This window comes from Flagellimonas sp. 2504JD1-5 (assembly GCF_053618295.1).
This window is the reverse complement of the sequence record NZ_JBSIOU010000002.1, coordinates 1-57,671: the sequence shown is the minus strand read 5'-3', so window position 1 is coordinate 57,671 and position 57,671 is coordinate 1. Positions and strand designations below refer to the sequence as shown.

Sequence of the window (57,671 nt, the reverse complement as noted above, 5' to 3'; positions counted from 1 at the left end):
TTGAATATATCAGGGATACCTCCCACGGCATGATTCGTACAGAAACGGTCTGTTCCAATTGTGGTGGCCATTTGGGGCATGTTTTTAATGATGGTCCGCAAGAAACTACAGGACAGCGCTATTGCATCAATTCAGTAAGTATCGGATTTGACCCAGAACAAAAATGAAATTCCAAGAAAATTATCTAAAAAGTGTCCAATTTGAGTTCCGGCGATATAAAACAATGGGAGACAAGACGTTTGCCCAACTGTCGGAGGAAGAGATACATTGGAAATACATGGAAACGGACAACTCTTTGGCCATTATTGTGAAGCATATGGTCGGAAATATGTTAAGTCGTTGGACCAACTTCCTTACCGAGGACGGTGAAAAAACATGGCGTAACAGGGAAATGGAGTTTGAAGGTGAATATAAATCAAAAGCAGCAATGTTGGAAGCATGGGAAAAGGGGTGGAAATGTCTATTTGATGCATTGGAAAGCTTAAATTCTTCAAATTTCGATTCCAAAATCAAGATAAGGGCCCAAGAACATACCATAGTTGAGGCCATAAACCGACAATTGGCACATTATGCAAGTCATGTAGGGCAAATTGCATTCCTGGGAAAAATGCTAAGAGGTCAAGATTGGGTTTCACTTTCGGTTCCCAAAGGAGGTTCTGAAGCGTTCAATAAAAAAATGTTCGGAAATTCCAATTCTTGAATTCTCCACGATAACATTTCTACGCATTCAAATCTTGGTATTTGCTGTCATATTTGCGTACTTTTGCACTTCATTTTTAACAACTAAAATCAAAAACTAATGAGCAACTTCGATGTAATTGTTTTGGGTAGTGGTCCTGGTGGATATGTAACGGCAATTAGAGCCGCACAACTTGGATTCAAAACAGCCATTGTGGAAAAGGAAAGTTTGGGAGGTGTATGTCTTAATTGGGGATGTATCCCTACCAAAGCACTTCTGAAGTCTGCTCAAGTATTTGAATACTTAAAACACGCCGAGGATTATGGTTTGAGCGCCAAAAAAGTAGAGCACGACTTTGATGCCGTAATCAAAAGAAGTAGAGGGGTAGCCGATGGAATGAGTAAGGGCATCCAGTTTTTGATGAAAAAGAACAAAATCGAAGTTCTCAACGGTTTTGGAAAAATACAACCCGGCAAAAAAGTATTGGTCAAAGGAGAACATGGCGATCCAGCTGAGTACTCCGCCGACCATATTATTATTGCTACCGGTGCAAGAAGCAGAGAATTACCAAGTCTTCCACAAGATGGTAAAAAGGTAATCGGCTATCGTGAAGCTATGTCCCTTGAAAAACAACCCAAGAAAATGATTGTTGTTGGGAGTGGTGCCATTGGAATTGAGTTTGCCTATTTCTATAATTCTATGGGCACAGAGGTCACCGTTGTAGAGTATTTGCCCAACATTGTTCCTATTGAAGATGAAGATGTTTCCAAACAATTGGAAAGAAGCTTTAAAAAAGCTGGTGTAAAAATAAAGACTTCCGCCGAAGTTACCCATGTGGATACTTCTGGTGATGGTGTTAAAGCAACCGTTAAAACTTCTAAAGGAGAAGAAGTATTGGAAGCTGACATTTTGCTTTCGGCTGTGGGAATCAAGACCAACATTGAAAATATTGGTTTGGAAGATGTTGGAATCGCTGTGGATAGGGATAAAATTTTGGTGAACGATTACTACCAAACAAATATTCCAGGATATTATGCCATTGGGGATGTTACTCCCGGACAGGCGTTGGCCCATGTTGCCTCTGCCGAAGGTATTCTTTGTGTTGAAAAAATAGCTGGAATGCATGTGGAAGCACTGGACTACGGAAATATTCCAGGATGCACCTATTGTGTACCTGAGGTAGCTTCTGTTGGCCTTACAGAGAAACAAGCCAAAGAACAAGGTTATGATATCAAAGTAGGTAAATTTCCTTTTTCAGCAAGTGGAAAAGCAAAAGCTTCTGGAACTCCTGATGGTTTTGTAAAAGTAATTTTCGATGCCAAATACGGTGAGTGGTTAGGTTGTCATATGATCGGTGTCGGTGTTACCGACATGATTGCCGAAGCAGTGGTTGCCCGAAAATTGGAAACCACCGGGCATGAAGTATTGAAATCGGTTCATCCACACCCAACCATGAGTGAAGCCGTGATGGAGGCCGTTGCCGATGCTTATGATGAAGTAATCCATTTATAGCCCATGCTCAGATTATTTAGGTCAACGGCTATATTGGAAGGAATCTCCTATCTTTTGTTGTTTGGATTTACCATGCCTCTTAAATACTGGGCAGATATTTTAGAACCCAATAAGATTGTAGGCTATATACACGGAGTATTGTTTATCGCATATGTTGCCATTGCTGTAATTTTTTGCTGGAAACATAAATGGGGCTTCAAAAGGTTTAGTGTACTTTTTATTGCATCCCTCCTACCATTTGGAACTTTTTATGTGGATAAGAAATATTTGAAAGTAGTCTAGTTGATAAAACTACAAATCGCCAAATCATAGCTCTGCAGGCCAAATCCCAAAATCACTCCTTTGGCACCCGAAGAAATGTAGGAAACATGTCTAAAATCCTCCCTTTTATGCGTATTCGAAATGTGCACTTCAACAAGCGGGGTGTTTATGGCTTTAACTGCATCACCGATACCAACGGAGGTATGTGTGTAAGATGCGGCATTTAAAACAATGCCATCATATTCAAAGCCGACTTCCTGGATTTTGTCTATCAATTCCCCTTCAATATTGGATTGAAAATATTCCAGTTCCACTTGTGGAAATTTTTGTTGCAATTCGGAAAAATAGTCCTCGAAAGTAGTATTCCCATATACTTCTGGCTCGCGTTTGCCTAGAAGGTTCAGGTTGGGGCCGTTGATAATCATCAGTTTCATAAGCTAAAAGTACCAATAATTTTGAGGCATAAAAAAAGCGGAAGCAATTTACTTCCGCCAATAAATAATCTATTTGGAATTTTTAGTTAAATCTATAACCAACGCCAGCGGTCAAGGTGTTGATGTCGACAACATCTCCAAAATCTCCTCCTCTTGAGACCTGCAGTCCATATCGGGCTTCCACAAACCAGTTGTCGTCAATTTGGAAACCTCCTCCAACGGCAATATCCAATCCAAATTCTCCATCTGGAAGATCTTCCAATAGGTAGTTGATCTGTGGTCCAGCTTGAATGTTGAATTTATCGGAAACGTTATATTTTACCATCACCGGGATATACAAGGAAGTTAGATCATCAACAACGCTTAATAAAACAGATGGCTCAATGTCAATCTCCTCGGAAGCTTCAAAGTTGTAGCCACCACCGACGTAAAATCCAAGTTCGCTGTCACTTACGTCACCAAAAAAGGCATCCCCCGTATCAACGCTCATTGATACGTTATTGAAACCTGCTTTGACCGCAAAGCCTTCTTGCCCTTGGGTTGTTAAAACGAAACCAGCTAAAAATAATGCTGAAACAAATAATTTTCTCATGATGAATATGTTTAGTTAAGACTACAAATATACCATGAGCATAATTTTTAATGTTGTAGGAAAATTAAAATGTTTTTATTATATAAATCCGATACATCTGGGATTTTACACCAAAATCTATCTCGAAAGGAACTCAAAATGACGCGATTCAAATATCCATCGTAGTCAATTAAAAAAGGCAGGAAAATACCTGCCTTAATATATAGCTTTATGTTTGACGCCTATTTAAATGCAAATTGCAATCCAAAACCAAATGCGCCAACTTCATTATCAAAACCATCACTAAACACAATTGAAGGTCGCCAGTCGAAATTAGCCACAAATGGCACCCCATTGATTTTAAAATCCAATCCTAAATGTGGTCGTAAAGCAAAAACATTATCAAAACCATCAACCAAAATAATACTTGGACCAGCTCCTGCATACCATCTTAGCCCCGAGGCACCACTAATTTGTTTGTGATACGAGTACAAGGCCGTAATTATGGTTGCATTATCCTCGAATCCCAAATCCGCTTGTCCCACATGATTGGAAGTAAAAAAATATTTTGCGGTTGCACCAACAAAGGTAGCCCCCTCCAATGCGGTGTCAACACCTAGGCCAAGGGCAAATTTATAATTTGTTTGAGCCTTACATGTAATTGCAAATAATAAGAGAAGGGCAGATGCAAATAGTAATTTTTTCATTTTATGAGTATTTATGGTTATTAATTACTGATTTGGGTGTTTTGGCCCAATGACCAAAACGTTACTTTAACCAACTCATAAAACTGTATTTGCCGTCTCCTAGGAAATTGTGCTAGAACAAGAACAAAATACCAACGGTAGCAATTGAAAATGTACCGTTATTGCTTACACCAATGTAAGACACATTTAATTCGGTGTTGCCCGTAATATTGTATCCCACAATGGGTCTGTAATACAAGCCCCCTTCGTTGCCAGCATTGATTCCAACCGCATATCCGGCATCGACTCCTAACTTAAAGCTATAGGTCGGGTATATTCGAACTGAGGCGGCCAAAGGAAGAAATTGAAAATCCTCAAACTCTGTTTGAACAATAACACCTCCACCTGAAGCTTCTGCAGTATCTCCAAAAGCATTGATAAAACCAGTGGCAAAGCCTGCATCCAGTAATTCGGAAACACCCCAGTGATAATTGAAATCCAATCCAATACTAAAACTGGATATGTCCGCAGCATCCCCAACCGGAATACCTGCATTTAATCCTGCTTTAATATTGCTTCTATCTTGGGCCGATAGTGAAACGCATAACACAAATACAGTAATGATCGTTAGTACTATTTTCTTCATAATTGTTAAATTTTACCTAAAAGTAAACGTAACCTGAACCAATAAAGTATTCCGTATGGTCAAAATCAACTGTCACAACAATTAGTCAGAAACAGGTTGTGAATCTATCCAAATTCACTTTTGGGGTCTAGGCAAACTTGACCAAAGTGCCATATCAATTGACCAAACACCATATTTTGACCAACAGCACAAAAATATTTGTGGCTATCTTTAAACAATGAATTGGGAGCAGGCCTTACAGGATTACCAACATTATTTAAAGATAGAGCGTGGTCTTTCCGATAACTCCATTTCCAGCTATGCACAAGACCTTCAAAAATTGATAAATTACCTTGTTTCTTTCGAAAATGGGGAGTCACCCGTTCAAATTCAACAAGAAACCATCCAAGCCTTTGTCTATGAAATAGCCAAAACGGTGAACCCGCGCTCGCAGGCCAGAGCCATTTCTTGCTTGAAAGGTTTCTTTAACTATTTGGTCTTTGAGGATTACCGACCAGACAACCCGATGGATTTAATCGAGACTCCTAAAATTGGGAGAAAACTACCCGACACCTTGTCCATTGATGAAATAAACGACCTCATTGGCGCCATTGACCTGTCAAAACCCGAAGGAGAACGTAATCGTGCTATTTTGGAAACTTTATATGGTTGTGGACTTCGTGTATCAGAATTGATAGGCCTAAAGCTTTCCGATCTATATTTTGATGAGGATTTTGTAAAGGTAACGGGTAAAGGAAACAAGCAACGTTTTGTTCCCATCAGCTCCATAAACAAAAAATACATCAACATTTATAGGAATGAAATACGAGTTCATTTACCCATCCAAAAGGAGCACCAAGATTTTCTTTTTCTCAATCGCAGGGGAAAACAGCTTACCAGAGCCATGATATTTACAATCATAAAAAGGCTCGCTGAAAAAATTGGGTTGAAAAAAAATATCAGCCCACACACTTTCCGACATTCTTTCGCTACCCATTTATTGGAAAACGGCGCCGATTTGAGGGCCATTCAACAAATGTTGGGGCATTCCAGTATCACCACCACGGAAATTTATATGCACGTGAACCGTAAACATCTTGCAGATGTGTTACAAACCTATCATCCAAGAAAATGAAGTTGCTAAAATTTCAGTCTTGTGCCAAATTCCAAGCGGGTTCTAGCTCCGTCAAATCCGATTTTATCGAATTTAGGATCACCCAGAGGAGTAATCAATTTGGCTTCCATCAGTAAATTTGGTTTGACATCATATCCTGCTCCTATGAACATTTCCCTTCTTGGTATGGGATTTGGGTATCCTTGGCCCTCATTCAATAAATCGAACTCCCATGAATGTCCTCCATTAAAAAAAATCCTTTTCGAAACAAACTGTTTCAACGAGGTCGAAAACATAATCCTATCTGCAAAATAGGTGCGGAAATGGTCTCCTCCGATAATCAAATCCGTGGTTTCACCCAATGGAAAATGGATTTTGAACCATGCATAGTTGGAAACTGGGTCAAAGCTAGGATAGTCAAAACCATCAATATAAATTGGCGTTTCTCTTGTTGCTGAAGAACTATTGGAAATCTGTGCGGTACTCTTATTGGAAAGTGTCAACAAGAACATCAAAATTAATATAGGTACCGATTTCGACATGGTTAAATATTTGCTTCAAGTTACCATATCAATCTTTCGGCCAGTACAATTTTTGCTAAACTTTAACCTCAGATACCGCCAAACTGGTGCTTATTCTACAGGAACTTCTATTTCTGTAGCCCTCTGTTCTCTTTTATACGGACGGATAATAAGTCTGGCCTCTCTATCAAAACGGATATAATTATATACCCAGTTGATGAACACCACTACCCTATTTCGAAAACCGATTAAAAAGTATAAATGGACAAACATCCACACGAACCAGGCAAAGACTCCTTGGAACTTGAATCGAGGCAAATCGCATACGGCCTTGTTTCTTCCCACGGTAGCCATATTTCCTTTATCGCGATAGGTAAAAGGTTTTAGGGGCTTGTTCTCCAATAATCGAACTAAATTTTCGCCAAGATTCTCGCCTTGTTGAATTGCCGGTTGTGCCATCATGGGATGACCTTCTGGAAAGGCTTCGGTTTCCATTTGAGCAACATCGCCAACGGCAAAGATCTCTTTAAACCCTTCAACTTGATTGAATCTGTTCACCTTTAATCGATCGCCCCTGCAAAGCACTTCTTTGGCGTTTAACCCATCAAGGCAAACTGCCTGAACTCCCGCTGCCCAAACCAAGGTGGCAGATTCAAATGACAAATCTTGGTCTGTGGTCACATGTTTTCCATCATAATCGGTAACTCTAACGTCTTTCCACACATTTACTCCCAACTTTTCCAAAAACCGTTCTGCCTTGCTTGAAGCAATTTCGCTCATGGCCGGAAGAATTCGGTCGCTTCCCTGCACCAAATTGATTTGTGCCCTTCGTGTATCCAAATCAGGATAATCCTTGGGCAGGATACCTTTCTTTATTTCGGCCAAAGCACCAGCCAATTCCACTCCCGTTGGACCTCCACCTACAATCACAAAATTCATCAAGGCATCCCGTTCATGAAGATCGTCGGTGAGCAAAGCCTGCTCAAAATTCTCCAAAATAAGACTACGCAGGTTCAGCGACTGGGGAACAGTCTTCATAGCCATACCTTTCTCCTCGATATTTTTGTTTCCAAAGAAATTTGTCTCTGATCCTGTTGCAACAACCAAATAATCATATCCTATAGCACCAATGTTTGTCTTCAATCTTTTATTCCCCGTATCCACTTGGTGCACCTCTGCCAATCGAAAATAAAAATTAGGGTATCCCTGCAACACCTTTCGGATGGGATAGGCAATAGAATCTGGCTCCAATCCACCTGTGGAAACTTGATACAACAAAGGTTGAAATGTGTGGTAATTGTGCTTGTCCAACAGCACCACCTGCACTTCTTTTTTAGATAACTTTTTAGCTAAAGCGATGCCTCCAAAACCACCGCCAATAATAACGATTCGGGGAAGACTTGATTGCGGAATATTCATACTTGACATGTATACAAATTTACGAATTCCCAAACTGGAAAAAGGACATTTAACACCCCTTTTTTAGTATATTTAGAGCCTGACTAACAAAACAAACCGACATGAGACTAACAGACTTTTTTATTTGGATAATTGCACTGACGCCTGTACTGAGTTTGGCTCAAAAAAACAAAGATGCGGTACTTTCCAAATTGGAATCCAAAACAGAATATTATGGTGATATTGCCCATCAAATTTGGGATTTGGCGGAGATGGGCTATTTGGAAGAAAAAAGTTCTGCACTACTGCAAAAAACACTTTCCGATGAAGGCTTTTCAATTAAAAAAGGAGTGGCAGGTATCCCAACCGCCTTTATTGCAGAATACGGTTCTGGATCTCCGGTAATTGCCATTTTGGGTGAATATGACGCCTTACCTGGTCTCTCACAACAAGCGGTTGCTGAAAAGAAATCAGCCAATAAAGCTGCAGGACATGCTTGTGGTCACCACCTTTTTGGAACAGCCTCTTCGGCTTCGACTATTGCGGTGAAAGACTGGATGCGAGCAAATAAAATTCAGGGCACCATTCGATTCTATGGATGTCCTGCAGAAGAAGGAGGCTCTGGAAAGGTATATATGGTAAGAGAAGGATTGTTCAATGATGTTGATGTTGCCCTACATTGGCATCCTGGAGCGCAAAATGCAGCAAGCGCAGGTGCAGCTTTGGCCAACAAGTCCGCTAAATTTCGATTTTATGGAACATCGGCCCATGCCGCTGGGGCACCACATATGGGTCGCTCCGCGTTGGATGGCGTAGAGGCCATGAACGCTATGGTAAATATGATGCGTGAACACATTCCGCAGGAGGCACGAATCCACTACGTGATTACCGATGGAGGAAAAGCTCCCAATGTGGTCCCCAACTTTGCAGAGGTTTACTACTACGCACGTCACAATAAAAGAGATGTGGTCATTGATATTTTTGACCGTATTGTAAAAGCAGCCGAAGGTGGAGCCCTAGGAACCGGCACAACCATGGATTATGAAATGATTGGTGGCACCCATGAGTTATTGCCCAATCTGGTGTTGCAAAAATTGATGCACGATAACTTATCGGTAGTGGGAGGTTTAACCTATACCGACGAAGAAAAGGCTTTTGCGGAAAAAATTGCCTTGAGTTTTGGCTATAAAAAGTTGGATATTGAAAAAGCAACCGATATTCAACCATATAAAGAAAAGGCCAGAGCCTATGGATCTACAGATGTTGGTGATGTTAGTTTTGCCGTCCCTACTGTAGGGTTAAGCACTGCAACCTGGGTTCCGGGAACTCCTGCACATAGTTGGCAAGCTGTTGCAGCCGGAGGAACATCAATTGGCACAAAAGGTATGATGGTCGCGGCCAAAACCTTAACCTTAACGGCAATGGATCTATTTAAAAACCCTAAAATAGTTGAGGAAGCTAGGGTGGAATTGGAAAAACGTAGGGGCGAAGATTTTAAATATATCCCATTGCTCGGGGATAGACCTCCTGCTTTGGACTACAGAAAATAAGAATTTACCAAAAAGAGCTGTAACAAAAAACAATTTCCAAACACATATACAGCAAACTTACCAACCATAGTGAATAAAGAACTTGAACATCGTTTTGTGACGGAGCTTGAGAGCAATCAAAATATTGTTCATAAGGTATGCAGCCTATATACCAACGATCGAGATGCCCATAATGACTTGTTCCAAGAAATCACTATACAATTATGGAAAGCATATCCAAAATTTCGCGGCGATGCCAAATTCAGTACCTGGATGTACCGTGTTGCCCTGAATACGGCGATTACCCTATATCGAAAATCAAAGAAAAGGGTTCAGACCCAGGATTATGATTCGGTAATTTTTAAGATCAAAACCGACGAATATGACGATACCGAAGAAAAACAGTTGAAGCTCATGTACAATGCCATAAAGCAATTAGGCGATATTGATAAGGCTTTGGTCTTTTTGTATTTGGAGGACAAGGATTATGCTGAAATCTCACAAACTTTAGGTATTACGGAGGTTAATGCCAGGGTAAAAATGAATAGAGTAAAAAATAAATTAAGAACCATATTAAATCCTTAAAAGATGGTGGACGAACTGGAGCTTTTGAAAAAGGACTGGCAGAAAAAGGATGAACATCTTCCTAAGCTGTCATATGATGAAATTTATCAGATGATCTGGAAAAAATCATCATCCATAGTCAAATGGATATTTTATATCAGCATTATAGAATTTATACTGCCCCATTTGCTCTACCTAATCCCTTCAATGCGGAACAACCTAAGTATCTATTCGGATTTGGAATTGACCAATGTTGTTCTTGGAGTAAGTATTTTACAATACATTGTAATCTTTTATTTCATTTATCTTTTTTATAAAAGATATAAGGAAATTTCGGTATTGGATGATGCCAAGCTACTTACCTCTAACATTTTGAAGACCAGAAAAACGGTTAAATACTATGTCGTCTTTTCATTGTCCATGGTGCTTCTCACTTTTGCCATGTTGATTGTGGGCATCTACTTTAGTGATAACATCGCGGCCACCTTTGAATTGGGAGAAAAGCTGGCTGAAGTCCCACCAGAAAAACTCAAATGGATTTTTATGGGCAGTTTTGCAATTGTAGGTGTAATTTTCACTTTTGTTTTAGGAGGAATTTACTTTTTACTTTATGGATTGCTCACTAGAAAATTGCGCAAAAACTATCGTGAACTCCAAAAATTGGAAGTCTAGTCTCCCTTATAACTATACCTTCTTTTTTCATGTTCAGCTTCATAGGCAGCTAATTCCTCTTGAGGAATGACCTTTAAAAAAGAAGGATGCTGTTCTATAGCGTATTCCAACTTTTCCAAGATGGATTCGATGGACTCATTGTCGTAATCAATTTCCAAAGGCGGCTTAACATGCATAGATTGAAGTATCCCTTTCTTTTTAACACGCAGACCCTTTTTGTCAAACGAACGCCTAAAACCGTCAATTACAACAGGAACCACCACAGGTTTATATCGTTTAATGATATGGGCAGTCCCTTTACGTAATGGCTTCCAAGGTGTTGTGGTTCCCTGTGGAAAAGTAATTACCCAACCATCATCCAGTGCTTTTGCAATGTTACTGATATCGCTGAATTTTACTTGGCGGTTCACATCTTGTCCATCAGCTCTCCAAGTTCTCTCAATGCTGATGGAACCCGCATAGGCCAATATTTTTGCCAAAACGCTTTGCTTCATGGTTTCTTTGGCCGCTACGTAATAAATATTGAGTTTCGGATTCCAGAGGTAACCCAAATTTTTGATGTTGTCATCCCTTCCCTTCAAGCTGGCATTGAAAACATGAAACATGGCCACCACATCTGCAAAATAAGTCTGGTGATTACTTACAAAAAGCACATTGGAATCGGGTAGATCCCGAATCACTTGGGAACCTTCAATCTCCAATTTATTGAACCCTTTATATCGTTGGTGAGTGATGGAACCCGCTATACGAATCAACCATCGCTTCAAAAACAGAATATGTCCAAAAGGATTTTCTTTAAACAGCCCCATAAGTAATGCGTTGTGGGCTAATTTACAAAATAGCGGCTAAAGCACCTGTTCCAAAAGCTCCTTGATTTCGCTCATCATCATCGCCGTCGCTCCCCAAACGGTATAACCATTTAATTTATAGGCGGGTACATTAATGTTTTTAGCATAAGAAGTGGTCAGGTTTTCTTCGATATGATTGGATTTGTCCAAAAAATCCTTCAAATATACTTCAACCAAGTCCTCCACTTCAGTCTCTTGGATTTTAAAAGGTTGTGGGTTTTGATAGATTCCGATAAACGGACTTACCATAAAATTACTTGGTGGTATATACACTTCGCTTAGCTCTTTTAACACCTCAACAGCTCCTGGAGGTACACCCACTTCTTCATGTGTTTCGCGCAAAGCGGTTTCCAAAAGCCCACTGTCATCCGGTTCAACCTTTCCGCCAGGGAATCCAATCTGGTTGGAATGCACCCCGGTATAGGTCTTTCTTAAAATGAGAAGTAATTTGGTGTTAAAATCAATGTCAGGGTAAAAAAGAGCCATAACCCCTGCTCTTTTTGGATTCATTTTTTGAATCTCGTTGGATTTTAGCCATTGCACACGCATTGCAGGTGACATTTTATGATGCGAATCCTCACCGGGTAGTGGGAGATTTTTTATTTTTAAAACCTGTTGGTAAAATTCCTTAAAATCCATGTTTTTAAAACAAACAGCTTTAGTTACAAGTATACTATTATTTTTTCTTGCCTCCTGCGGAGAATCTCCTAAAAAGAACAATCCCAAAGTTGAAGCGCAAATAGCGGAGACCGATTCAATTCCGAAAAAAGAGGCAGTTCCCCTGGAAGAGGAGGAAAAAGAAGAAGCCTTTGTGCTCAATGAGGAAAATGCGATTGACTTCTTTTTTAATTATGCAAAAGAAACAAAAGAAAACAGAGTAAGGCTCACAACAAGTATGGGTAGTTTCACGGTTCAACTCTACGATAATGTACCTTACCATAAGGCAAATTTCATATATCTGGCCAGAAAAGGGTATTTTGACAACACCCAATTTCATCGGGTGGTCAAGGACTTTATCATACAAGGTGGAAATTCCGATGACAAGGAAACCTCAAAAAAAAGAAGGTTGATCGGTAGATACTTGCTTCCGCCAGATGCGAAAAAAGGTCATAAACATCATCGTGGCACCATTTCAATGCCCAGCAGTGAGCGTAACAATCCCCATAAATTGGCCTCACCCTATGAATTTTTTATTGTTGTGACCAAACCGGGCTCATATCATTTAGATGGTTCTTATACCCCCTTTGGAAGGGTTGTTGAGGGCATGGATGTGGTGGATGCAATTAATAATGTTCCCGTAGGTGACGGAGATTGGCCTTGGCAAAATGTATATATTTTAAAGGCCGAAGTACTTTAGCCAACTTCTTTTTTATAGATATTGGGAAGACGGATATCGAACTTCACCGCTAAAACCCGTAATGTAATCACTAATAGAATTGCCGCAACATAGGCATACCCTTCGGGTATGGGCAGTTTTACAAAAAGAAAATAGCTAAATCCGCCCGCAATGCACGCCGTGGCATAGATCTCTTTTCTAAAGATCACAGGAATTTCGTTGCAAAGCATATCCCTGATTACTCCACCAAAACTTGCGGTCATGGTACCCAATGCAACACACATCACCGGAGAAAGGCCTGCCTGGATTCCTTTTTCCACCCCTACCATAGTATAAAGCCCAATTCCAATAGTATCGAACAAAAACAGAGATCGTCTTAAATACTTTAGCTGGTTTACAAACAGAATTCCAAAGATCACAGTAATAAAAATGGTGAAAACATAGGTCAAATCACGCATCCAACCAACTGGGGTATTTCCAATCAATAGATCCCTAAGGGTACCTCCACCAATGGCCGTCACAAAAGCAATAATCAACACCCCAAACAAATCCAAGCGTTTTTCCATGGCAACAAGTACGCCCGAAAGTGCAAATGCCACCGTTCCTAAAATATCAATGGTCTGATAAAACATGTTTACATTTTTTGGGTATAGTAGTTGTAATCTTTTAAAACGGTATCCAAGAACTGGACATCATATAGATTGGATTTTGTATTCAAAATACTTTCAACTTTAACCCGTAAAGCGGTCAAAGTTTTAAAATCGTTGCTCCTTCGCGCAATTAAAAAAGTATCCTTTATCAATCTAACATCTTTGTCGGTCAATAATGTTACATTGGTGAACTGCGGGGTATACTCTTCATTAATTTCTTCCAGGATAGTGTGGGAAACCTTGGTTTTGTTCTTTGTGCTTATCACAACGGTTCCGGCAGCTGCATCTCCCACACGTTGTCTTTTTTCGGTGAAAAGTATGGACAATATTCCAATAGATCCCAAAAATATCCAAATATCCACTAAGCGAAGCATCCACCGAACAAGGTAGTTGCTCCAATGTACGGGTGTTCCATCCAACCGGACAACCCTCATTTTTAGCAACATTTTCCCCACAGTTCTACCATTAAAAATACTGTGCATTAAAAGGGAATAGAACATGGCAGGCAAAAAGATAAGTGCCACCAAGCCTCGTTGGGTCCAGGAATCTTCATAAATGTAACCAATGGCATCACCAACAATATTCACCAAAAAGGCATATATCCAAAGTATAAAGCCATCTATTAAAAACGCAACTATTCTTTCTCCAATGCCTACAATTTTATAATCTAGGTTAACATTTTGCGTTGTATTGATTTGGAGGTTACCCATATAAACGTAATTTTAGCTTAACGAATTCCTATTTATGCGCGAGGCCGCCTTTGTGAAACAAAATAAGGAAAAATGGATTGCTTTTGAAAAGGCACTTTCCTTTAGTTCCCATACCGACCCCGATATTTTGGTAGATGGTTACATTCAACTTACCAACGACCTGGCATATGCACAAACGTATTACGATCAGAGTAAAACTTTATTGTATCTGAATTCTTTGGCTTCCCAGGCGCACCAGAAAATTTATAAGAACAAAAAAGAATCCGGAAACAGGATAATTGATTTCTGGGTGCGTGAATTTCCGCTGTTTTTTAAACAGTACCATGGCACTTTGGGGATTGCCTTTCTTATTTTTTTGGTAGCCTCAATGATTGGAAGTATTTCGGCATTGAATGATTCTTCATTTGTTCGATTGATATTGGGAGATGCCTATGTCAATGAAACTTTGAACAATATAGCCAACGGAGACCCCACCGCCATTTATAAAAGTGGAAGTGAGGTAGGCACCTTTTTAGGAATAACCATAAATAACATAAGGGTTGCTTTTTTGGCCTTCGCTTTTGGAGTCATTACAAGTATTGGCACAGCTTATATTTTGTTTAGCAATGGCGTAATGCTGGGTGCATTTATCACATTTTTTTACACAAAGGATGTTTTTTTTGAAGCCAATAAACAGATATGGTTGCATGGAACTATTGAGATATCAGTTATTATTGTTGCTGGTTGTGCCGGGCTTATCATGGGCAACAGTATCTTATTTCCAAAGACATTTTCCCGAAGGGTGTCATTCATGAAAGGTGCAAAAGATGGACTTAAAGTTGTGGTGAGCACCATACCATTTTTTATTATCGCCGGTTTTATTGAAGGATTTATTACCCGTTATTCCAACATGCCCAATTGGCTGGCATTTGCCATTATTGGAGGGTCTTTGTTTTTAATAATCTATTACTACATCATATACCCAATCAAAGTTAACCGAACATATGAAAGACAAATACATTGAGCTTAGGATAAATCGTGATTTCGGCGATATTCTAACCGCTTATTTCGATTTTTTAAAGCAAAACATAAAGAAGTTCACCAATGTTTTCTTGAGTTACAATGGGGTCTTTCTTATAGGTTTGCTAATCACCAGTTATTTATTGGTCTCTGGATTTGTTGGACTCATTGCCGCAGAAGGCAATTTTTTAGGCACTGGACCAGTCCAAACCAATGAAGACACTTATTGGATTTATATTGTTACCGGAGGTATCTTGTTTTTTATCATCTTCATTTTAGTTGCTGGCTTAAATTTTAGTCTCAGTTCTTCCTATTTGGTAAAGTACGATGAGCAAAAAGGCATGGGTTTCCATAAAAAAGAGGTTTGGGAATTGACAAAAAGTAGGTTCGGCAATACACTACTTTTCATTTTACTTCTGATTCCCATTTATTTGGTCTTTATGATCGTTGCACTTATTTGTGCCTTTATTCCTCTGCTGGGAATGTTTGCCCAATACATTATCCAATTTTTTATGACAGCTTGGATAGGTGTTTCCTTCTTTAGTATGATGAGTGAGAATAAAAGCGTAACCGATGCTTTTGGTGAAGGTTGGAATTTGGTCAGTAAAAGCTTTTGGAAATCCATTGGGGTAAATTTTATTCTTGGCCTGTTGAATGGATTGTTGTTTTTTATAATTCTTTTAATTCCACTGATACTTATAGGAATCTATACGTTCCATGTCGTAGACAGCGGAGTGGATGTTGGAAGCTCTGTAGTTGCCACCGTCATTTATACATTAGGATTGTGTCTTCTCCTTATTTTAATGGTTTATGCACAATGTCTTTCACAGTTTGTAAATGGGATTCTTTTTTATGCATTGCACGAGAAAACCTATAATATAAACACCAGAAGTAAAATTGAGCAAATAGGACAAGCCGAATAGTGATAAAACGTAACATCGTCTTATTTTTTCTTTTTTGTGCGGCCACAGTGTTTGGTCAAAATGATTCAATAGCCATACCTATTGACCAAGAATCCATACTGCAAGAGCGAATTTTGGATGAGGATTTAAGCAAAAAATACACAGGCGAAGCGTTCAATTATGATGTAAAAACAGGAGAATCCCAAAACTTGCTTGCTCGATTCCTTAAATGGATGTTGGAAGCTTTGAGCAGCGCTTTTGGAATTGATATTTCCCCTTCGACACTACTGGTTTTGGAATATATTATTTACGGTTTGATGGGCCTCTTGGTCATCTTTATTCTAATACGGGTATTTGTAAACGAAAAATTCCATGCGATTTTCACCAAAAAGGCCAAACCGCTAGTAGATATAAATCTTGCCGAACAACACATTGAAACTGTAGACTTGGACTCCCTTATGAGTTCTGCCCTCAAAAACAAAGATTATAGGCTTGCAGTGCGGTATCAATTTCTAAAAATCCTGAAGCAATTATCACAAAAAGAAATCATTGAATGGCATTTTGAAAAAACCAATTTAGATTATCAAAAGGAAATTAAGGAAAGTGAGTTACAGACCGAGTTCCAAAGAGCTTCATACCTCTATGAATATATTTGGTATGGAGAACAACATATCGATGCGCTGGGATATGAGAAAACAAGTTCCCGTTTTATGGCTTTAAATAATATAATCAAGTAACATCCATGGACAGGCGATCTAAAGTAGTTGTTGCGATTTTCTCCCTTGTAGTTTTGGGTATCATTATTACTGAAATTGTTAGGCCCAAACCCATTAACTGGAGGCCTTCCTATACTGCAGCAGATAAAATTCCCTTTGGATGTTTTGTACTGTATAGCGAATTGCCGGAAATGTTTGGCGACAGTGAAATAGCAACGGTTGAAGAAAGTGTGTACAATGCTTTAATAGGGAATGATTCTTCCATAAGTTCCAATTATATTTTCATCAATGATTATGTAGACTTGGATGAACAAGAAACAAATCAAATCCTGGATTACGTAGCTGCCGGGAATACAGTTTTTATGGCTGCCACAAGTATTGCCTGGCAGTTGTCTGACACATTGAATATTGCCATCGAATCCGAATATGGGGTGAAAGAAGGAAGCAGCATATTAACACTGACCAATAAAAAAATTGACCACGATAAATTTAAACTGTCAAGAGGTAATTTTAATTCACACTTTACCAGTGTAGATTCAACCAACACCACCATTTTGGGCCATATCACATATACGATAGATAATTTTATTAACGACAAACCGGACCAAACATTCACAAAACCCAATTTCATCAAAACCCGGTTTGGCAATGGCCACTTTGTTTTGAACACAACACCAGTGGCCTATTCCAATTATTATATGTTAAAAGGGAATCAGGATTATGTGTCCCACACGCTTTCATATTTGGAAGACAAAACCCTTCTGTTCTGGGACAATTACAAAAAATCAGGGCGTGTTGTTATTGATTCACCCATGCGCTTTGTTTTGAATCAGAAATCCTTAAAATGGGTGTATTACTTGACCATGCTGGGCCTTTTGCTTTTTGTGCTTTTTAAGGCCAAACGCGAACAACGTATTATTCCTGTGATAGAGCCTTTGAAAAATTCTTCTGTGGAGTTTGCACAGGCCGTGGGTTCGCTATATCATCAGAACAAAGATTTTACGGATTTAGTCCAGAAAAAATTAAATTACTTTTTGGCTAATATCAGAAATCGATATCATATCGACACTGGCCAACTAAATGATAAAACCATTCAAATCTTAGCTGCTAAAGCTGGGAAGGATATAAAACAAACCAGGGAATTAATAGAATATATTGTCCATTTAAAACATAAAAAATCTTATACCGAGCAAGAAAGTATTGAACTCAATAAAAAAATAACCGCATTTAAGCAGTAAAAAATGGAAGAAAAAGAATCACAAGAAGGTGCAATGGAGTTTAACCAAAGGGTAGATCTTACCAAGTTGCAGGAAGCTGTTTCCCAGATTAAATCAGAATTGGGAAAGGTTATCATAGGCCAACACGACATGGTTGAACTGTTGATCATTTCAATTTTGGCCAACGGTCATTCATTGATTGAGGGAGTTCCGGGGGTCGCTAAAACCGTAACCGCCAAACTATTGGCAAAAACCATGAACGTAGATTTTAGCCGCATCCAATTTACCCCAGATTTGATGCCAAGCGATATTCTTGGGACCTCCATATTCAATGTAAAAACTTCAGAATTTGAATTTAAGAAAGGTCCCTTGTTTTCAAATATCATTCTAATTGATGAAATCAACCGTGCCCCAGCTAAAACGCAGGCAGCATTATTTGAGGCCATGGCGGAACGCCAAATTACCATGGATGGCACCGAATACGACATGGAGCCTCCTTTTTTGGTTTTTGCGACCCAAAACCCGGTTGAGCAAGAGGGCACGTACCGACTTCCTGAAGCACAGCTTGACCGTTTTCTTTTTAAGATCAATGTGCAATACCCAAGTTTGGAAGAAGAAATCCAGATTTTGGAAAGCAAACATGAACAAAAAAACGCTATTGCCGAAGATCTTATCAGTTCCGTTTTGTCTGCCAAAGAAATAGCGGAATATCAAAAAACCATTAAGGACATTATCGTAGAGCAAAACCTCCTAAAATATATTGCCGCGATTGTGGATAATACCCGAACCAATGCCAATCTTTATCTCGGGGCATCTCCACGAGCCTCAATTGCCATAATGGATGCATCAAAAGCTTTGGCGGCTATAAGCGGTCGGGATTTTATCACACCGGATGATATAAAAAAAGTAGCAGGTCCCATTTTAGGCCATAGAATTATTTTGACCCCTGAACGTGAAATGGAGGGGCTAACTGCTGAGCAAGTTGTAAAACAAATTGTAGAAAGTATTGAAATACCAAGATAAAACCAGCACTTGAAAAGAATATTTAAACAAACTTACTTTCAAAAGCGATTTTTTATAGCGCTTACAGCGATCATTGTCGCTTTTCTGTTTTCGTACATCTTCGATGACATCTTTGGAGCGGTGAAAGTGCTGTTCTACGTTTTTATGCTCTTTTTTGTTGTTGATTTTTTATTGCTGTTTGCTTCAAAAGGTAGTTTGTCGGGAAACAGAATACTCCCTGATAAACTTTCCAACGGGGATGAGAATCCAATCCAATTGGAAATTAAAAATAGCTACTTATTCCAAACCGATATCAAAATTATTGATGAGATACCCTTTCAATTTCAAAAAAGGGATTTTGGCCTTAAAAGTAAAATTGCCAGTGGGGACAGCAAAAAATATGATTATCAACTCAGACCAACGGAACGTGGTGTATATTCCTTTGGAAGCTTAAATGTATTTGCCATTTCTCCCATTGGTTTTCTTGCCAGAAAATTTAGTTTTGCCCAATTGCAAGAAGTACCTGTATATCCTTCTTTCCTTCAACTTCAGAAGTACGACCTCATTGCTTTTACCAATAGATTGCATGAATATGGACTCAAAAAAATAAGACGAATTGGGCATACCATGGAATTTGAACAAATCAAGGAATATGTTCAAGGGGATGATATTCGAAACATTAATTGGAAGGCCACGGCAAAGAAGAACCAATTAATGGTCAATCAATACCAGGATGAAAAATCGCAGCCGGTGTATTCTGTAATTGACAAAGGACGGGTAATGAAAATGCCCTTTAATGAGTTAAGTCTTCTGGATTATGCCATAAATGCAACCCTGGTCATTAGCAACATTGCCCTAAAGAAACATGACAAAGCCGGAATGTTCTCCTTTAGCGATAAAATTGAAAACCGTGTAGTTGCTGAACGAAGAAGTTCCCAAATGAACCTCATTTTGGAAACACTTTACAACTTGGAAACCAATTTCGTGGAAAGTGATTACAGCAGATTGTACATTGATGTAAAACGAAATCTAAACCAGAGGAGTCTGCTCTTGCTATATACCAACTTTGAAACATTGGATGCACTGCACAGGCAACTCCCCTATCTTCAAGCCATTGCAAAACAACATTTGTTGGTTGTCATCTTTTTTGAAAATACGGAACTTAATGAGTTTGCCACGAAAAGTGCAGAAACAGTTCATCAAATCTTTGAACAGACCATAGCGGAGAAGTTTATTTATGAGAAAAAACTCATTGTAAACGAGCTTCGTAAATATGGTATTCAGACTATTTTGACCAAACCGGAAAATTTGACCATTAACACTATCAATAAATATCTAGAAATTAAAGCAAGGGGGTTACTCTAAAACTTGGTTGGAAATTTTATAAAAGTTTGGGAGTTCGGTACTCATGGCCAACACCTTATTCGATTCAGGGTTTATTTTAAAATCATCCCCATTTAACCGTTGGGTGGTAAGACTTCCCATGGGTCTTTTTTTATTTCGTTTTTTAGAAAAAATTTCGATGGTGACCCCTACGGTAACACCACCTAGAATTGTAGCTGCCAAATCATCATTGTCCCATTGGTTTCCTTCTTGACCTGCATCTACAGCCTCTTTTCCAATTCCTACCAAAGCACTGCCAACCACGGAACCAACAAAGGTCCAAGCCCGATTTCCATCTGTTATTTGCTTAGCAACTCCGGCCCCGGCCAAACCAAAAAGGTTGCCTCCCAAAAAATGAAGTGCTTTGTCGCGTTCTATTTGACCAAATAGCTGCGACCCGATCATAAAGACCAGAAGGGTTGATAGTAGTGTTCTCATGTTCTCGATTAAATGTAGCAAAAATCCGTTATAACCTGTGCTACAGTCGATTAACTGTACTTTTTATCCGACTAAACTCTTCCGTCATCTCTTTTACGATTTCCCCAGCTGGTTTAATGTCGTGAATCAACCCTGAGACTTGTCCTATTTCCAGTTCGCCTTCTTCCAAATCACCCTCGAACATTCCTTTTTTTGCCCGTGCTCTTCCCAAAAGAACTTTTAGTTCTTCGGTGGTCGCTCCATTTGAGTATGCTTTTTGAACATCTTGATAGAATTTGTTCTTGAGCAAGCGCACCGGGGCCAATTCTTTTAATGTTAAATGCGTATCGCCTTCTTTGGCCAAAACAATCTGTTCCTTGAACAAATCGTGGGACGAACCTTCGGTACTGGCAGCAAATCTACTCCCAACCTGAACGCCATCGGCACCTAAAACCATAGCGGCCAACATAGCTCTACCTGAACCGATTCCTCCTGCCGCAATTAATGGAATATTGATTTTTTCTTTTACAGAAGGAATCAGAACCATGGTGGTCGTCTCATCTCTTCCATTGTGTCCACCAGCTTCAAAACCTTCCGCCACTATGGCATCAACACCTGCTTCCTGAGCTTTCATTGCAAACTTTACGCTACTTACCACATGCACCACCGTAATCCCATTTTTCTTCAAAAAGGGCGTCCATGTTTTAGGGTTCCCTGCTGATGTAAAAACAATTTTTATTTCGTTTTTTACAATTATATCCATCAGCTCCTCAATATTGGGATATAACATGGGGATATTTACTCCAAAAGGTTTGTCAGTGGCTTTTTTGCACTTATCAATATGTGCTTGAAAAACATCGGGGTACATGCTCCCAGCTCCCAAAAGTCCTAATCCACCAGCATTGGAAACTGCAGAAGCCAAACGCCATCCACTGGTCCAAATCATTCCACCCTGTACAATGGGATATTTTATACCGAAAAGTTGTGTGATTCTGTTTTGGTCCATATTATGAAATTACACCTGAGCCAACAAGCTCATCACCCTTATACCAAGCCACAAATTGGCCTTCTGTAATGGCAGACTGTTTTTCCTTAAAATCAACATAAAGCCCATGGTCGGTTTTATACAGGGTAGCCGGCTGCAAAGGTTGACGGTATCGTATACGAGCCATGACTTGCATGGTTTCATCCACCTTTAATGCCAAGTCCTGTCGCACCCAATGCAGTTCATCTTCTTTTACAAATAAGGTGTTTCGTAACAAACCAGGATGGGATTTTCCTTGACCGGTATAGATAATATTCTGCTCCACATCTGTATCTATTACAAATAAAGGCTCCTTTGTTCCTCCGACATTCAATCCCTTTCGTTGCCCAATGGTAAAATAATGAGCACCTTGATGTTCTCCGACCACTTTTCCGTCTTCCAACGAATACTCTGGTTTTTCCGCTTGAAATGCCAACTCCGAAACTTTGTTTTCAAATTTGGGTATTTCGACAGAAAATTGATGGGCATTGCTTGGGACTTCAACAATTACCCCTTTTTTGGGTTTTAATTTTTGTTGGAGAAATTCAGGTAAATGCACCTTTCCGATAAAGCAAAGTCCTTGAGAGTCCTTTTTATCTGCGGTAATAAGGTCGTTTTCAGCTGCTATCTTTCGAACCTCTGGCTTAAGGAGTTCACCGATTGGGAACAACGTTTTGGACAACTGCTCTTGTGACAATTGGCACAAAAAATAGGATTGATCCTTGTTGGGGTCTTTACCGGATAAGAGCTGATATGTTTCTGAACCATCTGGGTTAATAATGGTTCCTTTTCGACAATAGTGTCCAGTAGCCACATAATCGGCTCCCAACTGCAGTGCAATTTTCAGGAAGACGTCAAACTTTATTTCGCGATTACAGAGCACATCGGGATTTGGTGTTCTTCCTCTTTCATATTCATTGAACATATAGTCCACGATACGTTCCTTGTATTCCACGCTCAAATCGACAGTTTGAAATGGGATTCCCAATTTCTCTGCTACAATAAGTGCATCGTTACTATCTTCCAGCCAAGGACATTCTTCGGATATAATCACGGATTCATCATGCCAGTTTTTCATAAACAGGCCTATCACTTCATAGCCCTGCTGCTGTAACAAATAAGCCGCAACACTTGAATCAACACCTCCCGAAAGTCCTATAACTACCTTTTTCATCATTCTCTTTCAATGCTGCAAAAATACAAAACGGTCCCAACTTATTTTATTTACAATTATCCAATCAACTTAACACCGTTTCTTCAAAACAATTAAAAAATATTTAAATTTTGTAGGTGAATTATTACAAAATATACCTTATCATTTAAATTATCGGAGTTCCTTTATCTATAAGGGTTTACCGTTTATCGATGACACATCAAAAGAGGTCTCTTTACCATACAAAAATGTGCCTTTTGACAACTATTAATTTTTTGAGGAGGTATTATGTGTCATCTTTGGAGTCCCAAATCTTTCCAAACTATACCTATCAATGGTGAAAGCTCCCCCACGAACATGGGGGAGTTTTTATTTTATAGTAATCGGATTATCTTCTACCTGCCTTTTTTTGTTCCTCGGCCTGCTCCATCATCTCGCGCATTTTCTTTTGGAACTTGTTCTCCTTTTTAGGCTTCTTTTTGTTTTCTTGGATTTGGGCATGAATTTTATCCTCATCCAAAATATACTTCTTGATAGCCAACATAATAAAGATGGTAATCAAGTTGGAGATGAAATAATACAAACTCAATCCACTTGCGTAGTTGTTAAAGAAGAACAACATCATTAAGGGAGAAAGGTACATGATGAACTTCATATTGGGCATACCCGGCTGTTGTTGCATTTGCATGGTTTGCCCTGTGGTCAATGTCATATAAAAGAATATGGCCACGGATGCCAAAATCGGGAACAAACTCACATGATCTCCGTAAAATGGGATTGAAAATGGTAGATTGAAAATAGTGTCATATGATGACAGATCCTCTGCCCACAAAAACGATTTCTGCCTTAGGGCAAAAGAGGTCGGGAAGAACATAAACAGGGCATAGAAAATTGGAAGCTGCATCAATGCCGGAATACACCCACTCATTGGGCTTACCCCCGCCTTGCCATATAACTTCATGGTCTCCTGCTGCTTCTTCATGGCATTGTCCTTGTACTTCTCATTGATTTCAGTAATCTCAGGCTTCAATACTTTCATCTTGGCCTGGGACAAATACGATTTGTATGTGACAGGAGATAACGCCAATCGAACCAAAATAGTCATTACAACAATAGCGATACCAAAAGGTAAGAATGAGCTCAAGAAACTATAGAAGGGAGTAAATACATATCTATTGATCCATCCAAAAATACCCCAGCCAAAATAGATCGTATCCTCTAACTCGTATTCGTCATATTGACTAAGCACCTTTATGTCGGTAGGGCCGTAATACCAATTTAGGCTTTCCGAAAATTCCCCACCTTCCAAGGATATAGGAATCGATGCTCCAAAATTCTTGGTGAAAGCAATCTCTTTATTTTCCTCCTCCACTAAGTTTTCAGAACGGAGATTAGCCGTTTTAAAGTTCTTTTTGGTTGCTAATATTGAAGTGAAAAAATGTTGCTTATATGAAATCCATCGCAAATCTTTCTCAGTTTCTTCATCTTCACTTGAAGAAGCAGATAGATAGTCGATTTTTCCGTCTTCATAATTGTACATGACCTCGGTATACCTATTTTCATATTGTACACTTTTATCATGTCGAATACCTTTTAAATTCCACTCCAGATCAATCGGTCTGCTCGAATTTACAATCCCATTTAACCCTTGGGAGCGAATTGTAAAGTCCACCAAATATTCATCGGGTTTCATTTCATAGCGGTACTCCAAAAAACGGTTGTTATCAACCTTTGCTTTCATAGAAAGCACTTGATTATCACCACTTTTGGTAAGTGAAGGTTCAAAAAACAAGTCTTTGGTGTTTAACACCCTGTTATCGGAGATGGAAAAATTGACGCCAAAATTGGCGTTATTTTCCTTAATCAAATATACAGGTACGGAATCGTGTGTGACAAAATTCTTCATTTTGGCCTCTACGATCTGTCCACCTTTGTTGGCCACTTTCAAATAAAGTACTTCATTCTCAAGTATGGTCTCTCCTTCTGAAGCAGTGGTAAAACCAAATGCTCCAACAGAGCTTTTATAATCGGCAACGGCCACTGAGTCTTGCAAATTTATTTGAGTAGACGTATCCTCCTCCACTACCTTTGCCGCTTCCACCTCTGCAGCTCTGGCCTCAGCTTCAATTTTTGCCTGTTCGGCTTTTTGGGCCTCCAATTCTTCTGGTGTGGGCTGATTTTGGTAAAACATAAAAATGAGTATTCCAAAAATCAATACAAATCCTATAATGGAGTTGATATCCAGCTTCTTTTCTTCCATGAAAATTATTTAGTGAAAATCTTTATCTGCCTTTTTCGGTGGCAAATATATGTCCAAAACCGCAGTTTATGCCAAACTGGCATTAGTTTGTTGCTGTTTTTGTGCTAAAACCGCCTTTACAAAACCTACAAATAATGGATGTGGATTTGCAACAGTGCTTCGGTATTCTGGATGGTATTGCACCCCTACAAACCATGGGTGGGAAGGAATTTCAATCACCTCAACCAATCCTGTTTTTGGGTTTAATCCAGTTGCCAACAAGCCTGCATCTTCCATTTGGGTTTTATAATCGTTGTTGAACTCAAAACGATGGCGATGACGCTCTGCGATTTCGGTAGTTCCGTAGGCATCATATACCAAACTTTCTTTTTTAAGTGTACAATCCCATGCTCCCAAACGCATTGTGCCGCCCATATCGGTAACCAATTTCTGTTCTTCCATTAGACTGATAACCGGGTGGGCAGTTGCTTCATCCATTTCCGTGCTGTTGGCACCTTTTAAATTCAGGACATTTCTTGCAAATTCGATAACTGCCATCTGCATACCCAAACAGATTCCTAAAAAGGGAATGTTATTTTCACGGGCATATTTAACCGCCGTGATTTTTCCTTCAATACCTCGTTCACCAAAACCAGGGGCTACCAAAATCCCATCCAAGCCCACCAACCTTTTATCAATATTGTTGGCCGATAAATGTTCGGAATGTATAGAACGCACTTCAACTTTTACCTCGTTGGCCGCTCCAGCATGTATAAAGGATTCCAAAATGGATTTATAAGAATCTTGAAGTTCAACATATTTACCAATCAAACCAATCGTTACTTGGTGTTTAGGATTTTTGTGCTTGTTAAGGAATTGGTTCCATTGATCCAAGTTAGGTTCAGTTTCATTGGCAAGAGCCAATTTCTCCAACGCCACTTTGTCCAACCCTTCTTCTTGCATCAAAATTGGCACATCATATATTGTGGATGCATCTATGGATTGAATTACCGCTTCTTGTTTCACATTGCAGAACAATGCCAGTTTTTCTTTGATATCATCCGAAATTTCATGCTCTGTTCTACAGACCAAAATATCGGCTTTTATTCCGCTTTCCATCAAGGTTTTTACAGAGTGCTGGGTAGGCTTGGTCTTTAGCTCACCTGCTGCGGAAAGAAAGGGAACCAAAGTCAAATGAACTACTATGCCATTGTTATCGCCCAATTCCCATAGTAATTGTCGCACTGCTTCTATATAAGGTAGTGATTCAATATCACCAACTGTACCTCCGATTTCGGTAATTACGATATCATAATCTCCGCTTTTACCCAAAATCTGAATTCGTTCTTTAATTTCATTGGTAATATGGGGAACCACCTGCACCGTTTTTCCCAAAAATTCCCCTTTGCGTTCTTTTTCAATAACACTTTGGTAAATTCTTCCGGTGGTTACATTATTGGCCTGCGATGTTCTAACGTTTAGAAAGCGCTCATAATGTCCCAAATCCAAATCTGTCTCGGCGCCATCATGTGTCACATAACATTCGCCATGCTCATAGGGGTTCAACGTTCCAGGGTCTACATTGATATAGGGGTCTAATTTTTGTATGGTGGTGCGGTAACCTCTGGCCTGTAGTAACTTGGCCAAGGATGCAGCGATAATTCCCTTTCCTAAAGATGAAGTAACGCCTCCCGTAACAAAAATGTACTTGGTCTGTGACATATTTGGGTTCTCTATTACGGGGTGTAAAGGTACAAATTGCAAGTGGAATACTGGATTATTCCTTCGGAAATTCTTTTTGGATTTTTCTAATCAAAGGCTCCAGGCCATTGTCTTTAATATCCAACATGGTGGTCAAATGTTCGCCCAGCTTGCCATTCGGAAAACCTTTCTGTCGGAACCAAACAAGATAGGCCAAGGGCAAATCTACCAGATATCGACCTTTATATTTTCCAAAGGGCATCTTATAATGTGCCAGTTCAAGTAGTTTTCTATGGTCTGGGCCAACTTTCATTTCAGGGTCTAAAGTACTATCTTTCCACAACAATAACTCCCGACCATGAAAAGACGAAACTTTATTTCTACCTCCGCCGTTGGCGCCGCGGCAATAGTGACCACAAAATCAATAGCACAATCAAAAAATATGGACAAAGATTTTACCTTAAAAAACAATATCAACCATAGTGTTTGCCAATGGTGTTTTGCTGATTACCCTCTTGAGGAATTCTTAAAAATATTGAACGGATTGGGCATAAAGGCCATCGATTTAATTGGTCCAGAGGGTTGGCCCCTACTTAAAAAGTATGACATTCATTGTTCCATGTGCAATGGGGCAGAAATAAGTTTGACCGAGGGTTGGAACGACCCAAAGTACCACGACACCCTGATTAAAAATTATACGGAAATGATTCCGAAAGTTGCCGAAGCTGGTTATACCAATCTCATTTGTTTTAGTGGTAACCGAAGAGGCATGAATGATTATGTAGGACTTCAAAATTGTGTGGATGGACTTTCCAAAATAATGCCGTTGGCCGAAAAGCATGGCGTTGTAATCCAAATGGAGCTTTTCAATCAGGTCAACCATCCCGATTATATGTGCGACAGTTCTATTTGGGGAGTAGAACTTTGCAAACATTTGGGCAGTGATAACTTTAAGTTGTTGTTTGATATTTATCATATGCAGATTCAGGAAGGGGATATTATTCGCAGCATTCAAAATTACCACTCCTATTTTGGACATTATCACACGGCAGGGGTGCCTGGCAGAAATGAAATTGATGAGACCCAAGAACTTTACTATCCCGCCATTATGAAAGCTATTCTGGAAACTGGCTATACGGGTTATGTTGCACAAGAATTCATCACCACTTGGGAAGATAAGATTGAAGCGCTAAAAGATGGATTTATAAGGTGTGATGTTTAACATTACATTTTCTAACCAATCATTAATATCAGATCATCTAAAAAATGGCAAGCCATAAATTAACCATCATAGCTAAGATTTTAGCCAAAGAAGAAAAAAGGGAGTTGGTACAACAGGAACTATTAAACTTAATCCATACCACAATGGCAGAGAAGGGCTGTATCGATTACAGTCTTCATCAAGATAACCAAAACCCTAACCTCTTCCTTTTTTATGAAAATTGGGAAAGCTTGGATTTATGGCAAAAGCATATGGAAAGTGCACATGTTGCCGCCTGTACTTTAGCCATTGAAGATGCCATCGAGGAAGTTGTATTGAATGAAATGACCCATATCGGGTGAGAATTACTACTGGTTCTTTGCCAATTCCTTTCTGATTTTCTTATTCCATTCCAATTGCTTGGCAGCATTACGTGAGAAATTGGTTTCCCAATCGTATTGACTTTGAAATTCCTTAAGCTCGTTAAGTATTTCCTTGTAAATTTTTCGGATTTCCGCCTTTACATTATCTGAAAAGGAGGTTCGGTGTAGTTTATCCCTCATTTTACGGGCAAATAACTCCGTAATATCAAAATGAAGACGTTCATGACTTAAAATAAGATCATCGCAAATATCCGGTTTGTACCATGATTCATTGGGATAGAAATATGCGTTCACCTCAAAATCCAGTTCAACTTCGTGATGGATCAGATTAGCGGAGTATTTATAACTTATTCCACTGGCCGTGGTTGCGGCCGGAACGGCAGCAGGAGGAACCTTCCCCTTAAAATCGGACCATTTAAGCTCCAAATCTGGATTCCATAAAACACCTTCTTCAATTTCTTGGGCGAATCCAGAGAAACTAAATAGTAAAAGACATGTTATGAAACTTATTTTATCCAATTAAATTCAATGACTTTTTCAACGTCGGGATGTAAGCTGTAATGCACCGGGCAGGTATTTGCCGTGTTTTCCAAAATCTTGCGATGCTTATCAGAAACATCGGCGGGGAGTTCCATTTTTACCTCAATTTTTGTAATCCTACGCGGATTGGCGGCCATATGTTTGGTTACCTCGGAGGTAGACCCAGAAAGGTCAACATCTAGATCTCTTGCTTTTATACCCATCATGGTCATCATACAACTTGCCAAACCGGTCGCGACAGTATCTGTAGGGGAAAAGGCTTGCCCAAGGCCATTGTTGTCTATTGGAGCATCAGTAATAAACTCATTGCCAGATCTAAGGTGCAAACATGTGGTTCGTAATTCGCCTGTATAGGTAACTTTAGAGGTCATTTAATTTTATTTCTTTTATTCGGAGATTATCATATTCCATCAAATAGGCAGCTCTATTGTAATATCCCGTAGACCATTCATTAAAGTAATCAAAACTGTTTCCGGTATATTCTGTAAGCCCTATGATCTTGGAAGTTTCAAAAAGGTTGTTCTTATGCGCCAACTTAAGCAGAATATCAAAAGTTACATCAAAACCGCGCACTGCATAGCGATCGGGCTTTAAACCCTTGTATTTTTTTCTATAGGCTTTGGTAAAGGTATCATTGCCCGATTCCCTGTAAAAGGAGGGATAAGCAAATCTCAATTTGGATAAATGAGTCACTTGAACCGCATCATCTTGAAAAGCACTGCTATAATTTGTGGTGAACATTCGCACCGACATGTCCTCGGTTATGGCTGAATTTAAAATGGAGCTTACGCTCGATACCATATTGGCCTGATCCGTCTCTACAAAGACCCAATTCTCTTTTTCCTCGGATAATTGAATCAGAAATTCATCTAAATGAAGTGATTTATTATCAATGATTTTTGCTATTTGCGCTGCCGGAAACTTGGATAAAATGGAATCATGCGCCACTTGATGGGTAGAATCGGCAATGATCACCACATTTTGGTCCGTATAAATCTTTTGCATATACGACAGCATTTTGTCGCGAAGTACTGCTTCTGTCGGTACGGTATAAAACACATTGCCATGGCTTAGGGGCCTTTGCGAAGCAACTGGCGCAATTACAGGAACATTGTTTTGTGCTGCCTTAACAGCAACCTCATCCAAAGCACTTCCAGAGATAGGGCCAATTACAGCATTTACATTAGTCAGATTCTCTCGAAACAATATTTCCTTTACCTTGGTTTGATCCAGTTCTGTATCAAATGTTTTTACATGGACGGAAACTCCCATTTTTTTGATGGAATCCAAAGCAATCATAGCTCCAGAATAAAACCCAAGGCTTATACTAAGGTCACGACGTGTCTTTATCTGGTTAGTGGTCTTTTTCCAGTCATTGATATTTATGCGATCTAATCGGAAAGGAAGCATAAACACTAAACTTGGACTGTTTTCAATGTTGATGCTATCAATTAGATTTATTTTATCCAGAACTAAAGCGTTTTTAACCTCCAAAACCTCTGTGTTTTCCTTTGGAAGTTTTAATACCATTCCTGCCTTGAGTCCATTTTCAAGATCAGGATTCAATCTGTATAAATCGTCTCTGGTGATTTTTAGGTTTTGGGTAAGCCGGAATACATTCTGTTTTGGTTTTACTTCGTAAAAGATGAAGTTTTCTGTGTTGACCTCACCTGAAGTATCCTTTTTCTTTGGCAATCTAATAACCATTCCCTCCTTGAGTCCTCCACGTTCCATGATCTCGGGATTCAGTTTTACTATGGAATCGGACGGAATACCGTATTCCTTTCCTAAACTATAGAGGGTTTGTTTTGGCGGTACGGTAAAAGAAGTAAACAAATCTACTTGTTGGTCCTCCAAACTATCACCTTTTGGGCGTGGGAGTTTCAATTCTTGCCCCACAGCCAGATAATTGGAATTCTTTTCCAAATCCGGATTCAAGGCCACCATACTATCTATGGTAATTCCATATTTATGGGCAATGCTCCATCTGGTTTCCTTTGGAAGGACAGTATAGGTCTCAAAATCAAGTTCACGTTCATCTTCGTCGGTACGCTCTGGATATTTAGGAATTTGCAGAATCATTCCTTTTTTAAGAGGTTCGGCATACAATTGCCTATTGTGACGTTTTAATTGCTCTTCCGTGATTTCATATTTCTGGGTAAGTCCGAACAATGTTTCTCTTTTTCGAACCCGATGTCTACTGAAACCAATCGGCTTGTCCTCTTCCTGTACTGCTACTGGTTTGGGTTTTTCTTCTTGTTTCACCACCGCACCGTCCAAAGGAATTATCAATACAATATTTTCCTTTACATCGGCAGCAGTCTTAATCTCTTTATTTGATTGAAGAATAGTGTAGGGAGTGACTCGATATTGCCGGGATATGCTTTGCAAGGTTTCGCCCTCTTTCACCACATGCGTGGTTCTATCCTGGGCAAAAACTTGAAAAGTTGCCAGTAAAAAGACAATAAAACCGAGTACTAAAACACTTTTTTTCATTCCCATTCTATAGTTGCAGGTGGCTTAGAACTAATGTCATACACTACTCTATTAACGCCTTTGACCTTATTTATTATATCATTGGAGGTTTTTTGTAAAAATTCGTAGGGTAAATTTACCCAATCGGCCGTCATTCCATCAGTACTTTCCACTGCTCTTAGGGCAACACATTTTTCGTAGGTGCGCTCATCTCCCATAACCCCCACACTATTTACGGGCAAAAGCATGGCTCCGGCCTGCCAAACCTTATCATAAAGTCCCCATTTTTTCAATCCATCAATAAAAATGGCATCAACTTCTTGTAAAATAGACACCTTTTCTGCTGTAATGTCACCTAAAATACGAATTCCGAGTCCGGGACCAGGAAACGGGTGTCTGCCCAATATGTTTGGATCCATTCCCAAATTTTTACCCACTCGTCTTACCTCATCTTTGAACAAAAGCTGTAAAGGTTCCACAATTTTCAATTTCATATAATCAGGCAAGCCTCCAACATTATGATGACTCTTTATTACTGCTGAGGGGCCTCCACTGGCTGAAACGGATTCTATTCTATCTGGATAAATGGTGCCTTGTGCCAACCATTTTGCATTTTCAACCTTGTGGGACTCATCATCAAAAACCTCAATAAAAACCCTTCCGATAATTTTTCTTTTCGCTTCCGGTTCCGATTCTCCTTTCAGAGCTTCCAAAAAGCGTGCCGAAGCATCCACACCCTTCACGTTCAGACCCATATGTTTGTATTGGTCAAGCACACTTTCGAATTCGTTTTTACGAAGTAAACCATTGTTCACAAAAATGCAGTGTAGGTGTGGCCCGATAGCTTTGTGCAACAACATAGCGGCAACGCTGGAATCTACACCTCCGGAAAGCCCCAAAATGACCTTTTCTTCACCAATTTTCTCTTTCAACGCTGCTACGGTGGTTTCAATGAAAGCATCTGGAGTCCAATCTTGACTTAATCCGGCTATTTTTACCAGAAAGTTTTCCAGTAATTGCTTTCCATCTTTAGTGTGATATACTTCGGGGTGAAACTGGATTCCGTATGTCTGTTCACCATCAATCCGAAAAGCGGCATTTTCCACATCGTGGGTACTGGCCAAATGTACAGCCCCTTCGGGCAGTTGCTTTATAGTATCGCTATGGCTCATCCATACTTGACTTCCTTCGGAAAGTCCATCCAGAAAATCTTCTCCATCTTTAACAAAAGATAAATTAGCCCGGCCATACTCCCTAGTTGCCGAAGGTGCCACATTGCCTCCGTGAAAATGGGAAAGGTACTGTGCGCCATAACAAATGCCCAACAAAGGTTTTTTTCCTTTAATTTCAGACAAATCAGGGTGAGGGGCATCTTCAGCTCTCACAGAAAAGGGTGAACCCGAAAGAATCACCGCTTTGTAAGACGATAAATCCTTCGGAGGGTTATTATAAGGTTTAATTTCTGAGTAAATGTTGAGTTCCCTTACGCGTCGTGCAATCAACTGGGTGTATTGGGAACCGAAGTCTAGGATAAGGACGTTGTTTTGCATGGGCAAAAATAGCAATTTGAAACAGTTGGAAAAGTATCTTTTCAAGGATATTTATCACAAGGTTTTCAAAAGGCTTTTCACACCACTTACCAAGTCATTATTTTTAGCGACCAACCACCTGTATTTATGGAAATTTCATAAGAAAATAGAGAAGATTTCATGTTTTAATAAAAGGAGGCCCATTTAAATTGGCAGTTTGATAATATCCCGGCCTGTAGTTTTTTTCTTAATATTTTTCCTATTTCTTTGCGCCATAAACACTATAGCTATGATCAAAGGGTTTATTTTCGATTTGGACGGTGTAATTACGGATACGGCAGAATTGCATTTTGAGGCTTGGAAAACACTTGCTGACGAAAATGGTTGGGCTTTTGACCGTGAAATCAATGATCAACTTCGGGGAATATCGCGATTGGATTCCATGCAGGTGATATTGGACCACAACAATATTTCTTTGGACGAATCAGCTAAAGCGGATTTGGCCAACCAAAAGAATGAAATCTACGTGAAAAGTCTGGATGAAATGACCCCCAACGATTATTTGCCCGGAGCCAAAGAGCTATTAACGCATTTAAGAACCGAAGGTTTTGCGGTAGCACTTGGAAGTTCAAGTAAAAATGCCGAGAAAGTGCTGGAGCAATTAAACGCTAGGGCCTATTTTGATATCATTGGTGACGGGCACAGCGTAACCAAAAGTAAACCCGCACCTGATATTTTCCTGTTTGGCGCGGAGAAACTAAATCTTCAACCCAGTGAATGCGTAGTTTTTGAAGATGCTGAAAGGGGTGTTGATGCAGCCAAAATTGGAGGTTTTCACAGCGTAGGTATTGGCCCAAAGGAAAGAGTGGGACATGCCGATCTACGTTTTGATACCATGGCAGAAGCCACACTTTTTGAAATCAAAGCCCATTTTAAGGAATTATTCAGTTAATCCATTCTTTTTCATATAGTTGGCATAAATCCTTACTTTTAAGGAAAGCCAGCCTCAATGAAACATTTTTTGCCATTTTTCTTGGTTCCCTTTTTATTTACCGCTCCAACTAGGTCACAACAGAACAATCCAAAGATTGATAGCATATTAAGAATTATTGATGAAACCTCGATAGACTCAGTCAAGGCAAGAAATTATTTAGAGCTGTCTGACTTGACCATGTACAACGATCAGCATAAGACTCTTGAGTATATAGAAAAAGCAAGGTTCCTTTATAAAAAATCGACCGATTTAAAGGGTATTGCCAAACTCTATGCCCAAAAAGCAAACTATTATTACAGGCTTGGACAAATTGATTCCGCCCGAACCAACCTTCTAAATTCCGTAAATACTTCCCTAAAAATCGGTGATACATTGAGAGCCGCGGTAATACGGCACAATATTGCGATTTTAGACCATTACCAGGGAAACAGCTCTAGTGCAACGGAAATCATGAAAATCAATATTCCCGTATTTGCGAGATATAAGGATAGTCTACACTTGGCCAATGCCCACCTTTTTGAAGGTAAAATAGCCCAGTACAAAGGATATTACAATATTGGATTGAAAGAGACTTACAAAGCGCTCAAAATACATGAGAATTTAGGTGATGATTTTAGGATTGCCGAGGATATGTTCCAGATTGGTCTCATTTACCAATCAATGAACGAACATAAAAGTGCCATTGCTATTTTCGAGGAAAGCATTGTTTTTTATGACAAGGTCCAAAATGAACAAAGCAAGGCCCAGGTACTAAATTATTTGGCGGACTCCCATACGATTCTGAAAAATTATCAAGATGCCGAAGAACTTGTAAAAAAATCATTGGAGTTATCCAAAAAGCTAAACTACAATGCCAATATTGCCAGGGCGTACGAGAATTGGGGTACTTTAAAATTTAAACAAAGTGATTACGATGCATCCATTGAATACTACCAAAACAGTTTTAACACCTGGAAATCCATAGGTTCACAAAATAACCAAGCCAATCTTTTTTGTTTTTTAGGAAAATCATACGCTGCCAAAAACAATCATCCCCGGGCCCTTCAGTACTTCAATCAAAGCCTGAACATTCTAAAAGATGTAAACTATCCTGATATACTAAATACCGTGCTTTTGGAAAAGGCAAAATCAGAAGAATTCCTAGGTAATTATAAAGAAGCACTGGCGAGTTTCAAACAAAACAAAATCCTTAGTGATTCTATTTTTACAGTGGAGCAGGCCACCGCTACCCAAGAGTTAAAAACCATCTACGAAACAGAAAAAAAAGAACAACAGATCGCCCTTCAGGATAAAGAGATAACCGTTTTGGAACAAAAGGCAGAGATCAGTACACTACAAAAAATACTTTTGGGGGGCTTGCTAGTTCTTTCACTTATTGGTTTTTATGGTATCCGTCAAAAATTAAAACGTAACAAGCTCGAAAAAGAGAAAGTGGATGCAGAACTCGCCTTTAAAAAGAAAGAACTCACCACCCATGCCCTACATCTGGCCAAAAAAAATGAGGTATTGGAAGGGCTTAAACAAAAAGCCGAAGAGCTAAAAGCCAGTGAAGAATCCAAAAAAGGCTACCAACAACTCATACGAACCATCAACTTTGATTTGCAGGACGACAATAACTGGGAAAACTTTTCTCGTTACTTCGAAGAGGTCCATAAGGACTTTAACAGCAATGTAAAATTAAAATACCCCCAGATCACTTCAAACGAACTTCGCCTTTTGGCTCTCTTAAAGATGAATCTGTCCTCCAAAGAGATAGCCAATATCCTTAATATTTCTCCAGAGGGCATCAAAAAAGCACGTTACCGTCTTCGCAAAAAGTTGGACATCACCACAGAGGACTCTTTACAGGATTTGGTACTATCACTTTAACACTTAGACACCTTATGTAATCTTTTCTTTTTCAGAAAGTTGGAAGTTATTACCTATTTTTAGTAGGTAATCAATCCATATGAAACTCTCAAAACCACTCTTCCTTCTTTTTTTCCAATTCTGTTTGTGTGTTGTTGCCCAAGAAAATAAAAGATTGGACAGTCTATTGAACGTTCTTAAAACACAAGAAGAGGATACCTTAAAAGTTGGTACCCTAGAAGAACTGTTCTTGGAGGAGTTTTATACGGATCCAGCAAAAGCTAAAAAATATATTGACCAAAGTCTTGTTCTTTCTAAAAAACTGGGTTTTGCAGATGGTGAAGGATTTGCCAATTACTATCTGGGCGCTGGTTATTATCAAACTATTGGTAAAAATGATTCTGCTAGCTATTATATTAATGAAGCGCTTTCAATATTCAAACGTATAAATCACAAGGAATATATCGTTAAGATGACAAATGCTTTGGGTGTTGTCGAGTACACCTCCGGAAATTACCAAAAAGCAATAGAATATTATAATGTAGGCATTGATTACTCCAGAAAGTACAAACATTGGGACAATTTAGCCAATAGGCTTGGCAACAAATCCTTGGCTTATATTAATAAAGGAGATTATAACCTTGGGGTCAAATACTCCATCGAATCGCTAAAATTGTTTGATAGTTTAAGTTCAAAGTCCAATACCCTGCAACTTAAAATCCATACCGCTACTGCCGCTGTTCGAGTTGGATACGCTGAAATGGGACTGGAAAATTATAAAAAAGCCCTAGAATACTTTAAGCGTGCTTTGGATATTTATGTTGGAATAGACGATGTGATCCATATGGGACACACCTATTCTGATATTGGCAATGTGCATTTAGAACTTGGAGAATATGATGCCGCCATCGAAAATTATCTAAAAACCCTTGATATAGCAAAAGAAAAAGCAGTTCCAATAATGAACGGTTATGTTTTGGTTAACCTAGGCAAGGCCTATAGAAAAAAAGGGGATTATGGGAAAGCCCTATCCATTCTTAAAGAAGGGTTGCCAATTAATAAACAGTTTGGAACAAAGGATGATCTTGCCCTTAATTTGAAACAATTGGGGCACACTTATATGAAAAAAGGTGACTCGGATCAAGCCCTATTATATTTTAATAAGTCCATCGCTTTAGCTGATTCAATCAACGCCGCAGAAATTTTGTCAGAGGCATCTTTAAATAGGGCCGAAGTGTATGTCGGGCTTGGTCAATATCAGAACGCATACCTGGACCAAAAGAAACATCAATTCATCAGTGATAGTATTTTCAATGTCAAAAAATCGCAACAAATTGAAGAATTACGCACGATTTATGATACCGAAAAAAAAGAACAGCAGATTGCTCTTCAAGAAAAGGAGATTACTGTTTTGGAACAAAAAGCGGAAATCAGCACACTACAAAAAATACTGTTGGGCGGACTTTTGGTATTATCCCTTTTTGGATTTTATGGGATTCGGCAAAAATTAAAGCGCAACAAGCTCGAAAAGGAAAAAGTCGATGCAGAACTGGCGTTTAAAAAGAAAGAACTCACCACCCATGCTTTACATTTGGCCAAAAAAAATGAGGTATTGGAAGGGCTTAAACAAAAAGCCGAAGAGCTAAAAGCCAGTGAAGAATCCAAAAAAGGCTACCAACAACTCATCCGAACCATCAACTTTGATTTACAGGACGATAATAATTGGGAAAACTTTTCTCGTTATTTTGAAGAAGTCCACAAGGACTTTAATAGCAATGTAAAATCAAAATACCCTCAGGTCACTTCAAATGAGCTTCGACTTTTGGCACTTCTAAAGATGAATTTATCCTCAAAAGAGATTGCCAACATCCTGAATATTTCACCAGAAGGCATCAAAAAAGCGCGTTATCGGCTCCGTAAAAAACTGGACATCACCACTGAGGACTCTTTACAAGATTTAGTGTTAAGCCTTTAACTATAGGCGTTTCCAAAGCTGTCCACTCATTGTCCCTTGTTTATTTTTAAGGTGTCCACCTGTTGTCCACCCCTATTTTTTCATTCCTCAAAATCAGCACTTTAGGTTTGTGGTGTCATTAAGTTGACAACCGTTTTGTGGTCTTGCTCGGCTGAGGACTGCAGACCGTTTACCGGGCAAGTCACACAAAACAGACAAAAAAGTTTAACCACAAAACAAAAGCATTATGAAAACAAAGGACAAATTATCAGGAATCGCAATAGTTGTGATCCTAAGTGCTCTTATAATTTCGTGTAGTAGCGATAGCGGTATCGAACCCGTTGCAATTGATCCTTGTGTAGAGAATCCCTGTGGCAACCCAAACCTCTGCCCTGATCAATGCGATGACACCAAACCTGTTGAGGGAATTACTAAGGATGATATTACGCCCGAGGGCAATGTTGTGGATACTGAAGATGGGTATACCGTTGATGGAAAGGTTACCATGGAAACAGAATCTGGAGAAGAAGTAGTATTCGAGGACGCCGATTTAGATGTTGAATTCAATGAGGATGGTTCTTTAAAGAATTTTAGTGGTACCGTTGAGATTCCTTCTCCCTCAAACTATTTCGAATTTGCAGACCCCATTAAAGCCGATGTTGGCTTTTTCACAGGGAAATTCTTAAACGACAATCGCGATTATGAAATTAGGCTAAAGGACGAAAGAAAGTATTTTGTCTTTGCCATTTCGGTAGCCATTGAAATGTCGGTAGGTGCCAATGATGATCCAGATGCCACCAAACCCATCACAATTTCACCTCCACTAAGCGGAGGCCATATTACATTGATAGCCGATTATGATGACCCCATGTTCTTTTATTCCATAGGAGTCAACGGCGGACTGGGAGGCGATAACGGGGATGGAAACAATGGAGGGAATGGCAACGATAGTGATGATGGTGAACTATCAGGTATTAGCTTCGGCAGTTCTTTGAACGCATACCTTAGGTATGAACCCACCCTACCTGTTGAAAACGTGATAGCTTTTGACGCAAAAACCGTTACCGGAGGTACCTTTTCTTTTTGGACTGTTTTAGAAGCAAGCGGAATGTATTACAAAAACAGTGGTTTCGATGTCGATTTTAACCTTAAAGAACCTATGAACTCCAATATTGGTGTGGGATACCGCGCTGGAATCAACGGAAGCATGTCTTTCTCTGCCGACATCAAAAATATTGTATCCTTTGGTTTTCCTATTGGAAAGGGTAGCGCAGCCATTGTTGCAGAAGCCAGCACAAACAACGGAATCAATGCCAGAGCTTTTGTGAATGGACTTGTGGATCCTGATCTCTCCTGGTGGCCAGAGTTTATTCCTATCAGTCCAGATGGTCAATTAAATGTTTATGGCTACGTGGAACAAACCGGAGCATTTGATATGGGGCTCTCTGGAAACTTAGGCTTGGAAACTCCAACAGGTACAAAAAGTGTAGATGGTGCCCTAAGACTTACCCAAGATGCCTTTACCATGGATGGTAAGGTTACCATAGATGAAGAGATTTGGGAAGCCAATGTTGCCATGACCAAAGAGCAAACCAAAGTAATTGCAACACCACCATCCAATTTTACCGATGGTATATCAGAAACGGTTACGGCTCAAATAGATGCCGCCATTGAAACCACCGAACAAGCCATTTCTGACCTTGAAGCTGCCAATGAACAATACGAGTTGGAATTGAGCCTGCGTGGCTTAAGGGCAGCATTGCCCGGAATCATTGATCGCGCAAATCAAGAAATCGACGATGCTGTTGCCGCCGGAATTGCAAGTGGCAGAAGCCAAGCCAATAAAATATTGAGTGATAATAATAGGATTCTTTGCAGTGACAATATTTCCTCGGTGGTAAATTCCATAGTCAAACCCTATAGAGATGCATTAAACAGACTTAAAAATGCAGTTAACGATTCAAATGACAATACCCAGACAAGAAACGAATTGGAAGCGGCATTAAGGCAACTTGCAAGCTTGGATAGAATCAACAAAAGTGCTACATTGACGATCGTTCATGGTCATAAAACCTTTGGTTGTGGCAGTTTATGGAGATTGACGTCCACCAGAACCGTAAAAATTGATGAAGTAATCTTAACCTCAACCCAAAAAGCACAGTTATTGGAAGCTGCGGACAACGTGAAATTCATTCAGGAAGCCGATGGAATTAGATTTGACGCTCAAGTCATTGTTGATGAACTACCTACGGTAGAGGAACTCGAGAAATTAAAGGACGGTGTGGAAGCCTGTGTATCTGAACTCACCGATGGGCTCGAAAAATCAGGATTTACTTATATCCATGACACCAAAGAATTCCGACCGTTTATTATTATTAATGGTGAAGAAAAAGAGGTGGGTAGTTTTGACGTCTTCAACTCTGATGAAATAATTGCCAAAGCACGGGTAGAAACAACCAGTTGCAATCCGGATCAGGCACTAAAAGCTTTGCAGGATCAGGCAAAAAAAAGGTAGAATAACATAAAATACCATTTGACTAAAAAAACAAAAGCCCCGGGAACCACTCCGGGGCTTTTAAATAAAATCAAAACCAACCTAAACATATGAGTTTACCACTCAAGTTTGTGAAAATTTCATAGCAATTTTCATGTATAAAACACCTTTGCGGCATAATACCCTACCTTATTTCCAAAAAAAATATGTCTATTTTATGATTATTGTTACGCAGAGTGCTAAAAATCAGATGATTACACACTAATAAATTTAGTATTTAATTACTGTAAATTTGTCCGTCATTGGGTTTAGACAATCCATAAGGGTGGGAATAAGGGATTCACCTAGCTCCAGATACAATTCTGAAAAGTTAAGTTGACGTTCTTGCAAGGATTGATTGGGAAATAACTCATTTTGAATATCCGTCATTCGGATAACATGGTCCTTTAACTTCCTTTTTTGCGCCTGCAACAGTCTTTTCTCCAAAGCATCCAACCCTTTTTTCTGTTTTTCCTCTTGGGCCTTTACTGCTCCCACAAAAGTCTTGTCGGTGGCTTCGGCCAATTGGTACATGGCGCTAAACTGTTCCTCCAAATGTTTCTTTTGGGTTGAAAAGTCAATATCAATGTTCGAGATTTCTCGAATTTTCTTATTGATGAAACTGTTTTGTTTCAAAAACAAATCCGAAATCTTTAAATCCAGTTTTTTTACTTTTCTGGCCTGTTTTTTAGTTAGCACAAGCGCAGAGTTACGAAGTAACAACATCGGAAAAGGAATTTCCATCGCTTCAAAATACGATTTGAGTTCCAGCCAATAGGCCAACTCCCCCCCTCCTCCAATATAGCAGAGATTAGGCAGAATGGTTTCTTGATATAAAGGTCGGGCAATCACATTAGGAGAAAACCGCTCAGGATGGTTTTGCAATTCCTCCTCCAATTCACTTTGTGAAAACTGGATTTTCGTATTGTTGACTTTATAACCATCATCATCATGAACAATTCGCTCCCGAACCTTATCCATCAAATAGAAATAATTGATTTCCCTGGGGTTGACCTGAATCGTGTAATCAGTCGAAACCTCCTTTAATGCCTCAATCGATTCGGAAACCTTTGCATACGGAATCTGCTCAAAAATGTCTTTTTTGACATAGGGAACAAATTGTTCTTTTAGGCTTTTATCATCCCCATCTACGATTACCAAACCATATTCTCCAAAAAGTTCGTTGGCCAAAAAGCGGGTAGCTTCGGACAAGTCAGAATGATTCAAATATGCCCTCTGAAAAAGTGCAGTCAACTGTTTTGCTTGCTGAGAACCGCCCAACTCTGAAGAAAATGAGCTAAAAACGGCATCCAACCCTTCCGTTTTCAGTTTTCCAACAGCACCAGAAGCATCCCTATTCCACTGTACCTTCTTTCCCTTGAAATTAAAATAGTTGATTTCATCAAAGTCATGATCCTCCGTGGCCATCCAATAAACCGGAACAAAATTATATTTAGGATATGTCTCCTTTAATTGTAATGTTAAGTTTATAGTGGAAATAATCTTGTATAAAAAGTACAATGGACCTGTAAACAAGTTCAACTGATGCCCCGTAACAACGGTAAATGTCTTTTTATCCCCTAAGAGCTTGATATTATTTGTTGTGGATTCAGAAATTTCAACATCCTGGTACTGCTTGTAAAGCGCTTTTACCAATACAGGTCTAAATTCTTCCGGGAAATGGGATTCTTTTTCCGCTATCTGCTCCTTGAAATTTTCAATTTGGGGAAATCTATTGAAAAAAGGGATTAAGCCCTTTTCTTGCCCTAGATAATCGCAAATAAGTTTGGAAAAATAACCTGTTTCCTTGAAGGGTATACAATCTACTTCCATTAAAGTTGAAATATCGGCTAAAGATAATCCTCTTCTTTTTTTCTATTCCTAAAAATACGTTAATTGCTCAAAGACGACTCGTATTGGTCTGGAAAGAAGGTGATGATTCTTCAATTTATTGTTAGATTTGGAAGGACTAATTCACTTTAAATGACAAGATTTCTACTTTCATCGTTCTTCCTATTTTCAATTGTATCAACAGCTCAACTTAAATCTCCCTCTGAGTTTTTGGGTTATGAATTGGGAACTGAATTTACAAGACACCACGAAGTGGTGGATTATTACGAGTATTTGGCCAAGGAAGCTACTGACAGGGTAAAACTCACCGTTTATGGGCAGACAAACGAGCGCAGACCTCTTTTACTGGCCTATGTGTCGTCTTCGGATAACATTTCCAATCTCGAAAACATTAGAAATGAGCATTTAAAGGATACCCAAGGCACGGGAAATTCTTCAAAAGCTATTGTGTGGTTAAGCTACAATGTACATGGTAACGAAAGCGTGAGCACCGAAGCATCCATGCAGACCATTTACGAACTGCTTACCAGTAAAAGTTCGTATTTGGAAAATGCAGTGGTCATTATGGACCCTTGTATCAACCCCGATGGGCGTGATCGCTATAGCAATTGGTACAATCAATATAAAAATTCGCCACATCAGGTAGATCCTAACAGTAAAGAGCACAATGAAGGCTGGTGGAATGGCCGCAGTAACCATTATATGTTCGACCTAAACCGAGACTGGGCATGGTTGACCCAGATAGAGAGTCAGCAACGCATCAAAGTGTACAATGAATGGTTGCCACATGTGCACGTGGATTTTCATGAGCAAGGTGTGGACAATCCCTATTATTTTGCACCTGCCGCCGAACCCTATCACGAAGTGATAACGGATTTTCAACGTGATTTTCAGGTTACCTTGGGTAAAAACCACGCCAAATACTTTGACGCCAATGGCTGGTTTTATTTTACCAAGGAAATTTTTGACCTCTTCTATCCTAGTTACGGAGATACTTATCCCACCTATAACGGTGCAATTGGCATGACCTACGAGCAAGGTGGTAGTGGACGTGGAGGTCTAGGTGTGATTACCAAAATTGGTGATACCTTGACTCTAAAAGATAGAATTGCCCATCATCACACAACCGGGCTATCAACCATTGAAGTATCCGCAAATAATGCGGATAAATTGAATTCCGAGTTTAGAAAGTTCTATAAAAACAGAAGTTTTAAGTATAAAAGTTATGTATTGAACGGGGATAGTGATAAAATAGACGCCCTAAAAACTTTGCTCAATAAGCACAAAATTGAATGGGGGGTTCCGTCAAATGGCTCTATTAAAGGTTTTAATTATGCCTCTGGAACCAACGGTAGCATGGCAATTTCCGACAAAAGCCTTGTAGTCTCCACCAATCAAACCAAAGGAACTCTGGTGAAAGTGTTGTTCGAACCCAATGCCAAATTAAGTGATTCTTTGACCTACGACATTACCGCTTGGTCCTTGCCCTATGCATATGGATTGAATGCTATAGCATCTACAAGTCCAATCAATGCGCAATCTAGAACAGAATCCAATACTTCTTCCAACAATCAAAATGTTATTAGCAATGATGCTTACGCCTATATGTCGGATTGGAGCAGTATGAAAAGTGCCCGGTTTTTGGCCGATTTACTTACTGAAGGTATCAGGGTGCGTAAAACGCACCATCCTTTTACTTTGGATGGCAAATCTTTTAAAAGAGGTAGTTTAATCATTACAAAGGCTGATAACAAGCTTAAAAAGAATTTTGCTCAAAAACTTGGTACAATAGCCGACAAACATCATGTTAAGCTGCAAGCAACATCAACGGGCTTTGTAGATTCCGGAAAAGATTTTGGGTCATCCTATGTAAAAATGATTACAAAACCCAAGATTGCCATGCTTTCAGGAAAACCAACTTCAACTTTAAGGTTTGGCGAAATTTGGCACTTTTTTGAACAGCAATTGCACTATCCCATTTCTGTGATTGATAGTGATTATTGGGGTAAAGTGGATTTGAGCAATTATCAGATTCTTATTCTTCCTGGGGGCAATTATGGCAATTCCATATCTGAATCCCAATTGAAAAAATTAAAAGATTGGGTTAAAAATGGAGGTAAATTGGTGGCCATGGGTGGTTCCATCAATGGAATTGATGGTGACAAAGGATTTGGAATCAAAAAGAAAGAGGTTGCCAAAGATTCCTCCAAAAACAAGCCCAAACCGCATAAAAATACCCAACGGGAACGAATAAAAAATGCTATTACCGGGGCCATTTTTAAAACGAAAGTGGATAACACCCATCCGCTCGCATATGGTTATGGAACCGAATATTTTACGCTAAAATTAGGAAGTGCCGGCTATGATTACCTAAAAACAGGAAACGCTGTATATCTTGAAAACAATACCAAGCCTGTCTCAGGTTTTGCGGGCAGCGAAGCTCAGAAAAAAGTGGGGAATTCATTAATTTTTGGAGCCGAGTCCTTTGGAAAAGGCAAGGTGATCTATATGGTGGACAATCCCTTGTTTAGAGGATTCTGGGAAAATGGAAAGTTGTTTTTTGCCAATGCCCTTTTTATGATGGATTAAGGTTTTCATCTTTTATGCTACTATAGTTTAAGAAAGTCTTTGCATAAAGACCCAGCGCAACGGACCTAAATTTGAAAATGCAGTTTTTACTGCTCAAATTGCAAGCGTCTTCATTCGCTATATCATTAAAAATCATTAATTTAGAATACTAGTTTTTTAATCAAAAAATGCAGTTGTTATGAAAGGACAATGGTTAAATCATCAGCACAAGACCCTCTCATTGGCATTTTCTTTATGTCTAATGTTGATAATGGGCACTTCCAAGGCACTTGGTTTTCAGGAACAAGAAAATTTCACACAATACAAAGGTGAGGTCACCGATGCTTCCTCCAACAAACCCCTTGTTTTTGCCACACTTTCGGTTGAAGGAACCAACATAAGTACCATAACCAACACTGAAGGTAGTTTTCAATTGAAAATACCTAATTCAATGTCTGATGGCACGGTAATAGTTTCCTTTTTGGGCTATAAAAGCAAAAACATTCCAATTGCGCAATTAAAACCCAACAGAAACAAGATTTCACTGGTGGTTTCGGTTACAGAACTTACCGAGGTAAACATCAATGCACCAAAGGATGCCGCCGCCTTGGTTAGGGAAACATTGGCGCGCAAAGGAGATAATTATTTTGATGACCCCACCCTAATGACGGCTTTCTACCGGGAAACCATAAAAAAGAGAAAACGAAATGTGTCGCTTTCAGAAGCGGTAGTCAATATCTATAAATCTCCATATTCTTCTCTTCGAAGAGATGCAGTAGAGCTTTATAAGGCAAGAAAAAGTACCGATTACAGCAAGCTGGATACAGTAGCCCTTAAGCTGCAAGGAGGCCCCTTCAACACGCTTTATGTGGACATTATGAAGTATCCGGAATATATTTTTTCGGATGGATTAATCGAAGACTATCGGTTTACCTTTAGTAGGTCCACTCGAATCAATGATAAATTGATTTATGTGATCAAGTTTAACCAATTGGAAACCATTTCAGAACCGCTTTATCAAGGAGAACTTTTTATAGATGTTGACCAAAAAACCTTGACCAGTGCAATTTACACCCTGAATATCACGGACAAGGTGAAGGCCGCAAAACTTTTTGTTCGAAGAAAACCGGCCAAAGTTGATGTGTGGCCCACAGAGGTGGCATATAGGGTCGATTATCGTGAAAAAGGTGGAAAATGGTATTATGGCTATAGCAATGTGTTACTTGAATTTAAAGTGGATTGGGACGACAAATTATTCAATTCAGTTTATAGCATGACTGCCGAAATGGCCGTAACCGATTGGGAAAAGAACGTTACAGGGCAATTACCTAAAAATAGAGATCGTATTAAAAAGTCAATTATTCTTAGTGATGAAGCCCTCGGGTTTTCCGATCCTGATTTCTGGGGCGAATACAACATAATTGAGCCCGAAAAATCGATTGAGTCAGCTATCAGGAAAATACAACGTCAGCTTAGAAGAGCTAGAGCACGAGAAGGTAATTCTGCTCCCTAAAACAGATGGAATTAAAAAGCCCCTTTTAAAAGGGGCTTTTTTTATTTTTCAAATGTTTTTAGCGTCTTTGAAATAATGGAAACACACTCTAGGAGTTGTTCCTTGTTCATTACCAACGGAGGCGCAAATCTTATAATATTTCCGTGGGTAGGTTTGGCCAAAAGACCATTTTCCTTTAGCGCCATGCAAATATCCCATGCAGTGGAGCTATCTTCAGAATCATTGATTACAATGGCATTTAAAAGCCCTTTTCCTCTTACCAACCGTACCAAATTGGTTTCCTTGATAAGCTTTTCCATTTCCTTCCTAAAAAGTTCGCCCAATTCATCAGCGTTTTGGGCCAATTGCTCCTCTTCAACAACCTCCAAAGCTGCCATCGCCACGGCACAGGCCAATGGATTTCCTCCAAATGTGGAGCCATGGTTACCGGGTCGGATGACTTCCATAACCGCGTCGTCGGCCAAAACAGCCGAAACTGGCAATACTCCGCCAGATATTGCCTTGCCCAAAATCAATACGTCTGGTTTTATACCTACATGGTCAATAGCCAAAAGTTTTCCGGTCCTAGCGATACCGGTTTGTACCTCGTCGGCCATAAAGAGTACATTATTTGCTTTGCAAAGCTCATATGCTTCCTTTATGTAGGTGTCATCAGGTACATAAACACCCGCTTCACCCTGTATGGGTTCAACTAAAAAAGCAGCAACATTTTCATCTTTTAAGGCTTCTTGCAGTGCGTTTATATCGTTGTAGCGGATAGAAACCAATCCGGGCGTGAACGGCCCGAAATTTTCAGTTGCGATAGGGTCGTTTGAAGCCGAAATAATCGAAATCGTTCTCCCGTGAAAATTGTTCTGACAAACTATGATCTTTGCCTGGTTTGACGGAACACCCTTTTTCTCATACGCCCATTTCCGGGCCAATTTAAGCGCAGTCTCCACTGCTTCTGCACCCGTGTTCATGGGTAATAATTTGTCGAAACCAAAATATTGGGTAACAAATTCTTCATACCTGCCCAACATATCATTATAAAATGCACGGGAAGTCAGTGTAAGCTTTTCAGCTTGGTTCTTTAGTGCCGCAATAATCTTTGGGTGACAATGCCCTTGGTTTACCGCGGAGTAGGCAGACAAAAAATCGAAATATTTGTTACCCTCAACATCCCATACATAAACACCTTCTCCCCTACTCAAGACAACAGGAAGCGGATGATAATTCTGGGCACCATACTTGTTTTCTAAATCTATCGCATGTTGCGACGTTAAATGCTCTAAAACAGCCATTTTAGTTATAATTAAATTAATAAAACAACCATTCCTACAATACCTTTATTCTTTCGAGGACTCGAAAAAGCAGCGTGGGAGAGAAATCATCCCTGAAGAGCCGCTAAAATATTAAATATTTGGCAATTTCCCCATATTTCAGGATTAAGGGCCTATTTTTTATGGGCCAAGGCAGAAACTTGTAGTTCCAATCTCTTTAACTCCCTTAGGATGTCATTTTTATCCATTTGCATCCACATATATAGCTTTAGCATACTCATCATCATCATACAAATAAATGCCCCCATACCCCATTTGATCAAACCGTCAGTAGTATTTGCATCAAAAAACTGTATGCCACAATAAATCAAAAAACCAAAACTTAAAAGGACAACAATATTCATGATAACAGCAAGCCAAGCCATCTTTCCTTTAAAAATTCCCCCAAATTTCTCCAGTACATTCTGTTCACCCAAGTCGTCATAAAATTTGGCCTCCTCCTGGGTCAATGCTTCCTTGATCAATTCGTCTATTTTTTCAATCTCTTTTTTCATCACTATCGATTTTTAATATTGTTTTTAATTTTTCCCTGGCATGGAACAATCTCGATTTAGTTGTTCCCACCGAAATTCCAAGTATGCTGCTTATTTCTTTTAAAGAATATTCCTCTATATAAAATAGTTTCAACACCAATTGCTGATTTTCTGGCAGTTCTTTTATGGTCAGCAGCAGTCTTTTGATATCGGATTCTCGGGTATCCTCTGCATCCTCTACTTTTGTTTCCAAATAATACCTTTCGACTTTCTCCCTGTTACGCTGGATGCTTTTCACATAATCCAATGATTTACGGGTTACTATTTTGGTTGCCCAGCTGGCAAAACTATTCGGCTCTTTAAGTGAGTACATCTTGTCTATGATAAGCTTCCATGATTCTTGAACAATATCTTTGGAGGCTTCAATATCCTTGGTATATCGATAAGCATGTCTGCACAGTCTGAGATGATGTCGTTTTACCAATAAGGGAAAAGATTTTTCATTTCCTGATTGATATTCCAATACCATTAAACCATCAAAAGCTTTTTCGGTTGTTTTCATACGAATTTCTACCCTAAGGACGGCCAACAAACAAAAAGGTTCAAAAAAAAAGGATTTTAACTGCTTGAAGCCTCAAGTTAGTAGTTCTTTATGAAAACCTATGCTTACTTTTGCGGCATGCGTAGAAAAAACAAGCGAAGAACGTTTGAAAATGTCGAGGTAATCGATGCTGGGGCCAAAGGAAAGTCAGTGGGAAAAGCTCCTGATGGAAGAGTGATTTTCCTCTCCAATGCAGTTCCGGGTGATGTGGTGGATGTGATGACCACAAAAAAGCGAAAAGCCTATTTTGAAGGGATTGCCACAAACTTCCACACACTTTCCGATAAAAGAACCACACCCCAATGTGAACATTTTGGAGTCTGTGGTGGATGCAAATGGCAGCATATGGCCTATGAGCACCAGCTTTTTTTCAAACAGAATGAGGTTGAGAATAACTTAAAGCGGATCGGTAACATTGAATTGCCCGAAATAACCCCTATTCTCGGTTCTGAAAAGCAATATTTTTACCGAAACAAGATGGAGTTTTCCTTTTCGGACAGTAGATGGCTCACCCAGGAAGAAATAGATTCCGAAATTCCCATCGAAGATAGAAATGCCCTTGGATTTCATATTCCCGGAATGTGGGACAAAATTTTGGACGTGAAAAAATGCCATCTTCAAGCAGACCCATCAAATGAAATTCGTTTGGAGATTAGGGATTTTGCCATTAAAAATGAGCTTTCATTCTTCAACCCAAGGACACAGAGAGGACTGCTTAGAACAATGATGCTTCGCACGACTTCCATAGGAGAAATTATGTTGCTCATCCAGTTTCGTGATGATGATAAAGAAAAAAGGGAATTACTACTGAATCACCTAGTTCAAAAATTTCCTGAAATTACCGCATTACTCTATGTGATCAACCAAAAACAAAACGATACCATTTACGATCAAAAGGTAATTTGCTTTGCCGGGAGCGACCATATTTTTGAAGAAATGGAAGGGCTCCGGTTCAAAATAAATGCAAAGTCGTTTTACCAGACCAATTCAGAACAAGCCTATGAGCTGTACAAAATCACAAGGGATTTTGCTGGATTGACCGGAAATGAATTGGTCTATGATCTATATACAGGAACAGGAACCATTGCTCAGTTTGTTTCCAAAAATGCCAAAAAAGTAATTGGTGTCGAGTCCGTTCCAGAAGCCATTGAAGATGCCAAGACCAATGCGAAAAACAACACTATTTCCAATGTTGATTTTTACGTAGGGGATATGAAAAATGTGTTCAACCAGGAATTTATTGATGAACATGGGCTTCCCGACGTTGTGATCACAGACCCTCCGCGAGATGGAATGCATAGAATGGTAGTAGAGCAACTTTTGTTGGCCGCACCAAGGAAAATTGTATATGTGAGCTGCAACAGCGCAACCCAGGCCAGGGATTTGGCTCTATTGGACGAAAAATATAAAGTTATACGGGTGCAACCTGTTGATATGTTTCCTCAAACACACCACGTTGAAAATGTCGTACTTTTGGAGAAACGGGTATAATTTTTGAAGAAATCTGTTTTTAGCTTAGCATGAAAAAAATACTTCCCATCTTACTGTTAGCCTTCCTATTTATTCAACTGGCTTCTTGCGAAAAAGATGATATTTGCGTGGAAGGTGACACTCCCCTTTTGGTCATCGGTTTTTTTGATATCAATAATCCTGAACAATCCAAAGATGTTCCATCATTACGTATCAAAGAGGTGATTTTGGACAATAACGTCAATACGATTACCGATCGTGCCAGTAATTTGGATTCCATTGGCATTCCCTTACGTATTGATGCCACCAGCACCCAATTTGCTTTTATCACCAATTCAGCTGATGACGCCACAACAGGAGAGGAAACTGGTAATATTGATACCCTTACAATCTCCTATAATACACGTGATGCATTTGTGTCCAGAGCTTGCGGTTTTGTGGCCAACTTTGACGATGTAAATGTTGGCTTACCAGCAAGTACCTCTAATTGGATTCAGGACATAACCATTGTTCAACAAACTATAGAAAACTCCAGTAATATCCATGTCAAGATATTTCATTAGCATTTTTTTCCTTGCGGTTTCCTTTGCGGGAATATGTCAAGATAAATCCATTGATTTACAGCCAAAGGACACGGTTGAGTACAAACAGGAATATGGCTTGCGTATTGGAGCTGATATAAGTCGTTTAGTGCTGTCATTTATTGATGAGGACTATACCGGGCTTGAGCTGGTCGGGGATTATAGGTTGACCAACAAGCTGTATTTGGCCGCCGAAATCGGGAACGAGGAAAAAACACAAACCGAAGGTTTGGGGAGCACGCTGCTATACAACTATACCACTTCGGGAAGTTATGTAAAGGCAGGTGTCGAAATCAACTCCTACGAAAATTGGTTTGGAATGAACAACGCCATTACCATTGGTGGGCGATATGCTGTTGCCAGTTTTAATCATACCTTAAACGAATACAATATTTTTGATAGTAATAGATTCTTTAATCCAGATGGATTTTTGGCAGGTGCGCAGACTGGCCAAGAATTCAGTGGCCGAAATGCGTCTTGGCTCGAATTTGTAGCAGGGGTGAAAGTGGAGCTCTTTGCCAATATCTACGTGGGCATGAGTGCACGATTGGGCTTTTTGGTAACCAATAAGGAAGAGGATGTTTTTCCAAATCTCTGGATTCCAGGATTCAACAAGGTAACCGATGGAAGTAATTTTGGAGTAAGCTATAACTATTCCATTGCGTATCTCATTCCTTTTTATAAAAAATCGAACAAGAAAAAGGAAGCACCTCCTGTTCAAGAAGAAAATTAAAAAGCTTTCTAGTTATGGAAAATAAAAACGCCTTGATCAACTATGTTGAATTCAAGGCTTTGGACATAGAAAAAACAAAATCATTCTACAATCATTGCTTTGGATGGGAATTCACGGATTATGGACCTACATATACCGCATTTTCAGAAAGTGGGCTTGAAGGAGGGTTTGAAAAAACAGATGAGAATGTTGTAAACGGGGCCCTTATTGTCTTATATCATGAAAATCTTTTACAGATTCAAGATAAGATTGTTCAGGCAGGGGGAAAAATAGTCAAGGAAATCTTTTCTTTCCCAGGTGGGCGTCGATTCCATTTTACCGACCCCTCTGGCAACCAACTGGCCATTTGGTCAGATAGGTAGAGTTAATTGTTTCATATCCATTACAAATTCTATGATCATAAGAATTTTTACCGCTTCAGTACCTTCGACCCTTCATCAGGAGTTTGAGGCCAAATTCAAGGAAATATCGGTTCCCCTGGTCAAGGGGCAACCAGGGTTGTTGGGAATTGACATAGCCAAACCCACAGAATGGAATCCAAATTTATTTGTGATGATTTCCAAATGGGCATCAAAAGAAGATTTAGTACGTTTTGCAGGTGAGCAATGGAATGAAGCTCACATTCCCAAGGGCATGGAAAAATACATAGATTCGTGCTCCGTTGAACACTTTGTGAACATTCCCATTTAGCAAACAACGCAGTTACGCGGGCGGATTTTCGGTATTACCGGAAGTAGTTTTGAATTTTTCTCTTTTGCTTCCCGCATACATCTCATACTTGACCAATCTAGATTCCAATTTGCCATTGAAGGTTTTTATTTTTCTTGAAGGCCTAAGTCCAACATGCTTCAAAGCCTCCAGGTTTGAAGTGATCAGCCAAGCATCCGTCGCAGGATATTGTTGCTTTAAGGTATCGCCAATCTTTCCATAAAAATCCTCCATATCAATTTGAAGGCGCTCCCCATATGGTGGATTAAATACCATATGTAATTTTGAATCCACTGGCTTTTCTGTCCGGAAAAAATCCTTACGCTCAATGGTGATGTATTCGGAAAGGTTGGCATTATCGACATTTTCTTGAGCTTTACGCACTGCTGAAGGAGCCTTATCATATCCAATAATCTTATGATGGAACTCCCGTGTTTTGTTCAGACTGACATCCACAATTTTTTGATGTAGTTCGGCATCATAGTCTTCCCAGTTCATAAATGCATAGTTCTCCCTATTGATATTCACAGGAATGTTGCATGCAATCATCCCAGCTTCAATTAAAAACGTGCCGCTACCGCACATGGGGTCCAAAAAGTCCGTTTGTCCATCCCATCCGCTTGACAATAACAAACCCGCGGCCAGTACTTCGTTAATTGGAGCGATATTGGTCGAAATACGATATCCTCTCTGATGTAAAGAGCTTCCAGAGCTATCCAAAGAAACTGTACAAAAGTTATTATACAAATGAACATTGATGCGAATATCCGGATCATGGGTATTTACACTTGGCCGTTTGCGGTCAACCGCCCTGAACTTATCCACCAAAGCGTCCTTGACTTTTTGGGAGACAAATAAAGAATTGTTGAACACTTCAGAATGCATGGTGGTATCAATGGCAAAGGTTTTATCATGGCCAAAATACTTGGACCAGTTTATGCGATACACATTTTGGTAAAGGTCCTTTTCATTAAACACCCTAAAGGAAGCAATTGGTTTAAATATTTTTAAGGCAGTACGAAGGCAAAGATTGGCTTTATACATAAATCCCGTATCACCTTCAAACGTTACATTCCGAACACCTTCCTTTACATGACCTGCTCCCATATTGCGAAGCTCTTTGGCCAGAATAGGTTCAAAACCATAAAAAGTCTTGGCCAACATTTTAAAATTACTCGCCATTTTTAGCAAAAATATTTTGGTAAAAATAGGCTATTTTTATCCCTTCAACACAGCATATGAATTTTCCCTTTACAATGATTTTTATTGCCCCAATTTTGGCCGTATGGGCAAGCTTTCTTTTTGTGTGGATATCTCGACCCAAAGACAAGAAGAACATTAAGTTGTTACTTGCTTTTAGCGGCGCTTTTTTATTGGCGCTGACCTTTTTTGAACTACTCCCTGAGGTATATGAAAGTCAAAGTCCAAAAACCGTTGCGGTTTTTATTTTGGCGGGAATATTGTTGCAGATTTTTTTGGAGTTCTTTTCCAAAGGTGCAGAGCACGGGCATGTACATCTGGATTTGGAAAAAAATAAGTTTCCGCTTCTGCTGTTTCTGAGTTTGTCAATACATGCCTTAATTGAAGGAGTACCCATACACGGAAATAATTCCATTCTTTATGGAATCTTGATTCATAAAATACCCGTTGCCGTTATACTTAGTATTTTTTTAATCAACTCCAAACTGAAAAAAAGTGCAATTATCCTTTTCATAGCGGCTTTTTCATTAATGACTCCCTTTGGAAGCTATTTGGCACAATCTGACTGGATAGAAGCTTATGCCTCCATATTTACCGCATTGGCCATAGGTGTAATTTTGCATGTTTCTACAATCATTTTATTCGAGAGTTCGCAGGGGCATTCATTTAATCTTCGCAAACTAATTGTAATTATCTTAGGGGTCGGGGTTGCCTATTTTGTATAATCTAAAAAGAAAATCAACGCAAGATTTCCGTATAGATCAACAACCAATGACTCGCCGCACCTCCCAACACAAAAAAGTGCCAAATTAAGTGGTTATAGGGGATTTTTTTTATCGCATAAAATACTATCCCAATGGTGTAGAAAGCACCTCCAAGTGCTAGAAAAAACATCCCTTTTGAAGTGATATTTTCTGAAAGAAATGGATAATCGATTACAACCAACCAACCCATAATGCCATAAAGCACCAACGAAAAAACTTCATATTTCCCCGTAAAAAAAAGTTTTAGTAAGGTTCCCAAAAGAGCAATTCCCCAAACGGAGTAAAACAAAAGCCATCCTTTGGATGCTGATAAAATGGTGAGACAGACAGGCGTATAAGTTCCGGCTATTAAATAATAAATGCTGATATGATCCAACACCCGAAGTTTCTTTTTCAATTTTGGATTTTTAACAGCATGATAGATAGTTGAAGCCGTAAAAAGTAAAATCAACGATAAACTGTATACGACAATGCTACCATATAAAAAGGGTACACCGGTCAGGTCTTTCTGAAAAACAACGAGGAAACCGATAATTGAAAGTATAATTCCCAAGGCATGGGAATAGGCATTCCATTTTTCTTCGATTAAAACAGATTTGGGATTGGAATTCAAGAATTGTTATTTATAGCGTTGACCGTGTTTGATGACCATATCTACATCCTGCAATAAACTGATATAACGAAGTACATCACCATCCACAGCAATGATATCAGCATATTTACCCGGAGTAATGGTTCCCACATCATCTGCAACCCCCATCCACAGTGCTGGCCAATATGTTGCAGAGCGTATGGCATACATGGGATCAATACCAAATTCGTTCACCCAAACATCCAATTCATTCCAAGTGGATTGACTATGGAATTTCATTGGAATACCACTGTCGGTACCAACCAACAAGACGACCCCGGCATCCAAAAGTTGTTGGATCTTGGTTTTTAACGTGGGTTTTCTCGATGGAGTCAATTGGAAATAAGGCAATCTATCCGGATGCTTTATACTATTCTTGATGTCCACAACAACACTATCAGGTAATCCCAAATGCCATGAATCATTGTCAAGTTTCTCATGATTATCTCTTACATATTCATAATTATATAAACCTTCAACGGTTGGACACCAAAATAAGGGTCCTTTGTTCATTTGGGCCGTTCGTTCCTTGATCATCTCCATAACATCATTGGGATATTGCGGAGCTGAAGATAATCCAGTATGCTCAAAACAGTCAACTCCCACCTTTAAGCCTCTTCTAATTTCTTCCGGTCGATGCCCATGGGCCACCACCTTAAGATTGTGTTTATGTGCTTCATCCACCACCGCTTTTAATTCTTCCATCGTCATCTGGTCTTGATCTATCAATTTTATGACATCAACCCCTGCATTAGCCAATTTTCTAATTTTTCGCTTTCCATCTTCTGGACTGTCAACCCCCCATCTAAAATCTTCTGTTCCAGGATAGGGTTTATGCTGAATAAAAGGCCCCGAAACGTATAAGGTGGCTCCCGGTATTTCACCTTTGTTTATTCTATCTCGCACAGAAATGCTTTCCTTCAACGGAGCGCCCAGGTCCCTTGCGCTAGTAACTCCTGCCATTAAAAGTTGATGGGCGGAAGACGGCATAATTACATCTTCAAACAAGGGCGGATATGTTTTATCCCAATACGCATAATCAGCATGACCATTGATCATGGTGTGCACATGCATATCCCAAAGTCCGGGAAGTACGCTCATGCCTTCGGTTGAAATTACTTCCGCATTTTCTGGAACTTGAAGTGTTTTTACCGTGCCCACAGCTTTAATACGTTCCCCTTCAATCAATATAACACTGTTCTTTATCGGCTTTGATCCAAAACCGTCTATCAATGTTCCACCAACCAAGGCTTTTAAATTACCTTGTTGTGCATTTATTGTAAGGCTAAAACAAATTGAAATAAAGGTTAAAAATGCTCTCATGAGTTATTAATTTCTTTAAATAAAACCTATAGAAGGTATGTCGCTTTTTAATTAAAAATTGTGTTGAGCTCATTCCGGATAATACCAAAACGGTATCTTAACAATCCTACGATAATACACGCTATCTTTTTGATGGTCTTTTCGAGCCACTTCCAACACGTGTTTTCCTTTTGCCAACTCGCCAATATCCAAAAAAGTTTCAAAACCTTCTTGTTCTCTTTGATTCTGGGTAAAAACAAAATCAAAATCGTACGAAGTACTATCAATTTTGAGTTGGTACATCTCTTTGAGGGTACTCATATAATCCTTAAGAAGATTACGTCGATTTTGCCATCCTATTTTACCGGTTTGAAAAGTAGAATGTAATCCACGATTGTCTTCTTCTGGTTTCAATTCCTCATTAAAGTAAAAAACATCATCTTCTATAGTGTGTCCATACACAATAAAAACATTTAGAAACCTGTCTGTTATTACCTTGGATGGTATAGATGCCAAGCTAACATATGTTGTATTTCTTTCAACTGTGTCATCATAGTTCTCCATATTGGCTATAAACGAATTGGAATTCAAGTCTTTATGCCAGTAATTAGACGTACTGAAACCTGTTCCCGCCAATATGGTCAAACCCAGATAAAGAGGTACCAAAATTAAACTTAACCTTCGGCCAAATTTAGTGTCCAAAAAGTTATAGACAATTGGACGGTATAAAAAAGACAATGTCAGGTATTTAAAGAGCCAATATATCGGATAATAAAACCAACTAGTCCATTTCTTCCTTTTTAACCACCCTTGGGTCACAAAATCTATAAAGGTCAAAACGGTTCCAATACCCAAAGCGACTATCAAAGGAATTGCAATCCAGTAACGTATGGTATCTGAGGTGTTTTCACTATCTATCCATAATCCCAATAGGGTAAATACAAATGATAATGCCAGTAAGCCCAATAAATAAAAAAGTAGTAGGAATGTTACTGCAAAAATTATACTGCAATATTTTTCGAGCTTGGCCACATAATTGTCAAAAGAGCCTACTCGTTTAAGTAAATGGTTCTTAAATTTTGGACTGTAATTCAATTCATCATAGTCAATGTCTCCAGAGACATAACGTAATCCAATTGCTCCAATCCACAAACCCCTTAATACGACATGAACCAGCAGATTTATGGTGAGAATATACCAAGACACCAACAATCCCTGCATCATAAATATTCGATACATATTGTCGTTGTTCTGAGCTTCTGCACTTGCAATTTCAATCGGTTCAATAACCATGAACAGCCCATAAATGGCAAAACCGGAAATAATTAGTTCTAATTGCCAACTTTCTTGCTGAAGAATATCAAGCCATTGCTTGAATTTTTTATTGTTGGGATCGTTGCTCATGGAATTTGATTGGTTGATTCTCTAAATATATCCAATTAAGGAAACAAATCATAAAGAAAATAATGAGCAAAAAAAAAGGCCCTTTACGTATAGTAAAGGGCCTCAAGGAAGGCGGCGACCTACTCTCCCACTTGGTATAGCAGTACCATCGGCGCAAACGGGCTTAACTTCCCTGTTCGGAATGGAAAGGGGTGGGCCCCGTCGCCATGGCCACCTAGATCTTCAATATT

The 57,671-nt window shown here is 39.3% G+C and carries 57 protein-coding genes and 1 rRNA gene (1 of these 58 running past the window's edge); 29 read left to right on the top strand and 29 right to left on the bottom strand.

Features of this window, described 5'->3' with window-relative positions:
* The 4 genes from msrB to ACULLG_RS09725 form a co-directional block, all read left to right on the top strand.
* Positions 1–167: the end of a peptide-methionine (R)-S-oxide reductase MsrB gene (gene msrB / locus ACULLG_RS09740; RefSeq protein WP_452126604.1), read on the top strand. 241 nt of this gene lie to the left of the window's left edge; 167 of the gene's 408 nt are visible here — the last part of the coding sequence; its start codon lies beyond the left edge, outside the window; the stop codon is at positions 165–167.
* Positions 164–700, top strand: coding sequence for a DUF1572 family protein (locus ACULLG_RS09735; RefSeq protein ID WP_452126603.1), 537 nt, complete (start codon positions 164–166; stop codon positions 698–700). The genes msrB and ACULLG_RS09735 overlap by 4 nt, the downstream gene beginning before the upstream one ends.
* A 99-nt stretch (positions 701–799) precedes the next feature.
* A complete protein-coding gene (gene lpdA / locus ACULLG_RS09730; protein ID WP_452126602.1) occupies positions 800–2,191 on the top strand; it encodes a dihydrolipoyl dehydrogenase in 1,392 nt (463 codons plus the stop codon).
* 3 nt (positions 2,192–2,194) lie between these two features.
* Positions 2,195–2,473, top strand: coding sequence for a DUF3817 domain-containing protein (locus ACULLG_RS09725; RefSeq protein WP_452126601.1), 279 nt, complete (start codon positions 2,195–2,197; stop codon positions 2,471–2,473).
* On the opposite strand, the gene aroQ is transcribed toward ACULLG_RS09725, so the two are convergent.
* From aroQ to ACULLG_RS09705, 4 genes are all read right to left on the bottom strand, one after another.
* Complete coding sequence (gene aroQ, locus ACULLG_RS09720; RefSeq protein WP_452126600.1) at positions 2,470–2,886, bottom strand: type II 3-dehydroquinate dehydratase; 417 nt, start codon at positions 2,884–2,886, stop codon at positions 2,470–2,472. The two genes, ACULLG_RS09725 and aroQ, sit on opposite strands and share 4 nt — an antisense overlap.
* An 82-nt stretch (positions 2,887–2,968) precedes the next feature.
* Positions 2,969–3,478 (bottom strand): outer membrane beta-barrel protein, encoded by a 510-nt coding sequence (locus tag ACULLG_RS09715; RefSeq protein ID WP_452126599.1) that lies wholly within the window; start codon positions 3,476–3,478, stop codon positions 2,969–2,971.
* 221 nt (positions 3,479–3,699) lie between these two features.
* Entirely contained in the window at positions 3,700–4,164 is a 465-nt protein-coding gene (locus tag ACULLG_RS09710) for a hypothetical protein (RefSeq protein WP_452126598.1), read from the bottom strand.
* Positions 4,165–4,276: 112 nt separating this feature from the next.
* Positions 4,277–4,789, bottom strand: a complete 513-nt coding sequence (locus tag ACULLG_RS09705) for a hypothetical protein (RefSeq protein WP_452126597.1) — start codon at positions 4,787–4,789, stop codon at positions 4,277–4,279.
* Between the two features lie 217 nt (positions 4,790–5,006).
* On the opposite strand from ACULLG_RS09705, the gene xerD reads away from it, so the two are divergent.
* Positions 5,007–5,903 (top strand): site-specific tyrosine recombinase XerD, encoded by an 897-nt coding sequence (gene xerD / locus ACULLG_RS09700; RefSeq protein WP_452126596.1) that lies wholly within the window; start codon positions 5,007–5,009, stop codon positions 5,901–5,903.
* A 5-nt stretch (positions 5,904–5,908) separates the two neighbouring features.
* On the opposite strand, the gene ACULLG_RS09695 is transcribed toward xerD, so the two are convergent.
* Entirely contained in the window at positions 5,909–6,424 is a 516-nt protein-coding gene (locus tag ACULLG_RS09695) for a hypothetical protein (protein WP_452126595.1), read from the bottom strand.
* 90 nt (positions 6,425–6,514) lie between these two features.
* Positions 6,515–7,822, bottom strand: a complete 1,308-nt coding sequence (locus tag ACULLG_RS09690; protein WP_452127960.1) for an NAD(P)/FAD-dependent oxidoreductase — start codon at positions 7,820–7,822, stop codon at positions 6,515–6,517.
* A 101-nt stretch (positions 7,823–7,923) separates the two neighbouring features.
* On the opposite strand from ACULLG_RS09690, the gene ACULLG_RS09685 reads away from it, so the two are divergent.
* From ACULLG_RS09685 to ACULLG_RS09675, 3 genes are all read left to right on the top strand, one after another.
* Positions 7,924–9,351, top strand: a complete 1,428-nt coding sequence (locus ACULLG_RS09685; protein WP_452126594.1) for an amidohydrolase — start codon at positions 7,924–7,926, stop codon at positions 9,349–9,351.
* Between the two features lie 69 nt (positions 9,352–9,420).
* Positions 9,421–9,915, top strand: coding sequence for an RNA polymerase sigma factor (locus ACULLG_RS09680; RefSeq protein ID WP_452126593.1), 495 nt, complete (start codon positions 9,421–9,423; stop codon positions 9,913–9,915).
* Positions 9,916–9,918: 3 nt separating this feature from the next.
* The gene (locus tag ACULLG_RS09675) at positions 9,919–10,566 is read left to right on the top strand and encodes a hypothetical protein (RefSeq protein WP_452126592.1); all 648 of its coding nucleotides are present in this window, start codon (positions 9,919–9,921) and stop codon (positions 10,564–10,566) included.
* Here ACULLG_RS09675 and ACULLG_RS09670 read toward each other — a convergent pair.
* Together ACULLG_RS09670 and ACULLG_RS09665 are read right to left on the bottom strand one after the other, a co-directional pair.
* Positions 10,563–11,375: a lysophospholipid acyltransferase family protein gene (locus ACULLG_RS09670; RefSeq protein ID WP_452126591.1), complete on the bottom strand. Its 813-nt coding sequence runs from the start codon at positions 11,373–11,375 to the stop codon at positions 10,563–10,565. The genes ACULLG_RS09675 and ACULLG_RS09670 overlap by 4 nt on opposite strands.
* Before the next feature lie 36 nt (positions 11,376–11,411).
* Positions 11,412–12,053, bottom strand: coding sequence for an NUDIX hydrolase (locus ACULLG_RS09665; protein WP_452126590.1), 642 nt, complete (start codon positions 12,051–12,053; stop codon positions 11,412–11,414).
* Between ACULLG_RS09665 and ACULLG_RS09660 the strand changes: the two genes are divergently transcribed.
* Positions 12,052–12,771, top strand: a complete 720-nt coding sequence (locus ACULLG_RS09660; protein ID WP_452126589.1) for a peptidylprolyl isomerase — start codon at positions 12,052–12,054, stop codon at positions 12,769–12,771. The genes ACULLG_RS09665 and ACULLG_RS09660 overlap by 2 nt on opposite strands.
* On the opposite strand, the gene ACULLG_RS09655 is transcribed toward ACULLG_RS09660, so the two are convergent.
* Together ACULLG_RS09655 and ACULLG_RS09650 are read right to left on the bottom strand one after the other, a co-directional pair.
* Positions 12,768–13,382 (bottom strand): trimeric intracellular cation channel family protein, encoded by a 615-nt coding sequence (locus tag ACULLG_RS09655; protein WP_452126588.1) that lies wholly within the window; start codon positions 13,380–13,382, stop codon positions 12,768–12,770. The genes ACULLG_RS09660 and ACULLG_RS09655 overlap by 4 nt on opposite strands.
* 2 nt (positions 13,383–13,384) lie before the next feature.
* Positions 13,385–14,110 carry an RDD family protein gene (locus tag ACULLG_RS09650; protein ID WP_452126587.1) on the bottom strand — a complete coding sequence of 242 codons (726 nt, stop codon included), beginning with the start codon at positions 14,108–14,110 and terminating at the stop codon, positions 13,385–13,387.
* A gap of 34 nt (positions 14,111–14,144) precedes the next feature.
* Here ACULLG_RS09650 and ACULLG_RS09645 point away from each other — a divergent pair, with 34 nt between their 5' ends.
* The 6 genes from ACULLG_RS09645 to ACULLG_RS09620 are packed head-to-tail and all read left to right on the top strand — an operon-like array spanning position 14,145 to position 20,311.
* Positions 14,145–15,113, top strand: a complete 969-nt coding sequence (locus ACULLG_RS09645; RefSeq protein ID WP_452126586.1) for a stage II sporulation protein M — start codon at positions 14,145–14,147, stop codon at positions 15,111–15,113.
* Complete coding sequence (locus tag ACULLG_RS09640) at positions 15,094–16,032, top strand: hypothetical protein (RefSeq protein WP_452126585.1); 939 nt, start codon at positions 15,094–15,096, stop codon at positions 16,030–16,032. The genes ACULLG_RS09645 and ACULLG_RS09640 overlap by 20 nt, the downstream gene beginning before the upstream one ends.
* Entirely contained in the window at positions 16,032–16,748 is a 717-nt protein-coding gene (locus tag ACULLG_RS09635; protein WP_452126584.1) for a hypothetical protein, read from the top strand. The genes ACULLG_RS09640 and ACULLG_RS09635 overlap by 1 nt, the downstream gene beginning before the upstream one ends.
* Before the next feature lie 5 nt (positions 16,749–16,753).
* Positions 16,754–17,965, top strand: coding sequence for a DUF4350 domain-containing protein (locus ACULLG_RS09630; protein WP_452126583.1), 1,212 nt, complete (start codon positions 16,754–16,756; stop codon positions 17,963–17,965).
* Positions 17,966–17,968: 3 nt separating this feature from the next.
* Positions 17,969–18,967, top strand: coding sequence for an AAA family ATPase (locus ACULLG_RS09625; RefSeq protein WP_452126582.1), 999 nt, complete (start codon positions 17,969–17,971; stop codon positions 18,965–18,967).
* 9 nt (positions 18,968–18,976) lie between these two features.
* Positions 18,977–20,311, top strand: coding sequence for a DUF58 domain-containing protein (locus tag ACULLG_RS09620; protein ID WP_452126581.1), 1,335 nt, complete (start codon positions 18,977–18,979; stop codon positions 20,309–20,311).
* Here the strand turns inward: ACULLG_RS09620 and ACULLG_RS09615 are convergent.
* The 6 genes from ACULLG_RS09615 to ACULLG_RS09590 all read right to left on the bottom strand — a co-directional run bounded on the left by ACULLG_RS09615 (position 20,303) and on the right by ACULLG_RS09590 (position 27,176).
* Positions 20,303–20,767 (bottom strand): hypothetical protein, encoded by a 465-nt coding sequence (locus ACULLG_RS09615; protein ID WP_452126580.1) that lies wholly within the window; start codon positions 20,765–20,767, stop codon positions 20,303–20,305. The two genes, ACULLG_RS09620 and ACULLG_RS09615, sit on opposite strands and share 9 nt — an antisense overlap.
* Before the next feature lie 40 nt (positions 20,768–20,807).
* Positions 20,808–21,752, bottom strand: a complete 945-nt coding sequence (locus tag ACULLG_RS09610) for an NAD(P)H-dependent flavin oxidoreductase (RefSeq protein ID WP_452126579.1) — start codon at positions 21,750–21,752, stop codon at positions 20,808–20,810.
* A 1-nt stretch (position 21,753) separates the two neighbouring features.
* Positions 21,754–22,944: a tRNA 2-thiouridine(34) synthase MnmA gene (mnmA, locus tag ACULLG_RS09605; RefSeq protein ID WP_452127959.1), complete on the bottom strand. Its 1,191-nt coding sequence runs from the start codon at positions 22,942–22,944 to the stop codon at positions 21,754–21,756.
* 367 nt (positions 22,945–23,311) lie between these two features.
* A complete protein-coding gene (yidC, locus tag ACULLG_RS09600) occupies positions 23,312–25,183 on the bottom strand; it encodes a membrane protein insertase YidC (protein WP_452126578.1) in 1,872 nt (623 codons plus the stop codon).
* A gap of 66 nt (positions 25,184–25,249) precedes the next feature.
* Positions 25,250–26,884 (bottom strand): CTP synthase, encoded by a 1,635-nt coding sequence (locus ACULLG_RS09595; RefSeq protein WP_452126577.1) that lies wholly within the window; start codon positions 26,882–26,884, stop codon positions 25,250–25,252.
* A 55-nt stretch (positions 26,885–26,939) separates the two neighbouring features.
* Complete coding sequence (locus ACULLG_RS09590) at positions 26,940–27,176, bottom strand: DUF3820 family protein (RefSeq protein ID WP_452126576.1); 237 nt, start codon at positions 27,174–27,176, stop codon at positions 26,940–26,942.
* Between the two features lie 45 nt (positions 27,177–27,221).
* On the opposite strand from ACULLG_RS09590, the gene ACULLG_RS09585 reads away from it, so the two are divergent.
* Entirely contained in the window at positions 27,222–28,085 is an 864-nt protein-coding gene (locus tag ACULLG_RS09585) for a hydroxypyruvate isomerase family protein (protein WP_452126575.1), read from the top strand.
* Positions 28,086–28,129: 44 nt separating this feature from the next.
* The gene (locus ACULLG_RS09580; protein ID WP_452126574.1) at positions 28,130–28,426 is read left to right on the top strand and encodes a putative quinol monooxygenase; all 297 of its coding nucleotides are present in this window, start codon (positions 28,130–28,132) and stop codon (positions 28,424–28,426) included.
* Positions 28,427–28,432: 6 nt separating this feature from the next.
* Here ACULLG_RS09580 and ACULLG_RS09575 read toward each other — a convergent pair whose 3' ends face one another.
* The 4 genes from ACULLG_RS09575 to guaA are packed head-to-tail and all read right to left on the bottom strand — an operon-like array spanning position 28,433 to position 33,012.
* The gene (locus ACULLG_RS09575; RefSeq protein ID WP_452126573.1) at positions 28,433–28,966 is read right to left on the bottom strand and encodes a DUF922 domain-containing protein; all 534 of its coding nucleotides are present in this window, start codon (positions 28,964–28,966) and stop codon (positions 28,433–28,435) included.
* Positions 28,954–29,358, bottom strand: a complete 405-nt coding sequence (locus ACULLG_RS09570) for an OsmC family protein (protein WP_452126572.1) — start codon at positions 29,356–29,358, stop codon at positions 28,954–28,956. Before ACULLG_RS09570 ends, ACULLG_RS09575 begins: the two co-directional genes overlap by 13 nt.
* Entirely contained in the window at positions 29,348–31,483 is a 2,136-nt protein-coding gene (locus ACULLG_RS09565; protein ID WP_452126571.1) for a LysM peptidoglycan-binding domain-containing protein, read from the bottom strand. The genes ACULLG_RS09570 and ACULLG_RS09565 overlap by 11 nt, the downstream gene beginning before the upstream one ends.
* Positions 31,480–33,012, bottom strand: coding sequence for a glutamine-hydrolyzing GMP synthase (guaA, locus tag ACULLG_RS09560; protein ID WP_452126570.1), 1,533 nt, complete (start codon positions 33,010–33,012; stop codon positions 31,480–31,482). The genes ACULLG_RS09565 and guaA overlap by 4 nt, the downstream gene beginning before the upstream one ends.
* A gap of 268 nt (positions 33,013–33,280) precedes the next feature.
* Here guaA and pgmB point away from each other — a divergent pair, with 268 nt between their 5' ends.
* From pgmB to ACULLG_RS09540, 4 genes are all read left to right on the top strand, one after another.
* Positions 33,281–33,943, top strand: coding sequence for a beta-phosphoglucomutase (gene pgmB, locus ACULLG_RS09555; RefSeq protein WP_452126569.1), 663 nt, complete (start codon positions 33,281–33,283; stop codon positions 33,941–33,943).
* A gap of 57 nt (positions 33,944–34,000) precedes the next feature.
* Complete coding sequence (locus tag ACULLG_RS09550; RefSeq protein ID WP_452126568.1) at positions 34,001–35,854, top strand: tetratricopeptide repeat protein; 1,854 nt, start codon at positions 34,001–34,003, stop codon at positions 35,852–35,854.
* Positions 35,855–35,933: 79 nt separating this feature from the next.
* Positions 35,934–37,808 (top strand): tetratricopeptide repeat protein, encoded by a 1,875-nt coding sequence (locus tag ACULLG_RS09545; protein WP_452126567.1) that lies wholly within the window; start codon positions 35,934–35,936, stop codon positions 37,806–37,808.
* Positions 37,809–38,034: 226 nt separating this feature from the next.
* Complete coding sequence (locus ACULLG_RS09540) at positions 38,035–40,302, top strand: hypothetical protein (RefSeq protein ID WP_452126566.1); 2,268 nt, start codon at positions 38,035–38,037, stop codon at positions 40,300–40,302.
* A 249-nt stretch (positions 40,303–40,551) separates the two neighbouring features.
* Here the strand turns inward: ACULLG_RS09540 and bshC are convergent, their stop codons facing one another.
* The gene (gene bshC, locus ACULLG_RS09535) at positions 40,552–42,153 is read right to left on the bottom strand and encodes a bacillithiol biosynthesis cysteine-adding enzyme BshC (protein WP_452126565.1); all 1,602 of its coding nucleotides are present in this window, start codon (positions 42,151–42,153) and stop codon (positions 40,552–40,554) included.
* Between the two features lie 150 nt (positions 42,154–42,303).
* Here bshC and ACULLG_RS09530 point away from each other — a divergent pair, with 150 nt between their 5' ends.
* Positions 42,304–44,760: a M14 family metallopeptidase gene (locus ACULLG_RS09530; RefSeq protein WP_452126564.1), complete on the top strand. Its 2,457-nt coding sequence runs from the start codon at positions 42,304–42,306 to the stop codon at positions 44,758–44,760.
* Positions 44,761–44,938: 178 nt separating this feature from the next.
* Positions 44,939–46,252, top strand: a complete 1,314-nt coding sequence (locus ACULLG_RS09525) for a carboxypeptidase-like regulatory domain-containing protein (RefSeq protein WP_452126563.1) — start codon at positions 44,939–44,941, stop codon at positions 46,250–46,252.
* Between the two features lie 41 nt (positions 46,253–46,293).
* On the opposite strand, the gene rocD is transcribed toward ACULLG_RS09525, so the two are convergent.
* From rocD to ACULLG_RS09510, 3 genes are all read right to left on the bottom strand, one after another.
* A complete protein-coding gene (gene rocD, locus ACULLG_RS09520; RefSeq protein WP_452126562.1) occupies positions 46,294–47,535 on the bottom strand; it encodes an ornithine--oxo-acid transaminase in 1,242 nt (413 codons plus the stop codon).
* Positions 47,536–47,687: 152 nt separating this feature from the next.
* On the bottom strand, positions 47,688–48,068 hold the full coding sequence (locus tag ACULLG_RS09515; protein ID WP_452126561.1) for a DUF6768 family protein: 381 nt from the start codon (positions 48,066–48,068) through the stop codon (positions 47,688–47,690).
* Positions 48,052–48,609 (bottom strand): RNA polymerase sigma factor, encoded by a 558-nt coding sequence (locus tag ACULLG_RS09510; RefSeq protein WP_452126560.1) that lies wholly within the window; start codon positions 48,607–48,609, stop codon positions 48,052–48,054. Before ACULLG_RS09510 ends, ACULLG_RS09515 begins: the two co-directional genes overlap by 17 nt.
* Positions 48,610–48,726: 117 nt before the next feature.
* Between ACULLG_RS09510 and rlmD the strand changes: the two genes are divergently transcribed.
* From rlmD to ACULLG_RS09485, 5 genes are read left to right on the top strand one after another with little or no spacing between them, the layout of a single operon-like run.
* The gene (rlmD, locus tag ACULLG_RS09505) at positions 48,727–50,139 is read left to right on the top strand and encodes a 23S rRNA (uracil(1939)-C(5))-methyltransferase RlmD (RefSeq protein ID WP_452126559.1); all 1,413 of its coding nucleotides are present in this window, start codon (positions 48,727–48,729) and stop codon (positions 50,137–50,139) included.
* 29 nt (positions 50,140–50,168) lie between these two features.
* The gene (locus ACULLG_RS09500) at positions 50,169–50,681 is read left to right on the top strand and encodes a DUF6452 family protein (protein ID WP_452126558.1); all 513 of its coding nucleotides are present in this window, start codon (positions 50,169–50,171) and stop codon (positions 50,679–50,681) included.
* A complete protein-coding gene (locus tag ACULLG_RS09495) occupies positions 50,662–51,432 on the top strand; it encodes a DUF6048 family protein (RefSeq protein ID WP_452126557.1) in 771 nt (256 codons plus the stop codon). Before ACULLG_RS09500 ends, ACULLG_RS09495 begins: the two co-directional genes overlap by 20 nt.
* A gap of 14 nt (positions 51,433–51,446) precedes the next feature.
* A complete protein-coding gene (locus ACULLG_RS09490; protein ID WP_452126556.1) occupies positions 51,447–51,794 on the top strand; it encodes a VOC family protein in 348 nt (115 codons plus the stop codon).
* Between the two features lie 31 nt (positions 51,795–51,825).
* Positions 51,826–52,122, top strand: a complete 297-nt coding sequence (locus ACULLG_RS09485; RefSeq protein WP_452126555.1) for an antibiotic biosynthesis monooxygenase family protein — start codon at positions 51,826–51,828, stop codon at positions 52,120–52,122.
* A gap of 12 nt (positions 52,123–52,134) precedes the next feature.
* Here ACULLG_RS09485 and ACULLG_RS09480 read toward each other — a convergent pair whose 3' ends face one another.
* Positions 52,135–53,322 (bottom strand): THUMP domain-containing class I SAM-dependent RNA methyltransferase, encoded by a 1,188-nt coding sequence (locus ACULLG_RS09480; protein ID WP_452126554.1) that lies wholly within the window; start codon positions 53,320–53,322, stop codon positions 52,135–52,137.
* Between the two features lie 56 nt (positions 53,323–53,378).
* On the opposite strand from ACULLG_RS09480, the gene ACULLG_RS09475 reads away from it, so the two are divergent.
* Entirely contained in the window at positions 53,379–54,065 is a 687-nt protein-coding gene (locus ACULLG_RS09475; RefSeq protein WP_452126553.1) for a ZIP family metal transporter, read from the top strand.
* 13 nt (positions 54,066–54,078) lie between these two features.
* Here the strand turns inward: ACULLG_RS09475 and trhA are convergent, their stop codons facing one another.
* The 4 genes from trhA to rrf form a co-directional block, all read right to left on the bottom strand.
* Positions 54,079–54,717 carry a PAQR family membrane homeostasis protein TrhA gene (trhA, locus tag ACULLG_RS09470; protein WP_452126552.1) on the bottom strand — a complete coding sequence of 213 codons (639 nt, stop codon included), beginning with the start codon at positions 54,715–54,717 and terminating at the stop codon, positions 54,079–54,081.
* A gap of 6 nt (positions 54,718–54,723) precedes the next feature.
* Positions 54,724–56,058, bottom strand: coding sequence for an amidohydrolase family protein (locus tag ACULLG_RS09465; protein ID WP_452126551.1), 1,335 nt, complete (start codon positions 56,056–56,058; stop codon positions 54,724–54,726).
* 69 nt (positions 56,059–56,127) lie between these two features.
* Positions 56,128–57,441, bottom strand: a complete 1,314-nt coding sequence (locus tag ACULLG_RS09460) for a hypothetical protein (protein ID WP_452126550.1) — start codon at positions 57,439–57,441, stop codon at positions 56,128–56,130.
* 106 nt (positions 57,442–57,547) lie between these two features.
* Positions 57,548–57,659, bottom strand: a 5S ribosomal RNA gene (gene rrf, locus ACULLG_RS09455).
* Between the last annotated feature and the right edge of the window lie 12 nt (positions 57,660–57,671).

Bases quoted from the DNA above. Each gene is read 5' to 3' on its own strand.
- ACULLG_RS09735 (WP_452126603.1), top strand. From the start codon at position 164: ATGAAATTCCAAGAAAATTATCTAAAAAGTGTCCAATTTGAGTTCCGG.
- lpdA (WP_452126602.1), top strand. From the start codon at position 800: ATGAGCAACTTCGATGTAATTGTTTTGGGTAGTGGTCCTGGTGGATAT.
- ACULLG_RS09725 (WP_452126601.1), top strand. From the start codon at position 2,195: ATGCTCAGATTATTTAGGTCAACGGCTATATTGGAAGGAATCTCCTAT.
- aroQ (WP_452126600.1), bottom strand. From the start codon at position 2,886: ATGAAACTGATGATTATCAACGGCCCCAACCTGAACCTTCTAGGCAAA.
- ACULLG_RS09715 (WP_452126599.1), bottom strand. From the start codon at position 3,478: ATGAGAAAATTATTTGTTTCAGCATTATTTTTAGCTGGTTTCGTTTTA.
- ACULLG_RS09710 (WP_452126598.1), bottom strand. From the start codon at position 4,164: ATGAAAAAATTACTATTTGCATCTGCCCTTCTCTTATTATTTGCAATT.
- ACULLG_RS09705 (WP_452126597.1), bottom strand. From the start codon at position 4,789: ATGAAGAAAATAGTACTAACGATCATTACTGTATTTGTGTTATGCGTT.
- xerD (WP_452126596.1), top strand. From the start codon at position 5,007: ATGAATTGGGAGCAGGCCTTACAGGATTACCAACATTATTTAAAGATA.
- ACULLG_RS09695 (WP_452126595.1), bottom strand. From the start codon at position 6,424: ATGTCGAAATCGGTACCTATATTAATTTTGATGTTCTTGTTGACACTT.
- ACULLG_RS09690 (WP_452127960.1), bottom strand. From the start codon at position 7,822: ATGAATATTCCGCAATCAAGTCTTCCCCGAATCGTTATTATTGGCGGT.
- ACULLG_RS09685 (WP_452126594.1), top strand. From the start codon at position 7,924: ATGAGACTAACAGACTTTTTTATTTGGATAATTGCACTGACGCCTGTA.
- ACULLG_RS09675 (WP_452126592.1), top strand. From the start codon at position 9,919: ATGGTGGACGAACTGGAGCTTTTGAAAAAGGACTGGCAGAAAAAGGAT.
- ACULLG_RS09670 (WP_452126591.1), bottom strand. From the start codon at position 11,375: ATGGGGCTGTTTAAAGAAAATCCTTTTGGACATATTCTGTTTTTGAAG.
- ACULLG_RS09660 (WP_452126589.1), top strand. From the start codon at position 12,052: ATGTTTTTAAAACAAACAGCTTTAGTTACAAGTATACTATTATTTTTT.
- ACULLG_RS09665 (WP_452126590.1), bottom strand. From the start codon at position 12,053: ATGGATTTTAAGGAATTTTACCAACAGGTTTTAAAAATAAAAAATCTC.
- ACULLG_RS09655 (WP_452126588.1), bottom strand. From the start codon at position 13,382: ATGTTTTATCAGACCATTGATATTTTAGGAACGGTGGCATTTGCACTT.
- ACULLG_RS09650 (WP_452126587.1), bottom strand. From the start codon at position 14,110: ATGGGTAACCTCCAAATCAATACAACGCAAAATGTTAACCTAGATTAT.
- ACULLG_RS09645 (WP_452126586.1), top strand. From the start codon at position 14,145: ATGCGCGAGGCCGCCTTTGTGAAACAAAATAAGGAAAAATGGATTGCT.
- ACULLG_RS09640 (WP_452126585.1), top strand. From the start codon at position 15,094: ATGAAAGACAAATACATTGAGCTTAGGATAAATCGTGATTTCGGCGAT.
- ACULLG_RS09630 (WP_452126583.1), top strand. From the start codon at position 16,754: ATGGACAGGCGATCTAAAGTAGTTGTTGCGATTTTCTCCCTTGTAGTT.
- ACULLG_RS09625 (WP_452126582.1), top strand. From the start codon at position 17,969: ATGGAAGAAAAAGAATCACAAGAAGGTGCAATGGAGTTTAACCAAAGG.
- ACULLG_RS09615 (WP_452126580.1), bottom strand. From the start codon at position 20,767: ATGAGAACACTACTATCAACCCTTCTGGTCTTTATGATCGGGTCGCAG.
- ACULLG_RS09610 (WP_452126579.1), bottom strand. From the start codon at position 21,752: ATGGACCAAAACAGAATCACACAACTTTTCGGTATAAAATATCCCATT.
- mnmA (WP_452127959.1), bottom strand. From the start codon at position 22,944: ATGAAAAAGGTAGTTATAGGACTTTCGGGAGGTGTTGATTCAAGTGTT.
- yidC (WP_452126578.1), bottom strand. From the start codon at position 25,183: ATGGAAGAAAAGAAGCTGGATATCAACTCCATTATAGGATTTGTATTG.
- ACULLG_RS09595 (WP_452126577.1), bottom strand. From the start codon at position 26,884: ATGTCACAGACCAAGTACATTTTTGTTACGGGAGGCGTTACTTCATCT.
- ACULLG_RS09590 (WP_452126576.1), bottom strand. From the start codon at position 27,176: ATGAAAGTTGGCCCAGACCATAGAAAACTACTTGAACTGGCACATTAT.
- ACULLG_RS09585 (WP_452126575.1), top strand. From the start codon at position 27,222: ATGAAAAGACGAAACTTTATTTCTACCTCCGCCGTTGGCGCCGCGGCA.
- ACULLG_RS09580 (WP_452126574.1), top strand. From the start codon at position 28,130: ATGGCAAGCCATAAATTAACCATCATAGCTAAGATTTTAGCCAAAGAA.
- ACULLG_RS09570 (WP_452126572.1), bottom strand. From the start codon at position 29,358: ATGACCTCTAAAGTTACCTATACAGGCGAATTACGAACCACATGTTTG.
- ACULLG_RS09565 (WP_452126571.1), bottom strand. From the start codon at position 31,483: ATGAAAAAAAGTGTTTTAGTACTCGGTTTTATTGTCTTTTTACTGGCA.
- guaA (WP_452126570.1), bottom strand. From the start codon at position 33,012: ATGCAAAACAACGTCCTTATCCTAGACTTCGGTTCCCAATACACCCAG.
- pgmB (WP_452126569.1), top strand. From the start codon at position 33,281: ATGATCAAAGGGTTTATTTTCGATTTGGACGGTGTAATTACGGATACG.
- ACULLG_RS09550 (WP_452126568.1), top strand. From the start codon at position 34,001: ATGAAACATTTTTTGCCATTTTTCTTGGTTCCCTTTTTATTTACCGCT.
- ACULLG_RS09545 (WP_452126567.1), top strand. From the start codon at position 35,934: ATGAAACTCTCAAAACCACTCTTCCTTCTTTTTTTCCAATTCTGTTTG.
- ACULLG_RS09540 (WP_452126566.1), top strand. From the start codon at position 38,035: ATGAAAACAAAGGACAAATTATCAGGAATCGCAATAGTTGTGATCCTA.
- bshC (WP_452126565.1), bottom strand. From the start codon at position 42,153: ATGGAAGTAGATTGTATACCCTTCAAGGAAACAGGTTATTTTTCCAAA.
- ACULLG_RS09530 (WP_452126564.1), top strand. From the start codon at position 42,304: ATGACAAGATTTCTACTTTCATCGTTCTTCCTATTTTCAATTGTATCA.
- ACULLG_RS09525 (WP_452126563.1), top strand. From the start codon at position 44,939: ATGAAAGGACAATGGTTAAATCATCAGCACAAGACCCTCTCATTGGCA.
- rocD (WP_452126562.1), bottom strand. From the start codon at position 47,535: ATGGCTGTTTTAGAGCATTTAACGTCGCAACATGCGATAGATTTAGAA.
- ACULLG_RS09515 (WP_452126561.1), bottom strand. From the start codon at position 48,068: ATGAAAAAAGAGATTGAAAAAATAGACGAATTGATCAAGGAAGCATTG.
- ACULLG_RS09510 (WP_452126560.1), bottom strand. From the start codon at position 48,609: ATGAAAACAACCGAAAAAGCTTTTGATGGTTTAATGGTATTGGAATAT.
- rlmD (WP_452126559.1), top strand. From the start codon at position 48,727: ATGCGTAGAAAAAACAAGCGAAGAACGTTTGAAAATGTCGAGGTAATC.
- ACULLG_RS09500 (WP_452126558.1), top strand. From the start codon at position 50,169: ATGAAAAAAATACTTCCCATCTTACTGTTAGCCTTCCTATTTATTCAA.
- ACULLG_RS09495 (WP_452126557.1), top strand. From the start codon at position 50,662: ATGTCAAGATATTTCATTAGCATTTTTTTCCTTGCGGTTTCCTTTGCG.
- ACULLG_RS09490 (WP_452126556.1), top strand. From the start codon at position 51,447: ATGGAAAATAAAAACGCCTTGATCAACTATGTTGAATTCAAGGCTTTG.
- ACULLG_RS09485 (WP_452126555.1), top strand. From the start codon at position 51,826: ATGATCATAAGAATTTTTACCGCTTCAGTACCTTCGACCCTTCATCAG.
- ACULLG_RS09480 (WP_452126554.1), bottom strand. From the start codon at position 53,322: ATGGCGAGTAATTTTAAAATGTTGGCCAAGACTTTTTATGGTTTTGAA.
- ACULLG_RS09475 (WP_452126553.1), top strand. From the start codon at position 53,379: ATGAATTTTCCCTTTACAATGATTTTTATTGCCCCAATTTTGGCCGTA.
- ACULLG_RS09465 (WP_452126551.1), bottom strand. From the start codon at position 56,058: ATGAGAGCATTTTTAACCTTTATTTCAATTTGTTTTAGCCTTACAATA.
- ACULLG_RS09460 (WP_452126550.1), bottom strand. From the start codon at position 57,441: ATGAGCAACGATCCCAACAATAAAAAATTCAAGCAATGGCTTGATATT.